Annotated in this window: 43 protein-coding genes (1 of these 43 only partly in view); 23 read left to right on the top strand and 20 right to left on the bottom strand. The window is 70.1% G+C overall.

Annotated features, from left to right (window positions below):
* Positions 1 to 29: 29 nt before the first annotated feature.
* The 4 genes from ACYVF3_RS06175 to ACYVF3_RS06160 form a co-directional block, all read right to left on the bottom strand.
* Positions 30 to 434: a hypothetical protein gene (locus tag ACYVF3_RS06175; RefSeq protein WP_461153223.1), complete on the bottom strand. Its 405-nt coding sequence runs from the start codon at positions 432 to 434 to the stop codon at positions 30 to 32.
* A 29-nt stretch (positions 435 to 463) separates the two neighbouring features.
* A complete protein-coding gene (locus ACYVF3_RS06170) occupies positions 464 to 2,104 on the bottom strand; it encodes a glycosyltransferase family 87 protein (protein ID WP_461153222.1) in 1,641 nt (546 codons plus the stop codon).
* 77 nt (positions 2,105 to 2,181) lie between these two features.
* Entirely contained in the window at positions 2,182 to 5,199 is a 3,018-nt protein-coding gene (locus ACYVF3_RS06165) for a transglycosylase domain-containing protein (RefSeq protein ID WP_461153221.1), read from the bottom strand.
* 103 nt (positions 5,200 to 5,302) lie between these two features.
* A complete protein-coding gene (locus tag ACYVF3_RS06160; protein ID WP_461153220.1) occupies positions 5,303 to 5,707 on the bottom strand; it encodes a DUF5318 domain-containing protein in 405 nt (134 codons plus the stop codon).
* A 212-nt stretch (positions 5,708 to 5,919) separates the two neighbouring features.
* On the opposite strand from ACYVF3_RS06160, the gene ACYVF3_RS06155 reads away from it, so the two are divergent.
* Both ACYVF3_RS06155 and ACYVF3_RS06150 read left to right on the top strand, forming a co-directional pair.
* A complete protein-coding gene (locus tag ACYVF3_RS06155) occupies positions 5,920 to 6,543 on the top strand; it encodes a PadR family transcriptional regulator (RefSeq protein WP_461153219.1) in 624 nt (207 codons plus the stop codon).
* Positions 6,540 to 7,661: an inositol-3-phosphate synthase gene (locus ACYVF3_RS06150; RefSeq protein ID WP_461153218.1), complete on the top strand. Its 1,122-nt coding sequence runs from the start codon at positions 6,540 to 6,542 to the stop codon at positions 7,659 to 7,661. The genes ACYVF3_RS06155 and ACYVF3_RS06150 overlap by 4 nt, the downstream gene beginning before the upstream one ends.
* Before the next feature lie 113 nt (positions 7,662 to 7,774).
* Here the strand turns inward: ACYVF3_RS06150 and ACYVF3_RS06145 are convergent, their stop codons facing one another.
* The gene (locus ACYVF3_RS06145; RefSeq protein ID WP_461153217.1) at positions 7,775 to 8,632 is read right to left on the bottom strand and encodes a GGDEF domain-containing protein; all 858 of its coding nucleotides are present in this window, start codon (positions 8,630 to 8,632) and stop codon (positions 7,775 to 7,777) included.
* Positions 8,633 to 8,972: 340 nt separating this feature from the next.
* Between ACYVF3_RS06145 and ACYVF3_RS06140 the strand changes: the two genes are divergently transcribed.
* Positions 8,973 to 10,277 carry a glycosyltransferase 87 family protein gene (locus tag ACYVF3_RS06140; RefSeq protein ID WP_461153216.1) on the top strand — a complete coding sequence of 435 codons (1,305 nt, stop codon included), beginning with the start codon at positions 8,973 to 8,975 and terminating at the stop codon, positions 10,275 to 10,277.
* A gap of 63 nt (positions 10,278 to 10,340) precedes the next feature.
* On the opposite strand, the gene ACYVF3_RS06135 is transcribed toward ACYVF3_RS06140, so the two are convergent.
* Entirely contained in the window at positions 10,341 to 11,465 is a 1,125-nt protein-coding gene (locus tag ACYVF3_RS06135) for a hypothetical protein (RefSeq protein WP_461153215.1), read from the bottom strand.
* 160 nt (positions 11,466 to 11,625) lie between these two features.
* The gene (locus tag ACYVF3_RS06130) at positions 11,626 to 12,396 is read right to left on the bottom strand and encodes a hypothetical protein (RefSeq protein ID WP_461153214.1); all 771 of its coding nucleotides are present in this window, start codon (positions 12,394 to 12,396) and stop codon (positions 11,626 to 11,628) included.
* Between the two features lie 303 nt (positions 12,397 to 12,699).
* Here ACYVF3_RS06130 and ACYVF3_RS06125 point away from each other — a divergent pair, with 303 nt between their 5' ends.
* Positions 12,700 to 13,923: an AI-2E family transporter gene (locus ACYVF3_RS06125; protein ID WP_461153213.1), complete on the top strand. Its 1,224-nt coding sequence runs from the start codon at positions 12,700 to 12,702 to the stop codon at positions 13,921 to 13,923.
* Between the two features lie 106 nt (positions 13,924 to 14,029).
* Here ACYVF3_RS06125 and ACYVF3_RS06120 read toward each other — a convergent pair whose 3' ends face one another.
* Complete coding sequence (locus ACYVF3_RS06120) at positions 14,030 to 15,253, bottom strand: GGDEF domain-containing protein (protein ID WP_461153212.1); 1,224 nt, start codon at positions 15,251 to 15,253, stop codon at positions 14,030 to 14,032.
* A 179-nt stretch (positions 15,254 to 15,432) separates the two neighbouring features.
* Here ACYVF3_RS06120 and macS point away from each other — a divergent pair, with 179 nt between their 5' ends.
* Entirely contained in the window at positions 15,433 to 16,608 is a 1,176-nt protein-coding gene (gene macS, locus ACYVF3_RS06115) for a MacS family sensor histidine kinase (RefSeq protein ID WP_461153211.1), read from the top strand.
* Positions 16,605 to 17,282 (top strand): response regulator, encoded by a 678-nt coding sequence (locus ACYVF3_RS06110; RefSeq protein ID WP_461153210.1) that lies wholly within the window; start codon positions 16,605 to 16,607, stop codon positions 17,280 to 17,282. The genes macS and ACYVF3_RS06110 overlap by 4 nt, the downstream gene beginning before the upstream one ends.
* A 24-nt stretch (positions 17,283 to 17,306) precedes the next feature.
* Here the strand turns inward: ACYVF3_RS06110 and ptsP are convergent, their stop codons facing one another.
* Positions 17,307 to 18,941 carry a phosphoenolpyruvate--protein phosphotransferase gene (gene ptsP, locus ACYVF3_RS06105; protein ID WP_461153209.1) on the bottom strand — a complete coding sequence of 545 codons (1,635 nt, stop codon included), beginning with the start codon at positions 18,939 to 18,941 and terminating at the stop codon, positions 17,307 to 17,309.
* Positions 18,942 to 19,196: 255 nt separating this feature from the next.
* On the opposite strand from ptsP, the gene ACYVF3_RS06100 reads away from it, so the two are divergent.
* On the top strand, positions 19,197 to 19,481 hold the full coding sequence (locus tag ACYVF3_RS06100) for a hypothetical protein (protein ID WP_461153208.1): 285 nt from the start codon (positions 19,197 to 19,199) through the stop codon (positions 19,479 to 19,481).
* Between the two features lie 254 nt (positions 19,482 to 19,735).
* Here ACYVF3_RS06100 and ACYVF3_RS06095 read toward each other — a convergent pair whose 3' ends face one another.
* Complete coding sequence (locus ACYVF3_RS06095; RefSeq protein WP_461153207.1) at positions 19,736 to 20,002, bottom strand: mycoredoxin; 267 nt, start codon at positions 20,000 to 20,002, stop codon at positions 19,736 to 19,738.
* Positions 20,003 to 20,190: 188 nt separating this feature from the next.
* On the opposite strand from ACYVF3_RS06095, the gene ACYVF3_RS06090 reads away from it, so the two are divergent.
* Positions 20,191 to 20,889 carry a TetR/AcrR family transcriptional regulator gene (locus ACYVF3_RS06090; protein ID WP_461153206.1) on the top strand — a complete coding sequence of 233 codons (699 nt, stop codon included), beginning with the start codon at positions 20,191 to 20,193 and terminating at the stop codon, positions 20,887 to 20,889.
* Positions 20,890 to 21,007: 118 nt separating this feature from the next.
* On the opposite strand, the gene ACYVF3_RS06085 is transcribed toward ACYVF3_RS06090, so the two are convergent.
* Positions 21,008 to 21,391 (bottom strand): hypothetical protein, encoded by a 384-nt coding sequence (locus ACYVF3_RS06085; RefSeq protein WP_461153205.1) that lies wholly within the window; start codon positions 21,389 to 21,391, stop codon positions 21,008 to 21,010.
* Positions 21,392 to 21,552: 161 nt separating this feature from the next.
* Between ACYVF3_RS06085 and ACYVF3_RS06080 the strand changes: the two genes are divergently transcribed.
* The gene (locus ACYVF3_RS06080; protein WP_461153204.1) at positions 21,553 to 22,191 is read left to right on the top strand and encodes a phosphatase PAP2 family protein; all 639 of its coding nucleotides are present in this window, start codon (positions 21,553 to 21,555) and stop codon (positions 22,189 to 22,191) included.
* Here the strand turns inward: ACYVF3_RS06080 and ACYVF3_RS06075 are convergent.
* From ACYVF3_RS06075 to ACYVF3_RS06060, 4 genes are all read right to left on the bottom strand, one after another.
* Positions 22,179 to 23,381, bottom strand: a complete 1,203-nt coding sequence (locus tag ACYVF3_RS06075; RefSeq protein WP_461153203.1) for an MAB_1171c family putative transporter — start codon at positions 23,379 to 23,381, stop codon at positions 22,179 to 22,181. The two genes, ACYVF3_RS06080 and ACYVF3_RS06075, sit on opposite strands and share 13 nt — an antisense overlap.
* The gene (locus ACYVF3_RS06070; RefSeq protein WP_461153202.1) at positions 23,378 to 24,019 is read right to left on the bottom strand and encodes a hypothetical protein; all 642 of its coding nucleotides are present in this window, start codon (positions 24,017 to 24,019) and stop codon (positions 23,378 to 23,380) included. The genes ACYVF3_RS06075 and ACYVF3_RS06070 overlap by 4 nt, the downstream gene beginning before the upstream one ends.
* Entirely contained in the window at positions 24,009 to 24,416 is a 408-nt protein-coding gene (locus ACYVF3_RS06065; protein ID WP_461153201.1) for a helix-turn-helix domain-containing protein, read from the bottom strand. The genes ACYVF3_RS06070 and ACYVF3_RS06065 overlap by 11 nt, the downstream gene beginning before the upstream one ends.
* A gap of 192 nt (positions 24,417 to 24,608) precedes the next feature.
* Positions 24,609 to 24,830 carry a hypothetical protein gene (locus ACYVF3_RS06060; RefSeq protein ID WP_461153200.1) on the bottom strand — a complete coding sequence of 74 codons (222 nt, stop codon included), beginning with the start codon at positions 24,828 to 24,830 and terminating at the stop codon, positions 24,609 to 24,611.
* A 502-nt stretch (positions 24,831 to 25,332) separates the two neighbouring features.
* Between ACYVF3_RS06060 and ACYVF3_RS06055 the strand changes: the two genes are divergently transcribed.
* Genes ACYVF3_RS06055 through ACYVF3_RS06040 form a run of 4 tightly spaced genes read left to right on the top strand, consistent with a single transcriptional unit; the run spans position 25,333 to position 28,495 of the window.
* Entirely contained in the window at positions 25,333 to 26,451 is a 1,119-nt protein-coding gene (locus ACYVF3_RS06055; protein ID WP_461153199.1) for an ATP-binding protein, read from the top strand.
* Positions 26,448 to 26,855, top strand: a complete 408-nt coding sequence (locus ACYVF3_RS06050; RefSeq protein ID WP_461153198.1) for a roadblock/LC7 domain-containing protein — start codon at positions 26,448 to 26,450, stop codon at positions 26,853 to 26,855. The genes ACYVF3_RS06055 and ACYVF3_RS06050 overlap by 4 nt, the downstream gene beginning before the upstream one ends.
* Positions 26,852 to 27,199, top strand: coding sequence for a DUF742 domain-containing protein (locus ACYVF3_RS06045; RefSeq protein ID WP_461153197.1), 348 nt, complete (start codon positions 26,852 to 26,854; stop codon positions 27,197 to 27,199). Before ACYVF3_RS06050 ends, ACYVF3_RS06045 begins: the two co-directional genes overlap by 4 nt.
* Before the next feature lie 15 nt (positions 27,200 to 27,214).
* Positions 27,215 to 28,495, top strand: a complete 1,281-nt coding sequence (locus ACYVF3_RS06040; protein ID WP_461153196.1) for a cytochrome P450 family protein — start codon at positions 27,215 to 27,217, stop codon at positions 28,493 to 28,495.
* On the opposite strand, the gene ACYVF3_RS06035 is transcribed toward ACYVF3_RS06040, so the two are convergent.
* From ACYVF3_RS06035 to leuS, 3 genes are all read right to left on the bottom strand, one after another.
* On the bottom strand, positions 28,496 to 29,461 hold the full coding sequence (locus tag ACYVF3_RS06035; protein WP_461153195.1) for a hypothetical protein: 966 nt from the start codon (positions 29,459 to 29,461) through the stop codon (positions 28,496 to 28,498).
* Positions 29,462 to 29,695: 234 nt separating this feature from the next.
* On the bottom strand, positions 29,696 to 31,639 hold the full coding sequence (locus tag ACYVF3_RS06030; RefSeq protein WP_461153194.1) for an acyl-CoA dehydrogenase family protein: 1,944 nt from the start codon (positions 31,637 to 31,639) through the stop codon (positions 29,696 to 29,698).
* A 229-nt stretch (positions 31,640 to 31,868) separates the two neighbouring features.
* Entirely contained in the window at positions 31,869 to 34,775 is a 2,907-nt protein-coding gene (gene leuS, locus ACYVF3_RS06025; RefSeq protein ID WP_461153193.1) for a leucine--tRNA ligase, read from the bottom strand.
* A 463-nt stretch (positions 34,776 to 35,238) separates the two neighbouring features.
* Between leuS and ACYVF3_RS06020 the strand changes: the two genes are divergently transcribed.
* Complete coding sequence (locus ACYVF3_RS06020) at positions 35,239 to 35,640, top strand: SdpI family protein (protein ID WP_461153192.1); 402 nt, start codon at positions 35,239 to 35,241, stop codon at positions 35,638 to 35,640.
* 113 nt (positions 35,641 to 35,753) lie between these two features.
* Here ACYVF3_RS06020 and ACYVF3_RS06015 read toward each other — a convergent pair whose 3' ends face one another.
* Both ACYVF3_RS06015 and ACYVF3_RS06010 read right to left on the bottom strand, forming a co-directional pair.
* Positions 35,754 to 36,326 carry a YqgE/AlgH family protein gene (locus tag ACYVF3_RS06015; protein ID WP_461153191.1) on the bottom strand — a complete coding sequence of 191 codons (573 nt, stop codon included), beginning with the start codon at positions 36,324 to 36,326 and terminating at the stop codon, positions 35,754 to 35,756.
* A 151-nt stretch (positions 36,327 to 36,477) separates the two neighbouring features.
* A complete protein-coding gene (locus ACYVF3_RS06010; RefSeq protein WP_461153190.1) occupies positions 36,478 to 37,962 on the bottom strand; it encodes a CCA tRNA nucleotidyltransferase in 1,485 nt (494 codons plus the stop codon).
* Between the two features lie 124 nt (positions 37,963 to 38,086).
* Here ACYVF3_RS06010 and ACYVF3_RS06005 point away from each other — a divergent pair, with 124 nt between their 5' ends.
* From ACYVF3_RS06005 to ACYVF3_RS05965, 9 genes are all read left to right on the top strand, one after another.
* The gene (locus tag ACYVF3_RS06005) at positions 38,087 to 38,659 is read left to right on the top strand and encodes an NUDIX hydrolase (protein ID WP_461153189.1); all 573 of its coding nucleotides are present in this window, start codon (positions 38,087 to 38,089) and stop codon (positions 38,657 to 38,659) included.
* Complete coding sequence (locus ACYVF3_RS06000) at positions 38,656 to 40,875, top strand: DUF6049 family protein (RefSeq protein WP_461153188.1); 2,220 nt, start codon at positions 38,656 to 38,658, stop codon at positions 40,873 to 40,875. The genes ACYVF3_RS06005 and ACYVF3_RS06000 overlap by 4 nt, the downstream gene beginning before the upstream one ends.
* 104 nt (positions 40,876 to 40,979) lie before the next feature.
* Positions 40,980 to 42,788, top strand: a complete 1,809-nt coding sequence (murJ, locus tag ACYVF3_RS05995; RefSeq protein ID WP_461153187.1) for a murein biosynthesis integral membrane protein MurJ — start codon at positions 40,980 to 40,982, stop codon at positions 42,786 to 42,788.
* An 84-nt stretch (positions 42,789 to 42,872) separates the two neighbouring features.
* Complete coding sequence (locus tag ACYVF3_RS05990; protein WP_461153186.1) at positions 42,873 to 44,429, top strand: protein kinase family protein; 1,557 nt, start codon at positions 42,873 to 42,875, stop codon at positions 44,427 to 44,429.
* A gap of 127 nt (positions 44,430 to 44,556) precedes the next feature.
* Complete coding sequence (gene sigM / locus ACYVF3_RS05985) at positions 44,557 to 45,162, top strand: RNA polymerase sigma factor SigM (protein WP_461153185.1); 606 nt, start codon at positions 44,557 to 44,559, stop codon at positions 45,160 to 45,162.
* Complete coding sequence (locus ACYVF3_RS05980) at positions 45,159 to 45,962, top strand: anti-sigma factor (RefSeq protein ID WP_461153184.1); 804 nt, start codon at positions 45,159 to 45,161, stop codon at positions 45,960 to 45,962. Before sigM ends, ACYVF3_RS05980 begins: the two co-directional genes overlap by 4 nt.
* Positions 45,963 to 46,293: 331 nt before the next feature.
* A complete protein-coding gene (trxB, locus tag ACYVF3_RS05975) occupies positions 46,294 to 47,274 on the top strand; it encodes a thioredoxin-disulfide reductase (protein WP_461153183.1) in 981 nt (326 codons plus the stop codon).
* Positions 47,175 to 47,663 (top strand): thioredoxin, encoded by a 489-nt coding sequence (gene trxA / locus ACYVF3_RS05970; RefSeq protein ID WP_461153182.1) that lies wholly within the window; start codon positions 47,175 to 47,177, stop codon positions 47,661 to 47,663. Before trxB ends, trxA begins: the two co-directional genes overlap by 100 nt.
* A 349-nt stretch (positions 47,664 to 48,012) precedes the next feature.
* On the top strand, positions 48,013 to 48,170 hold the 5' end (the start) of the coding sequence (locus ACYVF3_RS05965) for an N-acetylmuramoyl-L-alanine amidase (protein ID WP_461153181.1). Its footprint extends 991 nt past the window's final position; 158 of the gene's 1,149 nt are visible here — the first part of the coding sequence; its start codon is at positions 48,013 to 48,015; the stop codon falls past the right edge of the window.

The raw sequence follows: 48,170 nt of genomic DNA, 5'->3' as shown, positions 1-48,170 counted from the left end.
CGGACCAAAACTGCCCGTTGCCGCGGCTTTCAGCAGGACGGGGTGTAGCTGCGGGTGGCGAGGACCTGGTCTCCGGAGGTGACCTGGATCGTCGTGCGGGTGTTGTTGGGCAGCGAGGTGCTGGAGACGACCAGGCCCTTGGCGCCCACCGAACCGGACCCCTTGCGCTCACCGTTGACCTTGACCTCGAAGGGCGTCATCGGCGCGTCCGGACCTGCGGTGATGCGGTATTCGACGACCGGGGTCCGGGCCGCGTCGGGGAACGCGGGAGCCAGCATCGGCATCGCGGCGACCATGGCCGACATGTCCTGGCACCGGACCTCGCCGAGCTGGACCTGGACCGGGGCCGGTGGCGCGGCCGCACCGGCCGTGGCCGCGGCGGGGATGGCCACCGCGACTGCGGCGAGAACGACGGTCAGCATGCGACCTGGCATCTGCGAAGCACCTCCACGAAGAGATCGGATCAGCGCTTCGAAGCTAGAGCTCCCCGGGTGAGCGTGAGAGCCCGCTGCCCCCAACGAGCGACACCGGGTAACACGAACCGGTCGCGCGCACCGTCGAGCAGGCCGCCGCACGGATCGTCGATGCCGCCGGGGTGATCGCCCCGCACGGTCAGCGCGGTGCGCACCTTGTCCCGGGCCGGGTCGAGGATCTCGCGGATGATCAGCACGCACAGCGCCACGACCATCGCGTCCCGGACCAGAACCGCGCCCAGGAACCAGCCCTCGGGCAGGCCCTTGTTCGCCGTGCCCAGGTAGTAGTACATGCGCGGAGCCCACACCGCCGCGTCGATGATCATCCAGCTCAGCAGCAGTCGCCAGCGCGGCAGCGCCAGCACCGCCAGCGGCACCAGCCACAGCGAGTACTGCGGGCTCCACACCTTGTTGGTCAGCAGGAACGCGGCCACCACCAGGAAGCACAGCTGCGCGACCCGCGGCCGGGTCGGCGCCGCCAGGGCGAGCCACCCGATCGCCAGGCACGCCAGCAGGAACAGCCCGAGGCTGACCGCGTTGAGCACCACCGGTGTCGCGCCCGGCGGCAGCTGACCGTCGAACCCGCCCCAGCCGGTGAAGTGCATCAGCACGTTGTAGAGCGAGTCCGGATCGGCCGAACGCCGGCTGTTCAGCCGGAAGAACTCGCCCCAGCCGGCCGGGTACGCCAGCGCGATGGGGACGTTCACCGCCAGCCACGCCAGCGCGGCGGCCAGCACCGCGCGCGCGGCGTCGGGCACCTTCCCGGCGCGCCAGGCGAGGATCAGCAGCGGTCCGAGGAAGAACAGCGGGTAGAGCTTGGCGGCTCCGCCGATGCCGATCAGCACCCCGGCCAGCACGGGTCGTCGTCGCGACCACGCGAGCAGCCCGGCGGTGCCCAGAGCGGTGGCCAGCACGTCGAAGTTGGTGAACGCGTGCGCCACGACCAGCGGGGAGACCGCGGCGAGCGCGACGTCCCAGACGCGACGGCGAGCCAGCAGCACCAGCGCCCAGATCGTCACCAGCCAGGCCCCGGCGAGCCAGAGCGCGGTGACGTTGAAGTACAGGACGCTGGTGAGCCCGCCGGGCAGCCAGCCGAAACCGGCCAGGGTGGCCCAGCCGTCGGCGGCGCGGGCGTTGATCCACTGGAAGATCCCGGTCAGCACCGGGTATTCCATGTAGCGGACCTGCTCCTTGGGCGTGCCCTGGTTCTCCAGCCACCCCGTCTTGTACGGGAAGGCGTCGTCGGGGGCGAGATCTCCCATGCCGTAGCGCGGGATGATGTCGGTGTAGCACATGGCGGTGTACTGCTTGCTGTTCCGCCAGTCCAGCTGCGGCCCGCTGCTGGTGTCGTAGGTGACCTGGCAGGGGGCTTTGAACAGCCACGCCGCCGCCAGCGTCAGCACCGCGAGCAGCAGGATCACCCGCAGCGGGGTCCAGAACCACTGCCGTCCGACCTGCGCGTGCCTGCCGAGCGGTCCGCCGAAGAGGCGGCTGACCTTGCGGGGCAGCGGTTCGGTCCAGGTCGGCGGGATGCGGTCCGCGTGTGAGAGGGACGAGCTGTCCACCGCCGCCGCTAACTCGTTGCCCGAGGACGCCGCTGTTGCCCGATCGGCGGTTTCGTTGGTGGACACGCCCGGATGCTACTGGCCCGGAAAAGCCGGAGGGGCACCCGCCGGGTCGGCGGATGCCCCTCTCGGATCAGCTCCGGCTACTCGCCGAACCGACGCGTCGGCGCGACGTCACCGGGCTCACCGGGACTGCTCGTGTCCGACGGGCACGGCGGCTCGAAGAAGCCGCCGCAGTCGCCGTCGTCACCGGGCTTGGTCCTGCTGGTGGTCGGGTCCTGCTCCTCCGAACCGCTCGGCATCGTGGGCGGCGGCGCCGACGAGGACGGCGGCTCCGACGACGTCGGAGGCGGCGGCAGCGGGATGTCCTGGAACTGGCCGATGGTGTCGGTCTTCTTGAACTGCTCGACCTTCAGGCCCTTGTGGTAGTTGTTCATGAACTGCTGCCACACCATCGCCGGGTACTTGCCGCCGTAGAAGCTGGTACCCGAGTTGTCCTCCAGCGGGACGTTGCGGCCGTTCTCGCTGGCCAGCATCGACACCGACGCGGACAGCTGCGGCGTGGCGCCGATCATCCAGGCCGTGGCGTTGTCCTTGGTGTCCAGGTACTGGTGCGTACCGGTCTTGGACATCACCGGCCGGTTGCCGTCCAGGCCGCGCTTGGCGTGGTCGGCGACCTCGAACATCGAAGCGATGGTGTTGTAGGCCAGCTTCGCGGCCTCCGACTCCGACTCGTCGTAGAGCGTCTTGACCGGCTCGTTGTGGACCTTGACCGGCGGCCCTTCGCGCGGCGTGATCTCGCTGACCATGTGCGGGGTGTGCGACTTGCCCTGGTTCGCCAGGGTCGCGTACGAGTTGGCCATGTCGATCGGCTTGACCGGGTACATGCCCAGCGCGATACCGGACTGGGTCTGACCGTCGGCGTTCTGCAGGGTCTTCGTGCCGCCCTTCCCGGACTTGTACTCCTCCGGGATGCCCGCGGCGTGCGCGGCTTCGGCGACGCTGGCCGGGCCTATTTTGGATGCGATGTTGACGAACACGGTGTTCACCGACTTCGTCATCGCCTCGCGGACGCCGCAGTGGGTCGGCACGTCGCAGGCCACGTTCGGGGCGTTGGCGAACTCGGTTCCCGCGATGTTCTGCGGGCTGCTGCCGTCGTAGAACTCGCCGATGCCCTTGCCCTTGTGCAGACCCGCCAGCACCGCGAACGGCTTGAACGATGACCCGGGCTCGGTGGGCGCGACGGCCCAGTCGTAGCCGCCGACGTCACCGCCGCCGCCGTAGTAGGCCTTGACCTCACCGGTCTTCGGCTCGATCGCCACCAGCGACGTCTTGATGTTGTCCGGCAGCGTGTTCTCCGCCTGGGTGGTGGCGGCGTCGACCGCGGCCTTCTGCGCCCTGGGGTCGATCGTCGTCTTGATCTTGTAACCCTCGCGGGCCAGCGTGTCCTCGTCGTAGCCGGTCTCCTCCAGCTCGCGGAGCACCTGGTCCTTGATCTTGAACTGGTCCGGCGTCAACCGGCGGTCGATCCGCCAGTCGTTCTGACCGCGGGTCTCCGGCAGCGTCAGGCCCTGGCGCTCGGACGCGGGCAGGAACCCGTTCTTGACCATCTGGTCGAGGACGTAGTTGAAACGCGTCTCGGCCTGCTCCAGGTCCTCGCGCGGGTCGTTGCCCTTCGGGCGCTGCACCATGCCCGCGAGCACCGAAGCCTCGGCCGGCGTGATCTCGCTGGGCTTCTTGCCGAAGTAGGCGTTGGACGCCGCGGTGATGCCGTTCGCGCCTCGGCCGTAGTACGCGGTGTTGAGGTACGACAGCAGGATGTCGTCCTTGGGGCGTTCGTTGGTGATCTTGAACGCCAGCACGATCTCCTTGATCTTGCGGACGTAGGTCGGGTCCGACTTGTTGAGCTCCAGGTCCAGCTTGATGAACTGCTGGGTGATGGTGGAACCGCCACCGACGCCCGAGCCGGTGAACATGAAGAACACCGACCGGGCGATGCCCATGAAGTCGAAGCCCGGGTTGGAGTAGAAGCTCGCGTCCTCGGCGGAGATCGTCGCGTCGCGCAGCGGCTTGGACACGTCGTTGAGGTCGCGGATCACCTCGCGCGAGCCGTCCGAGCTCACCGTCGCCAGCGGCGAGTCGTCCGCGTAGGTGATGGTGATCGGCTGCTTCATGTTGAGCAGCTTCTGCTCGTCCGGCGCTTCCCAGAACAGGTAGCCGTAGATGAACACCAGCGTCGGGATGATCACTGCCGCGGCCGCACCCACGTAGCAGGTCCGGCGGATCCGCCGCCACATGACGGCGCGCTTAGCTTGGGCGGCACTCATTTCGTCGTCCGGATCCTCGCTGTCATCCCTGCCCGGGTATCCGGCGCCACCGACGTCCGCGGCACCTGCGCTGCTGCGGTCGCCGAGCTGGTCGTCGCCGTACGGGTCATCGTCAAGATCATCAGCGTAGTAGTTGTACGTCGCCTGGTCGGAGTGCGTCAGCAGGTTCGGCTCGCGGGAGAAACCGGCTCCTCCCGAAGCAGCACCGGCAGCACCAGCGGCCGCCGCACCGGCAGCACCGCCGGCGGCGGCACCCGCAGCACCGGCCCCGGCGGCCCCGGACGCACCGGAACCTCCCCGGTCACCGCTGCTCGGAGCCTGCGGGAGGTTCTGCGTCGGCGCTTCGCCCGGCGGCTGCGGGGGACGGCCCGGTGGGGGCTGCTGCCCGGCGGGCGGCTGCCCCGGACGGCCGGGAGGCGGGGGAGGAGGCGACGGCGAGTAGCTCGTCGCGTCGTCCTCGCCGTTCAACCGGCTGCTCAGCGAGCTCGAACCCGGCGCGGAGTCGTCGTCGAACGACGGCGTCCAGGCACCGGTCGATTCCTCCGGGGTCTCGGCCCCGGGCCACTGCGGCGGCTGCCCGCCCGCCTGACCGGGACGTCCCGGCGGGGGCGGGGGCTGCTGACCACCGGCTCCCGGACGACCACCGGGCTGCTCTCCCGGCCACGCGGGACCACCGCTCGGCGGCGGGGGCCCACCGGCCGGGCGCGGCGGCGGTCCTTGCTGACCGCCGGGCTGCTGGCCCGGGGGCTGCGGTGGGGGTGGCGTGGGGCGACCGTCGGGGTTCGGATGCCGGGAGTGGCGGCCCTTGGCATGGTCGTCACGCTCGTCGTTCACGAGTTGGCCTCCAGGACAGGCGTCGGGGCGACGCCGGTGATGCGTTCACGTCGGGGGTGCGCCGCATCGGCGCGGTTGGGCGTGCCGGGTGCACGAGACGATCTCACTCCGCTGCAGTCTTGCGCCGTGACCGACCGTTGTTCAAGCCGTCGGTCCCGAGCACGTAGGACAGCACCAGGTGGTTCCAGTTACATGTGCGGCACACCTCAACGACGTAGACGTTGAACTCCTCGAACAGGTTGGCCATCCGGTCCAGCTCTTCGGGCTTGCGCGCCGATCCGGACGCGTGCTTGAGAGCGTCGCCGAACACCCAGGAGACCTGGGTCAGCTCTTCCTTCCTGCACACGGGGCAGGTGGTGTCGCTGGGTTCACCGTGGAATTTCGCCGCCTGAAGAAGGTACGGGTCGGCGTCGCAGACCTCCATCACCCCGACGCGGCCAGCGTGCAACTGCGCGAGCAGCGCCCGGCGCTGCAACGCGTAGTCGACCACTTGCCTTTGGGTCCGCACGACCACAGGGTACGTGCCGCCTCGACGCACTCCATGCGCCGTTCAGGGCAGGCGGGCTTCTCCGCTGTCACGTGCGGTGACGCCGAACACCTTCGGCACCGCTCGATGGTGAGGACCGATATATCGGCGCGATATACTCCGCCGGGTGCCGAGGTCAGCGTTGGCACTCCTCATTATTCGCGGCGCCTAATAGACACTCGTAGGAGGTGCAGATGCTCGAACTCGCGGTGCTCGGGCTCCTGCACAACACCTCGATGCACGGGTACGAGCTGCGCAAGCAGCTCAACGACACGCTCGGCGTGTTCCGCGCGCTGTCCTGCGGTTCGCTCTACCCGACGTTGCGCAGGCTGTGCCGGTCCGGCCTGATCGAGGAGGAATCCGACACCGAGGAGTCGAAGGCCTGGGGACGCCGCGCCCGCCGCGTGTACCGCATCACCACCGCCGGCGAGCAGCGCTTCGACGAGCTCGTCGCCGACAGCGGTCCCCGTGCCTGCGAGGACAACGCCTTCGGCGTGCACGTGGTGTTCTTCTCCCGCACGCCGGCCGAGGCGCGGATGCGCATCCTGCTCGCCCGGCGCCGCCGGGTGGAGGAGCGGCAGGAGGGCTTGCGCAGCGCGCTGGCCCGTTCCGGGGATTGCCTGGACCGCTACACGCGGGAACTGCACCGGCTCCGACTGGACCACAGCGAACGCGAGGTTCGCTGGCTGGACGAGATCATCGAGGCCGAACGGGTCGAGCAGGCAGCTGCCTCGGCGACCGGGCGACCCGATGCCGGTGGGAACCCCGATGCGGGCCATCAGCCACCGGCTCAATTCACGCGAGGACACGACAGATGACCAAGAAGGAGGGCCCTGCCATGGGCGGAGATCGTCCCGGTCGCGCTGTGCGAGTGGCGATCGTCGGCGTTGGGAACTGCGCTGCATCGCTGGTGCAGGGCGTGCACTACTACTCCGACGCCGATCCGGACACCAAGGTGCCCGGGTTGATGCACGTCGCCTTCGGCGACTACCACGTCAGCGACGTGAAGTTCGTCGCCGCGTTCGACGTGGACGCCAAGAAGGTGGGTCGGGACCTCTCCGAGGCCATCGTCGCCAGTGAGAACAACACCATCAAGATCGCCGACGTCCCGCCGCTGGGCGTCACCGTGCAGCGCGGTCACACCCACGACGGTCTCGGCCGGTTCTACCGGGAGACCATCGAGGAGTCCGACGAGCAGCCGGTCGACGTCGTCCAGGCGCTGCGCGACGCCGAGGTCGACGTCCTGGTGTCCTACCTGCCGGTCGGGTCCGAGGACGCCGACAAGTTCTACGCGCAGTGCGCGATCGACGCGGGCGTGGCCTTCGTCAACGCGCTGCCGGTGTTCATCGCCTCCGACCCGGAGTGGGCCGCGAAGTTCGCCGAGGCCGGCGTGCCGATCGTCGGCGACGACATCAAGTCGCAGGTCGGCGCCACCATCACGCACCGCGTGCTGGCCAAGCTGTTCGAGGACCGGGGCGTGCACCTGGACCGCACGATGCAGCTCAACGTCGGCGGCAACATGGACTTCATGAACATGAAGGAGCTGGAGCGCCTGGAGTCCAAGAAGACCTCCAAGACGCAGTCGGTGACTTCGCAGGTCGACCGCGACCTGGGCAAGCGCAACGTGCACATCGGTCCGTCGGACTACGTGCCGTGGCTGGACGACCGCAAGTGGGCCTACATCCGGCTCGAGGGCCGCGCCTTCGGCGACGTGCCGCTGAACCTGGAGTACAAGCTCGAGGTGTGGGACTCGCCGAACTCGGCGGGCATCATCATCGACGCGATCCGCGCCGCCAAGATCGCCAAGGACCGCGGCGTCGGGGGCCCGATCCTGTCGGCGTCCTCGTACTTCATGAAGTCGCCGCCGGAGCAGTACTCCGACTCCGACGCCTACCAGGCCGTCGAGGACTTCATCGCGGGCGAGAGCGAGAGCTGAACCGTCGCGGAGCAGAAGCGGGGCACCCACCTCACCGTGGGTGCCCCGCTTCGTTCAGCAGGGGTTGCTCGACCCACGCAGTACCTCCCTCCTAGTCGGCGACCAGGTCTTCTCTAGGAACCGACCCGCGACGTGAGCTGCTGCTCCGCGCGGGCCAGCACCGAGTGCACCGAGGCGAGGCCGTCGGTGGTCACCCAGGAAACGCGCAGGCCCGGGCGGACCCGCTTGCGCCCGACGCGCATCGGCCAGCCGGCCACCTCCCGCGCGTGGGCGGCGATGCGCTCGCCCGTCCCGCTGGGGTGCTCGGCGACCACGGCGAACTCGTCCCCGCCGTAGCGCGCGACGGTGTGCTCGTCGCTGAGCCCCTCGCGAAGCCGGCCGGCCAGCATCGAGAGCATCTCGTCGCCGCGCTCGAAGCCGTGCGCGGCGTTGAACTCGGCGAGCTGCACGACGTCGATGAGCACCAGGGTCGACAGCGTCCCGCGGGTGCGGGAGCGGACCAGCGACTGCTCGAGGCGGTCCAGCAGCAGCACGCGGCCGGGCAGACCGGTCAGCGGGTCGAGCAGCCCGGAGGAGTGCGAGACGTCGGTCTCCACGGACTGCAGCAGGACCAGGACTCGCCTGCGGCCCTGCACGGTCACCGCGTGGTAGTCGGCCCAGATGCGGCTCTCGGTGCGACCGTTGATGATGACGAGCGGGATGGACAGCGGGCAGCCGGCGCGCAGCACCTGACCGGCCAGGTCGGCCCAGTCGGGCATCGGCGAACCGGTGTCGTCGCGGACCTGCCAGTCGTGGGGGCGGGTTCCGGTCAGCAGGTCGGCCCGGTCCAGCTGCATCAGCTCGGCGGCGACGTCGTTCGTGGCCAGCACCTGGCCGCGCTCATCGGTCAGCAGCACCCCGACGTTCAGCCCGCTGACGAGTTCGTCCCACATCGGTGCCAGCTGGGCTGCAGCCACGTCAAGGACACTCATTCGGCCCCCTCCCTCCCCACCAAACGGAGCAGTCCGTTCGAGCCTCCCCTTGTTGGTAGGAGCTTTTCAAGAGCAAAGCGACCACCCGTAATGGTGGTTTCACGCTCCGCTTATAACGCAGCGTCAAGGCTTCTGCACCACCTTCCCCACGCGTCACCTCGAAGACCGGATTTTGATCATTCATGCAGGTGAAACACGATCGAGAAGGCCCCGCGAAACATCTCGGACCCGCTATCGATAGAGAGTGCGTCACGAACGGGCTTCCACCCGATGCCGCACGCCCGACTGCGCCGAGGCCATCTCTACCCTTGAGCGGCAGTGGTAGCCGAGAGGATGGTGCATGCCAATGCCCGGAACCGCAGACCTGGTTCCGCTGGCCGAGCGAATGCGTGGTCACCGGTCGCTGTTGACCGTCATCGCGATCGCGGAGCTGATCGCCATCGTGGTGGTCTCGACCGTCAACACCCACGACCACATCGACGGAGAGGTCTACCGGCAGGGCGCCCAAGCGCTGCTTGCGGGCCGCGACCTCTACCACAACCTGCCCCCCACCGAGTCCGGCCTGCTGCTGCCGTTCATCTACCCGCCGTTCGCCGCGATCGTGTTCGCGCCGCTGGCGCTGGTGCCCAAGGTGCTGTCCACCGCGGTGATCATGCTGGTCAGCCACCTCGCGCTGCTGACCACGCTGTACGTGGTGCTGCGGGAGTCGACGTTCCTGCAGGCGCACCGGGACAGGGTGCTGCTGGTGACCGCCGCCGTGCTGCCGTTCGCCACGATCAGCGAACCGGTGATGGAGACGATCACCTACGCGCAGATCAACATCGTGCTGATGGCGCTGGTCGTGGTGGACCTGCTGTGGCGGGTGGAGGGCACCAAGAAGCTGCCCTACCCGCGCGGTCTGCTGATCGGCATCGCCGCGGGCATCAAGCTCACGCCGCTGGTGTTCCTGCTCCTCCCGCTGCTGCGCAAGGACTTCAGGACCATCGCGGTCTCGCTGCTGACCTTCGTGGCGACCGCGCTGGTCGGGCTGCTGATCACGTTCGACAACGCCCGCCGGTTCTGGCTCCAGGAGATCTTCGCCAACAGCCACGTGAACTTCGGGCCGAAGTTCACCGGTGACGCCTCGACCTACGCGGGCAACCAGTCGCTGAAGTCGCTGCTGTCGAAGCTCAGCGCGCCGAACCTGACGCTGGTGCTGGCCGTGCTCGCGCTGCTCGTGCTGGGGCTGGCGGTGCTGGGGATGATCAACGCGATCCGCCAGCGGGACCTGCCGACGGCGGTGGTGATCAACGGCGTGCTCGGGTTGCTGCTCTCGCCGATCTCCTGGTCGCACCACTGGGTCTGGGCCATCCCCGGGCTCGTGCTGCTGGCCGGCGCGGCCTACGTGCGACGCGACTGGGCGATGCTGCTGATGACGACGCTGATCGGCTGCTTCTTCATGATGGGGCCGCACTGGAAGATGCCCCAGGGCAAGGGCCTGGAGCTGACCTGGAGCTTCTTCGAGCAGTTCGTCGGCAACTCCTACGTCTACTTCGGCGTCGCCTACCTCGTCTACAACGGCTACCTGTGGTGGCGCGAACGGGACCGGACGCCGGTGGACATCCCCCGGGCGGAGAAGCCTCCGGCCGCACCCGAACCCCTGTGACCCGCTGAACGCGAAACGAGGCCCCGTCCGGCTGGACGGGGCCTCGTTTCGCGTCGAGGTCGATCAGATGCGGTTCATCACGACGGTCTCGGCGTTGTCGAAGCGGTGCATCAGCTCGGGGCTGATGGCCGGCATCGGCAGGGTGACGTCGGGAGCACCGGTCATGCCGGACAGCAGCGGCAGCTCGGACCGGGACGCGACCATCGTGCGCGCGGGGAGCACGGTGTCCTCCAGCGCGGCGGTGATCCGGCTCGGCGTCGGGCCGGTGGTCTGCCCGTTCTGCAGGGCGTTGAGCTTCCCGAAGCCGGGGACCGGCGCGGACAGGCCCGGCCCGCTGCGCTCGACCGTTCCCGGCACCTTCGACAGCTCCAGGAGCGAGAGACCGGAAAGCGGCGGCACCTCGGTGGCCGGGGCCTGGCGCTCGCCCGGCACGTCCAGCGGCACGAAGTCCACCGGCGCGGCCGGGGGAGCCGGGGGCTCGGCCAGCGCCGCGGACAGCACGAGCGGCGGCACGGTGCGCAGGTCGCTGCGCAGGCCGCCGACGTCGGCGGAGGTCAGGTCGACCGCATCGGTGGCCAGCAGCCCACCGGTCTCGACCGGGGCCTCTTCGCGGGCGGACAGCGCGTCCTCGTAGAGCTCGATGATCCCGTTGGCCGGGCCGAACCCGTCGAAGTAGACGAGGTCGTCGTGCGGGATGACCAGCTCGGCCGTCTGCGGACCGCGGTCAGCCGCGCGGTCGCGCACGACGTCGCCGATCGACGCGGACCAGCTCAGCGAGCGGTGGAAGCCCTCAGCCGGGGTGATCGGGGCCCGGCCCTGCGGCGAACGGCGCAGGTCGAGCGGCTTGGCCTCGGACGGGTCAGCGGCCCAGCCCGCGAGCTTGAGCGGCGATTCCTGGAACCGGATCGCGGGGATCTCGCGGGTCAGCTCAGCAGCGGACTCGTCGAGCTGGCCGCGGCGGGTTTCCACCACCGGCCTGGTGGGCTGCGCGCCGCCCGCGAACAGGTCTCCGGACAGGCAACGGCCCAGCGGCGCGGTCTCGTCGAGCGCGGGCGGGAACACCGACTCTCCCAACGGCATCGGACGCTGCTGACAGGCGTCCCCGGCGGAAGCGACCCCCGTTCCGACGGCCAGCATGCCACCAGTGACCAGCGCGGTCTGAACGCCGCGCTTCGCCCAAGTCTGCATGGATCTTCTCCTTCACAAGGCTCCCCGCGTTCTGGGGGGAAATCAACTTCGAGCGCCGCACCGTCATCAGAACTTGATCATGGGCGGGCGGCGGTGGGCTCAGATGCGAAGTCGCCGGCGCGCTGGTTCGCCACACTGCGAATCGCGGCCGGTCAGCGGGTCAGTCGGGCGTCGCGCCGGGGCGCGGCGACGGCACCCCGCGCAGCACCTCGTCGCGGGTGTCCGCGCACGCGTCCGGGCGGACGTCGTCGGCGCGCGGTGCCGCCGGGTACCAGCCGGGCAGACCGGCTCCCTGCTGGTGGCCGTCCGCCGTCTTGGCGCAGCCGGATGAAGCGGGCAGCGCCGAGTTGCCGCCCGGGTACTCGTGCTCGGGGACGGGCGGAACGGCCGGGACGGGGTGTCCGGACGCCCGGACAGGGCTTGTCACCTGCGGATGTGCCGCGGGCTGATCGGGTTCGGGGATGCTCACGACCGGTTCCGGGGGCGGGCTGCCCGCCTGTCGGTCCGGTCCGGCGACGGGTTCCACCGGCGCAATGGGAGGTCCGGCCTCCACGGACGGCTCGGACGGTTCGGCGACCTCCTCGTCGAGGCCGCCGACCAGGTGCTCGACCGGTTCGCCCGGCACGAGTTCGAGCGGGTCCAGCCGATCGAGCGGGAACGAAGCGGGTCCAGCCTGCTGCACCTTCTCCAGCGCGGCCTCCGGGAGGTCCGCGGCGTCGCCGGTGAGCGCGGCGGCCTCGGACAGCACCGGAGCTCCGGACAGCGGGGGAGGCTCCACGAGCTCCCCGGCGGGTTCGTCGGGCTCCGCCTCCGCGGGCTGGCCCAGCAGCAAGGCCGCGGAGGTTCCGGCTGCCGCCGTGCCCGCCAGGACCAGGGCACGTCCCAGGAACCGCCGTGCGGCGGTCTGCGTCGTACGGTCGCGGACGGACATCGCGGTGCCAGAACCTCCTCGGCCTGCTGTGGCTCCCCCTCGGAGCTTCGTCATCCCTCGCGCCGGGAAGCCTGCCAAAACAAGGTCGTCTTCCGTAAGCGCAGAGGAGCCGGTTCGCTACATCGTGTTACGCACCTCGAGTTGCCGATCCGCTCGAACCGGACATCACCCCCACGTCCCACCCGTGCGGGAGCCGCGATTCCCGCGCGCCCGGGCCGGGGCGGGGTCGGTGTTCACGTGCCGTTGTGGATCAGGAGGGCCGTTGTGCGAATGGGGACCGGTGATCGGCGCTACGGTGGCGGGGTGAGCGAGCTCAAGATCAGCAGGCCGGAAGACGCTTCGACGGCGATCCCCCGGGTGCTCAGGGTTTCCGCGGCGGTGAGCTGGCGATTGCTGGTGATCGCCCTCAGCCTGTACGTGCTGGGCATGATCATCGGCCGGATCTACGTCGTGGTGATCCCGGTGGCCATCGCCCTGCTGCTGGCAGCGCTGCTGGCCCCGCTGGTGTCGTGGCTGACCAACCGCAGGGTTCCCCGGGGGCTGGCGACGGCGCTCGTGCTGATCGGCGGTCTCGCGGTGGTCGGCGGGGTGTTCAGCTTCGTCATCAACGCGTTCATCAACGGGTTCCCGGACCTGCAGCGCCAGGTGCTCGCGAGCCTCGAAGCGCTGAAGTCCTGGTTGGCGACCTCCCCGCTGCACATCAACGAGGCGCAGATCGGCCAGTACCTGGACCAGGCGCGCGAGTGGCTGCAGACCAACCAGGCCGCGCTGACCAGCGGTGCGCTGTCCACGGCCTCTACGTTCGGCAACTTCCTGACCGGACTGGTGCTCGCGCTGTTCACGCTCATCTACTTCCTCTACGACGGCCGCCGCGTGTGGCTGTTCGTGGTCCGGCTGGCGCCGCGCCAGGTGCGCGCCCGGGTGGACCACGCGGGCATCGCCGGGTTCACCTCGCTGGTCGGGTTCGTCCGCGCGACGGTGCTGGTCGCCGTGGTGGACGCGCTGGGCATCGGGCTCGGCCTGGTCGTGCTGGGCGTTCCGCTGGCGATCCCGCTGGCCGCGCTGGTGTTCCTCGGCGGATTCGTGCCGATCATCGGTGCCGTCGCCTCGGGCGCGGTCGCGGTGCTGATCGCGCTGGTGACCAAGGGCTGGGTCGTCGCGGTGATCCTGGTCGGCATCGTGCTGGCCGTGCAGCAGCTGGAGGGCAACGTGCTCCAGCCGCTGATCCTCGGTCGCGCGGTGCAGATCCACGCGCTGGGCGTCGTGCTGGCGATCAGCATCGGCGTGGTCATCAACGGCATCGTCGGCGCGCTGCTGGCGATCCCGATGGTCGCGGTGCTCAACTCGGCGATCCGCGCGCTGCTCGCCGACGAGGACGAGTTCCTCCACGACGCCTCCACCGGGAAGCCGGAACCCGCCGCCCCCGCGAAGCCCGCTCCCGCGAAGCCCGCCGCCGACGACGAACCCGCCGACGACAACGCGGAGAAGACCGGCGCGGACGAACCCGGAGACGACGAGAAGGCCTAGGCGCAACCCGCACCGAGCGGAGAGAGTCCTCAGCAGCCTCCAAGCGATCGCTGCTTCCGTTCCGCTACCCGCACCGCCGGGCCAGCGGACCGCTGGAACAAACCCGTCAAGCCACCGTGACCGCGTTCCTGCCTGCCGCTTTGGCTGCGAGCATCGCCGCGTCCGCTGCCACCAGCAGGTCGGTGAGCTCGTAGTCGAACCGGCCGGTGGTCGCCACGCCGATGCTCACGGTCAGCCCGGTGAGCTCCCGGGTCTCGCCGTGGATGTCGCGGGCGCGCACCGACAAGGTCGTGGTGGACGCCCGGATCCGGTCCGCGACCCGGTAGGCGGTCTCGTCCTGGGTGCCGGGCAGCAGCACGACGAACTCCTCACCGCCGAAGCGACCCACCAGGTCGTCTCGGCGGACGTTCTTCTGGAGCATCCGCGCGAACTCGGCCAGCACGGTGTCGCCGGCCAGGTGGCCGAGCTCGTCGTTGACCCGCTTGAAGCGGTCGAGGTCCAGCAGCAGCAGCGCGGCCGGTTGCTGACGCTGTCGGGCGCGCATCAGCTCGACCCGCGCGAGGCGTTCCCAGTGCGTGGAGTTGGCCAGCCCGGTCTTGCCGTCGTGCTGGGCGCTCCGCCGCCACTGCGGGAGCTGGCTGGCGAGGTCGAGCAGGATCATCGGTGGACCGGCGAGCAGCGCGGCGAGCGGAGCCCCCGCCATCGCGACGGCCATCAGCCCGCCGAGGCTCGCGCCGACGATGCCCAGCAGCACGTCGATGGGTTCGCCGAGAACGGTCGTGCGCGAAGCGGTGGGCTCGCGCAGCTTGAGCCCACCCGCGACCACCGTCGCCCGCACGACGAGCAGCACGACGCCGACGGCGAAGAAGCTCAGTCCCGTCCACACGGGTTCGTCCCAGCCGGCGACCAGCCGCGCGGAGAACGTGGCGACGGTGGTGGCGGCGGTGGTGAACAGCCAGCGGTGCGCTTCGGGCCGGTCGTGCAGGACGCCGTGCAGCGTGGGCCCGAGCAGCAGGAGCACCAGGAGATTCGTTGGCAGCAGCAGTATCCCGGCTGCGAGGTAGACGATGTGCAGCGTCCACGGGTCGCGCCGGATCTGCCGCCGGATGTTGATCGACGCCGAGGTGATCACGATGGTCGCGCCCGCGGTGGAGGCGAGCGCGGCGAAGTTCATCAGGTCGCCGGACTCCGGTCGCCGACCGGTCACGAACACGAGGACGACCAACACGAGCGCCAGCGCTTGGACCAGCAGGACGTATCCGATCGCAGCAGGGCGCATCCGCCACAACAACCAGTCCCGCATCGTCACCTCCGGCCCGGAGCCTGGCACAGCGGATGAGCGTGTCGAAGCACAACGGGAAAACCGCGAACGGCGTTTCGCGGTGAACGCCCCCAACCGGGCGTCGGGGATCGGCGGTTCGGACCAGTGCGGGGGTTGCGCATTCCCGCCCACGCGATTCCACAACGGAGCCCGCGTGGGGCAGGATGGTCGCCGGGGAGGAGTTCGAGTTGACGGGTTCGCAAGCATCGCCGACGCCACCGCACGTGGCCGACGGTCGAACGCCGCTGTGGCGAGGGCACAACGTCTTTCGGGTCGTGGCGTTCTTCTACGCCGCGTTCTGGTTCGGCATGTTGTACGACCAGTACGAGCGGCCGTGGCTGGCGGCGATCTGCTTGGCCTGCATGGCGGTGTGGACCGCCTTCACCGTCTGGAAGTACCGGACCCGGGCCGGGCGCACCAACCGCCTGGTGGCCGCCGACGTCGTGGTGGTCAACGCGCTGTTCCTGCTCAACGAGCTGATCCTGACCGACGCGCAGATGAATTCCTCGGATCCGTCGGTGGTGACGGTCTGGCACTCCACCGGGGTCACCGCGGCCGCGGTGCACTGGGGGATGACCGGCGGTGTCGCCACCGGGATCATCGAGGCGGCGGGAAACCTGCTGGTGCGCGGGCGGATCGGCTCGGACATGGCGCTGGACACGGTGCTGCTCATCGGGGTGGGGCTGGTGATCGGCCTGAACTCCGACCACGCGCGCCGTTCCACCGAACGACTCGCGCACGCGCTGCGCGCCGAAGCCGCCACGGCCGAACGGGAACGGCTCGCGCGGTCCATCCACGACAGCGTGCTGCAGGTGCTGGCCAGGGTGCGCAGGCGCGGCGCCGAGCTCGGCGGGGAAGCGGCCGAGCTCGCGGAACTGGCCGGGGAGCAGGAGATCAAGCTGCGCTCGCTGATCGCCACGAAGCCGGAGACCACAGAGGACGGTGAGACCGATCTGGCGGCCCGGCTGCAGGTGCTGCGCACCGCGCGGGTGCACGTGTCGGTGCCGGGCAACCCGGTGCTGCTGACCGAGCAGCTCAGCGCGGATCTCGCGGCGGTGGTCCGGGAGGCGCTGGCCAACGTCGACAAGCACGCGGGGGAGCAGACCCAGGCGTGGGTGCTGCTGGAGGAGCTGCCGGACGAGATCGTGCTCAGCGTGCGCGACGACGGACCGGGGATTCCCGAGGGACGGCTGGACGAAGCCGCCGCCGAGGGGCGGATGGGGATCGCCAAATCCATCCGGGGACGGGTCACCGCCCTGGGTGGGATGATCACTCTCGACACCGCGCCGGGCGAGGGGACCGAGTGGGAGGTCCGGGTCCCGCGCACCGCGGAGCCGAAACGCCGCCGAGGAGGACAGCGATGAGCGAACCGCCGGTCACCGTGATGGTCGTCGACGACCACCCGATGTGGCGGGATGGCGTCGCGCGCGATTTGAGCGAGCGCGGTTTCGAGGTCCGCGCCACCGCGAGCGATGGCACGTCGGCGCTGCGGATCGCGCGGACGGTGACGCCCGACGTGGTGCTGATGGACCTCAACCTCGGTGACACCTCGGGCGTTCAGGCCACCCTGCAGATCACCCAGGAGATCCCCGGCACGCGGGTGCTGGTTCTGTCGGCCAGCGGTGAGCACGCCGACGTGCTGGAGGCGGTGAAGGCCGGGGCTTCGGGGTACCTGGTCAAGTCCGCGTCGGCGGAGGAGCTGGTGGACGCGGTCCGCCGCACGGCCGCCGGGGACGCGGTGTTCACCGCTGGGCTGGCCGGGCTGGTGCTGGGCGAGTACCGCCGGATGGCGATCACGCCGGATTCCGAGCACCAGGCCCCGCAGCTGACCGAGCGCGAGACCGACGTGCTGCGCCTGGTCGCCAAGGGCATGACGGCCCGGCAGATCGCGACCAAGCTGGTGATCTCCCACCGCACGGTGGAGAACCACGTGCAGTCGACCTTGCGCAAGCTGCAGCTGCACAACCGCGTCGAGCTGGCGCGCTACGCCATCGAGCACGGCCTCGACCAGGACGGGGAGTCCGAAGAGCAGGAGTGATCCTCTCGGCGCTGCCCGCCGGGGTCAGGCCAGGGTCGTCTTCGTGGTCTGCCGCGCCGCCGCCGCGCTGGGCGCCTCCAGCGCGGCTTCCGCCGCCTTGCGGAAGGTGGCGTGCGGGTGCTGCGCGAGCGCCGCCCCGACGGCGCGGACGGCCGAGGCGTTCATCGACACGCTCGTGACGCCCAGCCCCGCCAGCACTCCGGCCAGGTGCGGGTCGGAAGCGGCCTCGCCGCAGACACCTACCGATTTGTCGACTTGTCGACCCGCCTGGCCGACCATCGCGATGAGCCGCAGCAGCGCGGGCTGCCACGGGTCGTTGAGGCCCGCGAGCGCGCCGGCCATGCGGTCGGCGGCGAAGACGTACTGCGCGAGGTCGTTGGTGCCGATGCTGACGAAGTCCACCGCCTGCAGGATCTCCGACGCCGAGAGCGCGGCGGCGGGCACCTCGATCATCACGCCGACCCGGTCGATCCCGCCTGCGCGAGCCCGCTCGGCGAACCAGCCGGCCTCGTCCGCGGTGGCGACCATCGGCGCCATCACCGACACCTCGGCTCCGGTGTCCTGGGCGGCACCGGCGATCGCTTCGAGCTGCTCGTCGAGCAGGTCGGGCTGGTCGAAGGCGACCCGCAGCCCGCGCACGCCCAGCGCCGGGTTCGGCTCGGCCCCCATGTCCAGGAACGACAGGGGTTTGTCGGCACCGGCATCGAGGGTCCGCACGATCACGGGCTTGCCCGCGAACGGGGTGAGCACCTCGGCGTAGGCGGCGCGCTGGGTGGCCACGTCGGGTTCGGCATCGGCGTCGAGGTAGCAGAACTCGGTGCGGAACAGCCCCACGCCTTGCGCTCCGGCGGCGACCGCACCGGCGGAGTCGGTGGCCGATCCGACGTTGGCGAGCACCTTGACCTGCACTCCGTCGGCGGTCTGCCCGACGCCGTCCCAGTGGGCGTGCGCGGGCGGTTCGGCGGCGCGCACCTCCACGGCGTTCGCGGAGAGCTCGACCTCGCCCTCGTCGCCGTCCACGGTGGCGCCCGAGGCGACCGCGCCGAGCACGCCGCGCACCGCGACGACGGCCGGGATTCCCAGCGCACGCGCGAGGATCGCGGTGTGGCTGGTGGGTCCGCCCTCCTCGGTGACCAGCGCGAGCACGAGCTCCGGATCGAGGTCGGCGGTGTCGGCCGGCGCGAGGTCGCGCGCCACCAGAACGCTCGGAGCGGAGAGCTCGGGAACGCCGGGCGGGGTCACGCCTTCCAGCTCGGCGATGATCCGGTCCCGCACGTCGTGGACGTCGCGCGCGCGTTCGGCCATGTACCCGCCTGCGGCGCGCAGCGCGTCGGCGAAGCCGTTGGCGGCTTCGTGGACGGCGCGGGCGGCGGGCACCGACCGGGTCGCGACGAGCTGTTCGGCCTGCGAGATCAGAGCCGGGTCCATGGCCATCGCCGCGGTCGTCTCCAGCACCGCCTTGGCATCACCGTCGACCTTGCCCGCGCGCTGGAACAGCCCGTCGGCGACCGCATCGGCGGCGGGGCGGATCCGTGCGGCCTCGGCGACCTGGTCGGCCGGGGCGGGCGTGGTGGCGGGTTCGGGCAACGGGTCGGCCACGCGGACGATAGGCCCGGCGGCGCGGCCGGAGCTCACTCCGACACCAGTCAAACGCGACATGGTCTAGACCATACCTTTCCGAGTTGCGCAGCAGAAGCATCCGGCGCGGATACGCCACCCACCGCAACACCCCGCTCCCCACCAGCGTAAGGACGCGTTCCCCGTTTGGCTTGATCGTGTGAGCCAGCGGGCACGCGCGGAGCACCCGCGGGTTCCTACGTCACCCGTCTGCAGCAGCCCGTGACGTTACTCATAGGTAACAACTGAGTAGCCGTACGGATCCGGTCCGCACCCCTGAAATCGCAGGCTGGAGCCATGCCAATCACCGCAGCGCTCATCGAACCGAAGATCGACGCGACCTGGTTCGCGGACCGGCTCACCACGGTCGCGACCTTCTTCGCCGCCCAACCCAAGCCGGCGGACGACGGCCGGGCCGCCGAGCCCCGCTCGGCAATTCCCGGACGGGTGGATCATGTTCCAGGAGAGCCCGTCGACACCAGCCATCACGACGAATCCCACTATCCGGTCGCGTCGTCGGAAGCACCCGGCAATCACGATCCGGCCGAATCCCGCAAGAGATCCAACAAAAGGCGTGAGTAGGCCTCTGTACAGCGGAAACGCCGTGAATCGCGATTTTCATGTGCTCTCGGACACAAATGATTATTCCACCATTGATCCACCGTTCGAGCGAATTCAGGCGTCAAGGTGGATCTTTTCCGGGGGAGTTGCCGTCAAACTGAACAGGTTGTCGCTCGTCGGTATTCGCGCCATCGACGATCGCAACCTGCTGTGGGCCGGCCGCAACGCCCCCCGTGCGGTCGGCCCTCAGCGCGACACCCGATCAGCCCAGCGCCTCAGGCGGGCAGCAGGTGCGGGGCGTGCTCGGTCACGGCCGCGATGACCTCGCGGGCCGAGGGGTTGACCGCCTTCCAGTCCCCGACCACCACGGTCGGCACGGTCTCGTTGCCGTCGGCGATGGACCGCACGACGCTCGCGGCTTCCGGGTCCTGCCAGATGTCGATCTCGTCGTAGTCCAAGCCCGAGCGCTTGAGCCCGGAGCGCAGCGCCATGCAGAACGGGCAACCCGGCCTGCTGTACACGGTGACTTGTTCGGCGGACATCCGACCTCCAGGTTCGGCCACGACTTGTAGTCTTCGAGCTTGAACAATCGCAACGGCGAAATCATTCGCACGAGACGCAGCTCATGCCGTCCGCGCTCCGGCCTTCTGGAACCGGGTGGTGACGCCCGTTACGGTCTGGTTCCACGTCCCACGAGCTGGACGCCATTCCTGGACCGAGGGGTAGGGACATGACGGAGCTGTCTCCACGCGAGCGCGCTCGGGCGGCCACCGAGCACGACATCCGGCGACGCGCCAGGATGCTGCTCGCCGAGCACGGCAGCGACGCGGTGACTCTCCGGGCGATCGCCCGCGAACTGGGCATCACCGCCCCCGCCCTCTACCGCTACTACTCCTCCCGCGAAGACCTGCTGCGGCAGCTGTGCGACGACGTCTGCGCCGAGCTCTCCGCGGACCTCTCGGCCGCGTTCGACCCGGCCAGCGAGAGCTTCCTGGACCGCACGTTCGCCGTCTGCCGCCGGTTCCGGTCGTGGGCGCTGGCCCACCCCAAGGAGTTCGCGCTGGTCTTCGCGACGCCGAAGGACCGCGCCCAGCAACCGGATCGCTTCGCCGGGGTGTTCCTGAGCATCGTCGCCCCGATGTTGTGGGAGAACCCCAACGTCGAGGAGAAGGTCAAGGAGCCGGTGGACCTGCCGGACCTGTCGGCGCAGCAGAAGTCGCTCGCCGAGGCCTTTTCCAGCGAGGGCATCGACATGCCGCCGGAGGCGCTGGACGCCGAAGCGGTCTACTTCCTGATGCGCTGGTGGGTGCGCCTGTACGGGCACATCGCGCTGGAGGTCTTCGGCCGCTTCCCGTTCGACCTGTTCCACGCCGATCAGCTCTTCGACTCGACCTTGCACGAGCTGGCCGACGAGAGCGGCCTGACCTGACTCAGGGGTCCTTGAAGAATCACCTTGCTTGGCGGTGCGGGTGGCGGAACCTCACACGGCGGTGCCGGCTGAGTCCCACACCTGAAACAACGGCTCCGCCGCCTCCTGAAACGACTCCTCAGTGCGCTGCCATCACCCCGGGGCCCACGAAGACGTCCACCCTGGGGTGGTAGGTCTCGAACACGAACGGGTCCTCCGCCCGGTGCTTGCCGACGTAGGGCGGCGGTTCCGTCCAGCGGCGCAAGGGGATCCCGGCTCGGAGCTCCCGCTCCTCGCGCATGATCTCGATGAAAAGCGCTGTGGCATCAGCGAATTTGGGAGCGGGCTGAGTCGCGTTCCGCTGCACCCGCCGCACGTCCAGAGCGCCGGGACCGGCCCCCGCGTGCTTGCCGTGCCCACCCCGCAGCGGGAAGACCAGCAGGAAGACGGCCGTCACCAAGAGTGTTCCGCCGGACACGACCGCGCCCGGCGAGTGCACCAGAAGCGTGAAAAGCTGATTCATGTTGCCAAATCTCCTTTTTCAACAGTCCGATGTGGAAACGTTAGCGATCCCACCGAGAATCGCCAAATGCGGCTTCGGCACTCCTCGCAGGTCGCGGACGGCGGTCCGCTCGCGGTCCCGCGTGCCGGGCATGTGAAACTCTGCCTGTGGACGCCCGCCCGATGACCGAGGACACCATGACCGACTCCGCCGACGTCACCCCCGCTCGCGGAGCGAGGACGCGCGCCGCGCTCGTCCTCACCGAGGTCTTCGCGCCGTGGGTGATCGTGGTGCTGCTGCCGCTGGCCGTGGCGTGGCAGGCGACCCACCGCGTGCTGCCCGCGCTCGGCTGGGGCCTGCTGGTGGCCGCCACCAGCAGCATCCTCCCGATGGGGGTGATCGTCTGGGGCGCTCGCACCGGGCGGTGGGACAGCCACCACGTGCGCGACCGGGCGGGCCGCGCCGTGCCGTTCCTCGCGCTGATCGTCATGAGCCTGGTCGGCCTCGGCCTGCTCGTGGCCCTGGGCGCTCCGTGGTCGCTGATCGCCCTCGACATCGCCATGATCGGTTCCCTGTTCGTCACGGGCGCGATCACGGTCTGGTGGAAGGTGTCCATGCACTCGGCGGTGGCCTCGGGAGCCGTGGTGATCCTCGCGCTGCTCTACCACCCGGCGTGGTGGGCGCTGATGGTGCTGGTGGCGGCGATCTCGTGGTCCCGCGTGCAGATCCGCGACCACACCACCGCGCAGGTCACCGGGGGCGCGATCATCGGAGCCGCCGTGGGCGGCGGCCTGTTCGCGGCCCTGCTCTACGGCGTCTGATCCGCCGCTGCTGCCCGCTCGCGAACGCTCGCCACGATCGGGGAGCGCTCCACCAGCCGGCCGAGCCCGATCAGCCACGCCGCCTCGGTGTGCGGGTCGGAGGCCACCCCGCGGTAGGGCACCGCGGTCTCGCCCGGCCGGGACCGGTGCGGTCGCCCCGAGGCGTGGGAGTCCAGCGCGACGGCGAGCGACGCGGCCTCGGCGACCTGGTGCGCGCGCCGCTCGCCGAGCCCGGCCCGCTCCGCCTCCTGGTGCGCCCAGGACGCCGCGTCCGGGTGGACGTGCGAGCGCAGCACGAGCTGCGCGTCCCGGATCTCCACCACCCGCCGGTACAGCGCGAAGCGGGCGTCGGCCCGCGCGTACATCTCGGACGGCAGCGTGATCTGCGGCAGTTCGGTGGCGAGCCGGTCCCACAGCGGGTGCAGCCTCCGGACCTGGTGCGCCGCGCGCGCCCAGGACGCGAGGGCCGCGCAGCGCGGTCCCCAGACCGGCATGGTCGCGCCGAGGGCCACCAGCGCCACGCACACCGCGGCGCACGTCCCCGCCGCCGCGACCAGCGGGCCGGGGTCGCGGCCGCCGACCACGAAGAGCGCAGCAGCGATCTTGACCACCGCCCAGGCCGCGGATGCGACGCATCCCGCCTGGATCGTGCGCAGCCCCGCGCGCAGCCACAGACCCGTCGTCTGCACGACGTACCGGCCGACGAACAGGGCGAACACCGTGGTGGCCCACCCGATGTAGAGGGCGAACACGAGCAGGTAGGCCGCCACGGGCGGGTGATCGGCGTACGCGCCCAGGAATGCCGGGTCGGACGGGACCCCGGCCGAGAGCAGCAGCACCGCCATCAGCGCCGCCGCGGTGAGCATCACCGGCACCTGCAGCTTCATCACGCGGCGAGCGCGGGCGGGCTCGTTCAGCAGGTGCGCCAGCAGGCCGTGCACGCACACCGCCGCGACCATGGCCAGGACGTTGGCGACCAGCCGACCGAGGTTGGCGATCGGCTCCCACTCCGACACCCAGAGCAGGGTTTTCGGGGCGACGAGCGCTGCGGACAGCCCCACGCTGCCGATCGCACCGCACAGGTAGAGCACGCTGGGCCGGGTTTCGCGGCGGAGCCGGACCTGCGCGGCCTTGCTGAGCGCGGCCAGGACGGCGATGAGCCCGGCGCACTGCAGGACGACGCTGGTCATCGCTTCTCGGGGCCCCGACGGCGGGCGCTGTCGAACGTCGCTTGGATCTCGTGCAGGGTGCGGCCGGGCGCGGACGCCTTGCGCATGCGCCTCGGCGGAGCCGGAGCGCGGCCCGCGCGGTACAGGTACAGGCTCGCGACCAGTTCCGCCTGCTGCTCGGCCGCGGCGTCGAACGCGCTCGGCGACCGTCCCAGGACGCTGCGGATGAGCTCCGGCGGGAGGTCCGGGACCAGTGCGGCGACCAGCGGGGAATCGGCCAGCTTGGTGTCCGAGTGCCCGCACACCAGGTGCCCCACCTCGTGCAGGATGATGTGCTCCTCGTGCAGCGGGGTGCTCGGCACGTAGCCGATCACGTCCCGGTCGGCGAGCGAGATCAGGGCACCGCACGGGGTTTCGGACTCCATCGTGGACACCTGGCGCAGCTCGATCGGCCGGCCGCGCGCCTCCGACAGCTCGGCGACGAAGGTCCGCAGGTCCCACGGCGTCGGCAGCGGGAGCGCGCGTGCCAGCTCTTGGCACCACGCGGCCAGGTCGTGGTGCGGGCTGCGGTCAGGGGTGTCGTCGTGATCGCGGCGCACGTCGATCACCAGGCGCGCGCAGCGGAACGGCGTGAGTTCCGGTTCGTGGTCATGGCTCATCGCGCCTCACCGTGTTGCTGGCGCGCAGGTCCTCCACCACGCCCCGGATGCGGTCCGCCTGCGCTGCGGTCAAGCCCCGCAACGAGATGGACTCCACGCCGCTGTCGCGCAGATCCCGGAGCTCCACCAGGGTCGCCAGCTGCGCGCGCACCGCGTCGCCGTGATCGCCGGAGTTGAACGCGTCGAGCGGCACGCCGAAGAACTCGGCGAGCGCACGCAGGTGCTGCCACCCCGGGTTCGGCGACTCGCCCGAGAGGATCTTGTAGAGCTGCGACAGGCTGATCCCGGTGGCCGCGGAGATCTCCCTGACCTCGCGCGGCTTTCCGGTCTCGGGATCGGGGAAGTTGTCACGCAGCCAGGCCAGCCTCTCGGCCAGCGCGTCCCCTTGATCGTTCACCGCACCCCCCGCACTTCGCGACCGCGCCCCCGCGCGAACAGCCGTGTTTGACGGATTCTCGCATTCGATACTAGTGTCTGTCCATGATTCCACTATCGTGGAATCTGAGTCCGGGGGCTCGAAGCTGGGGGTGCGTCGGGACAGGGATGCGGGAACAGGGGGAACCCGCGCCCTGCCCCGATGCGGATCGACTCAGAGCTGCCGGGGCATGAGGACGTAGTGCAGCTCGGGGGATTCTGGCGTCGTGATGACGGTGGCCCGGCGCGCGCCGTTGCGGAACCGGACCCGGTCGGCGCGCGCTGTGAGCACGACGCCGTCCAGCACGGGGTTCGGGTTCCGGCCGGGCAGCAGCTTGACCAGGTCGGCGGCCACCGCCGCCAGGGCGCGCGCCGGGAGGGCCAGATCGAGTTCCACGAGCGGAAGCTAGCCGCGCGCACCGACATCGGCGTCCGGGGTGATCGACAACCGCACGGGGCATTGTAGCGATCAGCAAGAGTTCTGGGCTCGATTCACCGCATTGGGTATTCTGCCGGCAGATCATGAATGCGAGGCCGAATTCGGTTGTCCGATTTCAAGGATTTCCGTCGTTCGGCGGAGTCCTCCTCGGCCGCCCCCTGGTTGTCACTGAACGCATCCGAATGTTGATCAAACGGGTTCCGACGATCACGCGTGTGTCGCAATGGCACGCTACTCACTCCGCAAGCGAGCAGGTCACGACGTCCAGCACGTCACGATCAGTGTGTGTTTGCCGAGTAAATCGCTTTCGATTGTCGCCCCATCAGCGTGGTAACTTCGACGATCCCAGCGATTTCGAATTCCTTCACGCACGCTAACGACGGAGCACTCCCAAGTGGACGTGGCATTGTGGGTTGCCCTCGCGGCAATCGTAGTGATTCTGCTGGCCTTCCTCGTTTCCTTGCAGCGCCTCAAGTTCCAGATCCGGCTGCGCGATGAAGAAGCGCACCACTTGGTCACTCGACGGCTTCCCGCGCTCATGGACGCCGAGCGCGGCCTGCCCATCGACGTGCCCGGACCGCTGCGGGCCCCCCTCGCCGACACGCCCTTCCACCAGGAGATGCAGACCGTCATCGGCCAGTTCGCGGGTTTCGCCGACGAAACGCGCCAACGCGCCGACAGGGCCGCGAAAGCGACCCTGATCTCCACGATGCGCGGCGTGCAGAGCCTCGCCAACGAGCAGCAGCTCGCCATCAGCGAGATGCAGCACGAGCACGACGATCCCGCCGTGCTCGCCGGCCTGATGAAGATCGACCACGCGAACTCGCAGCTCGTGCGGAGGGCCCAGGCCACGGCGGTGCTGTGCGGGACCTGGCCCGGTCAGCAGCGCTCCTCGGCGCCGGTGCTCGACGTGGTGCGCGGCGCCACCTCGCGCATCCGCGACTACCTGCGGATCGAGGTGCACTCCGAGAGCGAGCTCGCGGTGTCCAGCCGGGCCGTGGAACCCGTCGTGCTCGCGCTCGCGGAGCTGCTCGACAACGCGGCGCGCTACTCGCAGCCCGCCACGCAGGTCCAGGTGCACTTCCAGCCCGCCCACAACGGGCTGTCGGTCGTCGTCGACGACGCCGGGGTCGGCATGAACCCCGAAGCCCGCGAACGCGCGAAAGCGCTGCTCACCGGGCGGGAGGTCGTCGACATCAACAAGCTCGGCGACCCGCCGCAGATCGGGTTCGCGCTCGCCGGGGTGCTCGCCGCCCGCTACGGGTTCAAGGTCTTCGTGGAGACCGCCTCGCCCTACGGGGGAATGCGCGCGGTGCTGTTCCTGCCCAACGAACTGCTCGCCAAGACCGAAACATCCGCACCCGCACCCGCGATGAGCGAACCGGTGGCGCAGCAGCAGACCAGCGCCGGACTGCCCCAGCGGCAGCGCCGGAGCCACGCCGTGCCCGCGCAGACCGCCGAGCACGAGAACTGGGGAACGGGCAAGCCATCGGTGATGGGCGCGTGGCAGCGCGGCAGCCTCACCGGTCGCGGGTCCGAGGAGAAACCGGACGACGAAGAGGGAACTTCCGAGCCATGAACAGCAACCGGCAGCACGACCTGGGGTGGATGCTCGACGAAGCACTGCGGATCCCGGAGGCGAGGCACGCGATACTGCTGTCCTCCGACGGCCTGCTGATGGCCCACTCCGCGGACATCACCGCCGACGAGGCCGAGCGGCACGCCGCGGCCATGTCCGGCCTGCAGTCGCTGGCCCGGGCCAACGCCGCGTTCTGCGGCTCCACCGAGAAGGCCTGGCAGCAGACCATCACCGAGTACGACCACGGCTACGTATTCCTCGTCGCCGCTGGCCCGCGCGCCTACGTCGCCGCCTCCGCGGGGCACGGGGTGGACGTCGAGACCATGTCCCACCGGCTGATGGAACTCGTCCAGCGGCTCGGGAAGGAACTCAGCACCGGTCAGCGCATCGGTGAGTTCGCGTGAGGCGCGAGCGCGCGTTGGTCCGGCCGCACGTCGTCACCCGCGGCCGGGCCCGCCCGACGCGCAACACCTTCGAGATGGACACCCAGATCTACGCGGTGCGCGACGCCTCACCCGGCGCGGCCGGGCCCGAGATGCGGCGGGTGCTCCGGCTCTGCCGCGACGACGCGAAGTCGGTCGCCGAGGTCGCCGGGCACCTCAGGTTGCCGATGAGCGTGACGAAGGTGCTGCTCGGCGACCTGCTGGACAGCGGCCACATCGTCACCCGCAGCGCCCAGCACGACCTGCAGGCACCGGACCTCGACCTGCTGCAGAACGTCCTGGACGGGCTTCGAGCCAGCTTGTAGAGAGCAGGAGACTTCGTGACCGACGATCGAACCCGGCTGCACGGGCCGGAATTCGCCGCCGACCCGCACGCCGCCTACCAGCGGTTGCGACAGGCGGGCCCGACCGCGCCGGTGGAGATCGCGCCCGACGTGCCCGCGACGCTCGTGCTCGGCTACGCCGAAGCCCTCCAGGTGCTGCGGGATCCCGGGAACTTCCCCAAGGATCCCCGCGTCTGGCAGGCAGGCGTGCCGCAGAACTGCCCGGTGCTGCCGCTGATGAGCTACCGGCCGAACTGCGCGTTCCTCGACGGTCCCGCGCACACCCGGCTGCGCGGAGCGGTGACCGATGCTCTCGCGCGCATCGACACCCGGGAACTGCGCACGCACCTGGAGGAGACCGCGGACGCGCTGATCGACCGCTTCGCCTCCGACGGCAAGGCGGATCTCGTGGAGCAGTACGCGCGGGTGCTGCCGCTGCTGATGGTGACCCGCATCTGCGGTGCGCCACCGGTGATCTCGGAGAAGGTCGTCTCCGGCGCGCTGGCCCTGTTCGACGGCATCGACGGCGGGAGGGGGATCGACACCGCCGTCGCCGAGCTCGTCGCCGCCAAGCGGAGCGAGCCCGGCCCCGACGTCGTGTCCTGGCTGCTGGCGCACCAGGCCGGGCTCACCGATGAGGACGCCGCGCACCAGGTGGCGCTGCTGTGCACCGCCGGGAGCGAACCGCTGCAGAACCTCATCGCCAACACGTTGCGGCTGCTGCTGATCGACGAGCGCTTCGCGGGCGATCTCTCCGGCGGCAGCCTCCCGGTGGCCGACGCGCTCGACGAAGTGCTGTGGTCGGATCCGCCGATCGCCAACCGCGGCACCGTCTTCCCCGCCCGCGAGGTTCAGGTCGGGGGCAACCCGGTGCCCGCGAACCAGCCGCTGCTGATCAGCTTCGCCGGGGCCAACACCGATCCCGCCGTGTCCGCCGGAGGGCGCGTGGGCAACCGCGCGCACGTCGCCTTCGGCGCGGGCAGGCACGCGTGCCCGACGCCCGCGCAACGCATCGCGCGGATGACCGGCACCGTCGCGGTCGAACGCGTCCTGGACCGGTTACCCGACCTGGAGACGGCCGTTCCCGCCGATGCGCTGGAGTGGCGGTCCGGTCCGTTCCACCGGGCCCTGACCTCGCTGCCGGTGGTCTTCCCGCCACCGCCCAAGCAGATCCGGCCCTGGCTCGGCCCGCCGGCACCCGTCGCCCGGCGCCTGCCCGGCCCCCGCGAGGAGACCGGGCGGTGGGCGGCGCTGCGCAACTGGCTGCGCGGTCGTTGATCACAGACCCGAGACCGAGGCCTTGTGCAGGTTCTCGATGACGTTGCGGGCGTCCGGGTACTGGTGAGAACCGGATTCGTAGAGCACGTAGGCCTTTCCGCCCAGGTCGTCGATGCCCTCGGACATGCTCGGCGAGCGGAAGCAGCGCGTCGACGGGATGTCGATGTCGGTCGCGCCCTTGTCGATCACGTACAGGTTGCTGCGCACGTCGCGGGAGAGCGAGGTGCTGTAGACGAACTTGTCGCCGGTGACCATCAGGCCCTGCGTGCCCTTCGGGATCTCGAAGGACTTGCCGGTGGTGAGCGCGCCGTCGGCGGCGACGTCGTAGGCGTACATCTTCTCGCGGCCGTCGCGGCTGTACTTGCCCGCGTAGAGCGTGTTGCCGTCGCCGGACAGGAACGACGCGCCGTAGACCTCGCGGGCCTCGCCGGTCTGCTTGACGTAGGGGCTGCCTTCGGCCTTCAGGGCGTCGGCGAGCTCGCTGAGCTTGTATTTGCGGATGGTGTAGTGGCCCTCGGCGTTGTTCCTGCCGGTCACGAACGCCCAGCCGCGGGCGATCGCGATGCCGCTGGCGTGGGTTTCGGCGATCTCGACGTCACCGACGGTCTTGCCGGTGGAGGGGTCGACGCCGTAGATCTTGGCGTTCGAACCATCCTTGCCGTAGGCGCTCATCAGCAGCAGGCCGTTGCCCGCGCCGTCCCAGTCCTTCCACGCGGCCAAGCCCTGCGGGGTGTGCTCGGGCAGCCCCGGGATCTTCGGGCCCGCGCTGAACTTCTTGTCGTAGGTGTAGCCCGCCGACTCACCGGGGTAGAAGGAGGCGTCCTGGCCGCTGGAGTCGTCATCGCAGGCGATCGCAGCGGGCTCGGCGGCAGCAGCGGGCTCGGCGGCAGCACCGATCGCGGGCACGCCGAACAGCAAGGCGCCGCTGACTGCGGCGACAACGGATTTCCGGACCAGCGCTCTCATCGTTTCTCCCTCAGTGGTGGTCGACCCGTACGCCACTGAGACGCACCCGGGACGTTTCGGTTCCCCTTTCCCAGGGTCGGGAAGTTTTCATGAAAACTTCCCCCGGGGAACCCGAGTTCATGGGTGGGGGAAGTTTTCATGTGAACTTCCCCGGGGAACCCGAGTTCATGGGTGGGGGGAGGTTTACATGAAAACTTCCCCCACCCACGGATCACCTCGTCGGGAGGAGGGAGGTCACGGCAGGGGGTTGGCCTTGTCGTGGGCGATCATCGTGTCCTGGCGGGAGGATTCGGCACCGGTGGCGATCGGCGCGGTGAGCCACTGGCGCGGGATGCCGAAGGTCTCGACCAGGTCGACCGCGTGCGGGCGGAGTTCGGCGCAGAGCTTGTTGACCGCCTGAGTGATGGACTTGGCCCGGCGCGGGCTGATCCGCTCGTGCTCCAGGAACCACGCCTTGTCCTCCTCGATGATCGACAAGGCGTAGAGGTCGCAGAGCTTGTCGAGGATCTCGGCGTTGCGCGGGTCCTCGCAGCGGTCGACGGCGGCGACGAACGCGTCCAGCACCAGCCGGTCGATGTGCACCCGGGCCGCGCGCAGCACGTGGTCCTGGGCGTTGTTGAACACGTCGAAGGCGTTGTCCTTGTTGGCCTTCCGCAGTCGGCGGGCCAGACCGTCGAGGACGTGCTCCTCCCGGTCGTCGAAGATCTTCAGCTGCCAGCCGCGGTCGAGGATGTCGTCCTTGTTCGAGGCGTCGATGATGCGCTGCACGATCGAGTTCGCCGCGGAGCGCTCGATGACCGCGCCGACGAACTGGTCGGCCACGAACTTCGCCAGGCCCAGCGTGCCGATGCCGTCGAACTGGTCCTTGTAGTTGGTCAGCAGCCCCTTCGCGACCAGCTGCAGCAGGACCGTGTTGTCGCCCTCGAAGGTGGTGAACACGTCGGTGTCGGCCTTGAGCCCGGCGAGCTGGTTCTCGGTGAGGTAGCCGGCGCCGCCGCAGGCCTCGCGGCAGGTCTGGATGGTGTGCGTGGCGTGCCAGGTGGTGACCGCCTTCAGCCCCGCGGCGCGGGACTCCAGCTCGCGCTGGGCGCGCTCGTCACCACCGCTCTGCACCTCGTCGAGAGCCTGCACCAGCTCCTCCTGCGCGAAGTGCAGGGCGAACGACTTCGCCAGGGCGGGCAGCAGCTTCCGCTGGTGCGCCAGGTAGTCGAGGACGACGACCTCTTCGCCTGCGCCCGGCCGGTCGAACTGCCGGCGGGTGTCGCCGTAGCGCAGCGCGATCTCCAGGGCCAGCTTCGCCGCCGCGCCCGAGGTGCCCGCGACCGAGATCCGGCCGCGGATCAAGGTGCCGAGCATGGTGAAGAACCGCTTGCCCTTGCTGTCGATCGGGCTGCTGTAGGTGCCGTCCGCGGCGACGTCGCCGTAGCGGTTGAGCAGGTTCTCGCGCGGCACCCGCACCTGGTCGAAGTAGATGCGGCCGTTGTCGACCCCGTTGAGCCCGGCCTTGCGACCGCAGTCCTCGATCCGCACGCCCTCGCAGGTGTTCCCGGCCTCGTCGCGGAGGGGGACCATCAGCGCGTGCACGCCGTGGCTCTCGCCCTCGGTGATGAGCTGGGCGAACACCACGGCCATCCGGCCGTCGCGCGCCGCGTTGCCGATGTACTCCTTGCGGGCCGCCTCGTGCGGGGTGTGGACCACGAACTCCTGCGTCGCCGGGTCGTAGGTGGCGGTGGTGCGCAGGGCCTGGACGTCGGAACCGTGCCCGGTCTCGGTCATCGCGAAGCAGCCCGGCAGCTCGACGCTCATGATGTCGCGCAGGTAGCGCTCGTGGTGGCGCTCGGTCCCCAGCGCGACGACGGCGCCGCCGAACAGGCCCCACTGGACGCCGGACTTGACCATCAGCGACAGGTTGCCGCACAGCAGCTCCAGCGAGACCACCGAACCGCCCTGGTCGCTCCCGCCCCCCTGGGCGGACGGGAAGCCGAGTTCGGGGACACCGGACTTGGCCAGCAGGCGCAGCTGTTCCAGGGTGCGCGCGCGGTGGCTCTCGGTGTCGAGGCCGTCGGCGTCACCCAGGTCGCTGTCGCGCAGCGCCGCGCGCACGGTCTCGCGGACCGAGGCCCACCGCCCGTCGAGCAGGGTGCGGAGCTCGCTCGCGTCGAATGCCGGGTTGGTCATCGAGACCTCCAGTTCTCGTCCGATGCCGCCACCGTAGTTACTGGTGAGTAACCCCGCTATGCGACGTGGCTCACCACGCAGCGTAGTGCGGCACCCCCGCACCGACCGCCGACGACACCGCGGAAGTCCGTCGAGATCACTGGAAACGAGATCTCCCCCGGCCTCGGGGAGGTCGGGGGAGATCGGGTGGTGGGGGTGCTCAGCTCGGGAGCGTGGCGGCCGGGAACCGTCAGGCGACGATGTTGACCAGGCGGTTCGGGACGACGATGACCTTGCGCGGGTCGTTGCCGTCCAGCGCCGCCGCGATCTTCTCGTCGGCCAGCGCCGCCGCCTTGACCGCGTCCTGGTCGGCCGAGGCCGGGACCTGGATGCGCGACCGGACCTTGCCGTTGACCTGGATCGGGTACTCGATCGAGTCCTCGACCAGGTACTGCTCGTCGGCCACCGGGAACGGGCCGTGCGCCAGGCTCTCGGCGCGGCCCAGGCGCGTCCACAGCTCCTCGGCCAGGTGCGGGGTCAGCGGAGCGACCATCAGCACCAGCGGCTCGACCACCGAGCGCGGCGTGCCCTCGGCCGACGCGTAGGCCTTGGTGATCCGGTTGTTGAACTCGATCAGCTTCGCCACGGCCGTGTTGAACCGCAGCTCGGCGAAGTCCTCCCGGACGCCCGCGATCGTCTTGTGCAGGGCGCGCAGCATCTCGGTGTCCGGCTCGGCGTCGGTCACCCGCAGCTCGCCGGTGCTCTCGTCGACGACGTTGCGCCACAAGCGCTGCAGGAACCGGTGCGAGCCGACGACGTCCTTGGTCACCCACGGACGCGAGGCCTCCAGCGGGCCCATCGACATCTCGTAGAGCCGCAGCGTGTCCACGCCGTAGGCGTCGGCCATCTCGTCCGGCGACACCGAGTTCTTCAGGCTCTTGCCCATCTTCCCGTACTCGCGGAAGACCTCTTCGCCCTGGTAGGAGAACTTCCCGCCGGACTCGACGACCTCCTCGGCCGGGACGTAGACGCCCCGCGCGTCGGTGAAGGCGAACGCCTGGATGTAGCCCTGGTTGTACAGCCGCCGGTAGGGCTCCTCCGAGGACACGTGGCCCAGGTCGTGCAGCACCTTGTGCCAGAAGCGGGAGTACAGCAGGTGCAGCACCGCGTGCTCCACGCCGCCGACGTACAGGTCGACGCCGCCCGGGTCGTTGCCGCCGTGCTCCTGCGGGTTCTTGCCCATCCAGTACTGCTCGTTGGCCGGGTCGACGAACCGCTCGGAGTTGTCCGGGTCGATGTAGCGCAGCTGGTACCAGCAGGAACCCGCCCACTGCGGCATGACGTTGGTGTCGCGCTCGTAGTGCTGCAGCCCGTCGCCCAGGTCCAGCTCGACGTTGCGCCACGCCTCGGCCTTGGCCAGCGGCGGCTCCGGGCTGGAGTTCGCGTCCTCCGGGTCGAAGGTGCGCGGCGAGTAGTCCTCGACCTCCGGCAGCTCGACCGGCAGCTGGTCCTCCGGCAGCGCGCGCGGCACGCCGTCGGAGCCGTAGACGATCGGGAACGGCTCGCCCCAGTAGCGCTGCCGCGCGAACAGCCAGTCGCGCAGCTTGTACTGGACCGTGCCGCGGCCGTGGCCGTGCTCCTCCAGCCAGGCGGTGACGGTCTTCTTCGCGTCCGCGATGTCCAGGCCGTTCAGGCTCAGGCCCGTGGTCTCCGAAGCGGAGTTGATGGCCGGTCCGTCACCGGTGTAGGCGTCGCCGTCGAATCCTTCGGACGGCTGCACGGTGCGGATGATCGGCAGGCCCAGCGCCGTGGCGAAGTCCCAGTCGCGCTGGTCCTGGCCGGGGACGGCCATGATCGCGCCGGTGCCGTAGCCCATCAGCACGTAGTCGGCGATGAACACCGGGATGCGGCTGCCGTTGACCGGGTTGGTGGCGTGAGCACCGGTGAAGACGCCGGTCTTCTCCTTGTTCTCCTGCCGGTCCAGGTCCGACTTCATCGACGCGGCCCGCCGGTAGGCGGCCACGGCGTCCGCCGGGGTGGCCGCGCCGCCGGTCCAGCGCTCGTCCGCGCCGTCCGGCCATGCGGCGGTGACCAGCTCGTCGACCAGCGGGTGCTCGGGCGCCAGCACCATGTAGGTGGCGCCGAAGAGGGTGTCCGGACGGGTCGTGAAGACCTCGACGGAACGACCGGACTCGCCGATCGGGAACTCCACGTTGGCGCCCTGCGAACGGCCGATCCAGTTCCGCTGCATCGTCTTGACCTTGTCCGGCCAGTCCAGCCGGTCCAGGTCGTCGACCAGGCGGTCCGCGTAGGCGGTGATCCGCATCATCCACTGCTTCAGGTTGCGGCGGAAGACCGGGAAGTTGCCGCGCTCGGTCAGCCCGTCCGCGGTCACCTCCTCGTTGGCCACCACGGTGCCCAGGCCGGGCGCCCAGTTCACCGGCGCCTCGGACAGGTAGGCCAGGCGGTGCGAGTCGACGATCTCGGTGCGCTCGGCCTCGGACAGCTCCGCCCACGCGCGGCCGTCCGGTGTCGTGCGCTCACCGGAGGCGAACTCGGCCTCCAGCTCGCTGATCCGCCGCGCGCGCCCCTTGCCGCCGTCGGCGTCCGGGTCGTACCAGGCGTTGAAGATCTGCAGGAAGATCCACTGCGTCCACCGGTAGAACTCGATGTCGGTGGTGGCGATGCGGCGGCGCTCGTCGTGCCCCAGGCCCAGCCGGCGGATCTGACCCAGGAAGCGCTCGATGTTGGCCTCGGTCGTGGTGCGCGGGTGCGTGCCCGTCTGCACCGCGTACTGCTCGGCGGGCAGGCCGAAGGAGTCGAATCCCATCGTGTGCAGCACGTTGCGGCCCTGCATCCGGTGGAAGCGGGCGTAGACGTCGCTGCCGATGTAGCCCAGCGGGTGGCCGACGTGCAGGCCGGAGCCGGACGGGTACGGGAACATGTCCTGGACGAACAGCTTGTCCCCGGGCACCTCGCCGTCGGCGAGCGGGCCCGTCGGGTTCGGCGCGTGGAACGTGCCGCGGTCGGTCCACTCCCGCTGCCAGCGCTGCTCGATCTCGGTCGCGGTACCCGCCGTGTACCGGAACGGCGGGACTTCCTCTGCTGAAGAAGCCGCCGACCCGGCCGTGTTGGCCCCTTCTGGCTGGCCAGTCATGTTCTGCGTCCTTCCCTGCTCCGCCGGAACGCGCGCGTTCGTGCGCACCAGTGTGCCGCCCCCTGAAAACGGAAAACCCCCCAGGCCCTGGTCGGGCATGAGGGGTCGCCGCGCTGAACCGGTCTCATCGGCTCAACGCGGCCTCGCAAGAAGCAGCCTCGCGCTCATACCTCCAGGGTAGCGGACCAGGCGAAACCTTTTCCGGGCAGCCGCGGGCGGGGCGTGTGGGGCAGGGCACCTCGAAGCGATGTCCGGCGGAGCCGTTGTTTCAGGTGTGGGACTCAGCCGGCCCCGCCGCGGGTTCTCACACGTCGTCTGGGTGAGTACGCCGCGACGCCGATGTCCACCCCTGGGGTAAGCGGCATACATAAGTCGCGGCGCACGGAGTCCAGGCGGCGTGTGAGGTCCCGCCACCAGCACCGCCAAGCAACGCGAGACCGCAATCACCCATTAGGCTGCTGGGGTGCTCGCTGTTCAGGTGGTCCTTTGCGCGGTTCTGATCCTCGGCGGAGCGGCTCTGCTGCTGCTCGGGTTCCGGGGCTTGCGGGGTTCGCTGCCCCTCAACACCTACGTCGGCGTGCGGACTCCCGCCGCGATGCGCAGCGAGGAGGCCTTCGAGCTCGCCAACCGGGCCGCCGGGCCGGCGATGCTCGCCGCCGGTGCGATCGCCGCGCTGGCCGGGATCTCGATGCCGGCGCTGGCGAGCGGGTTCAGCGTCGCGATGGTCGCGGTGCTCGGCCTGGTCGGCGCGTTCGTGCTGATGACCCTCGGCGGGGTTGTGGGCAACCGCGCCGCCGAGACCGTGCCCGCCCCTGCACCGGCAGGTGGCTGCGGCGGTTGCGCGGGCGGCTGCTGCGGCGGCTGACCAGCTTTTTCGTGCTTGTCCCCAAGCTATCCACAGGCAGTTGTCCACAGGATGTGGAGAAGTGCGGGTGGTGGTCGTGGGGAAGTTTTCATGAAAACTTCCCCAGGTCCTGGTCAGTTCAGCTTCACGTCTCCCGGGTGCGTGGCGAGGAACGCCAGGGGAGGCCCTTGCCTGCGCAGCACCCTCGACCACAGCTCGGTGTCGGGGTCGGTGATGATGTCGTCGGGCAGCGCGGGGACGACCAGCCAGTCGCCCCGGTCGATCTCGCCCGCCAGCTGTCCCGCGTCCCACCCGGCGTAGCCCGCGAAGAAGCGCAGTCCCCGGGCCCTGGGCGCGAGCGCCTCCGGATCACCGTCGAGGTCGACCAGTCCCACCGGGCCGCGCACCCCGACCACTCCGTCGATGGCCGCGACGTCCTCGCCGGCGCGCAACGCGGCCAGGCAGATGGCCGTGCTCTGCTCGACGGGTCCGCCCACGAACAGCGATGGGGGGAGGGTCGCGTGGTCACCCCACTTCGGGAGCACGTCGTTGACCGCGACCTCGCTCGGCCGGTTCAGCACGACGCCGAGGGTGCCCTCCGACCGGTGGTGGATGACGTAGACGACGGTGCGCCGGAAGTTCTTGTCCATCAGCTGCGGAGCAGCGACGAGCAGCGTCCCCGGCTCCACCTCAGCGTCCGATCCCACCTCCGCATGATCTCACCGGATGGCCGGAGCTGACCCCTTCCCAGCGCAACAAGATGAGCGGAAAACCGGAAATCGATACGACTGAGCGATGACCATCGAGCACTAATTCTCAGTGCTCACCGTTAAGTATTAATAATCAACTGGCGGGAGGTCACTGACCAGGGGTTTCGATGCCCTGCTCGCGAGCCCAGCGGTGCAGTTCCTCGACGGCCTCCTCGCGGGACATCGGTCCGCGATCGAGTCGGAGTTCCTTGAGGTGCTTCCACGCCTGGCCGACGACCGGGCCCGGATCCACCCCGAGCAGCCCCATGATCTCGTTGCCGTCGAGGTCCGGGCGGACCTTCGCCAGGTCCTCCTCGGCGGCGATCCGGTCGATCCGCTTCTCCAGGTCGTCGTACGCGCGCTGCAGCGCGCCGGCCTTGCGCTTGTTGCGGGTCGTGCAGTCGGCGCGCACCAGCTTGTGCAGCCGGGGCAGCAGCGGACCCGCGTCGCTGACGTAGCGGCGGACCGCCGAGTCGGTCCACTGCCCGTCGCTGTAGCCGTGGAACCGCAGGTGCAGGAACACCAGGTCGGACACCCGGTTGATGACGTCCTTGGGGTAGCGCAGCGCGCGCAGCCGCTTGCGGGTCATCTTCGCCCCGACCACCTCGTGGTGGTGGAAGCTGACGCCGCCGCCGGACTCGAACCGCCTGGTGGCGGGCTTGCCGATGTCGTGCAGCAGGGCCGCCAGCCGCAGCACCAGGTCCGGTTCGGCGTCCGGGTCCGCGGCCTTCTCCAGGTCGATCGCCTGGTCCAGCACCGTCAGCGAGTGGCGGTAGACGTCCTTGTGCTGGTGGTGCTCATCGATCTCCAGCTTCATCGCGGGCAGCTCGGGCAGCACGTGCTCGGCCAGGCCGGAGTCCACCAGCAGCTCCACGCCTCGCCGCGGGTGCTTCCCGCACAGCAGCTTCGACAGCTCCACCTGCACCCGCTCCGGGGTGATCCGGGCGATCTCGCCGGACATCTCGGTCATCGCCGCCACCACCCGCTCGCTGGGTTCGAAGCCCAGCTGCGCGACGAAGCGGGCGGCGCGCAGCATCCGCAGCGGGTCGTCGGCGAAGGACTCCTCGGGCGTCGCCGGGGTGTCGAGCCGCCCGGCGACCAGGTCGGCCATGCCGCCGTGCAGGTCCACGAAGGTGCGCTCGGGCAGCTCGATGGCCATCGCGTTGACGGTGAAGTCCCGGCGCAGCAGATCGCCTTCGATGCTGTCGCCGAAAGCCACCTCGGGATTGCGGCCGACGCGGTCGTAGCTGTCGGCGCGGAAGGTGGTGATCTCGACCGCGGTGCCGTGCCGGAAGGCGCCGAGCGTGCCGAACTGGATGCCGGTGTCCCAGATCGTCTCCGCCCACCCGGTCAGCAGCTCGCGGACCTGCTCGGGCCGCGCGTCGGTGGTGAAGTCCAGGTCGGTGCCCAGGCGCCCCAGCAGCGCGTCCCGCACGCTGCCGCCCACCAGGTACAGCCGGTGCCCGGCCGCGGCGAACCGCTTGCCCAGCTCCTCGGCGATCGGTGCGACCTTGATCAGCTCGACGACCGCGTTGCGCTGCGCGTCCCGCTCCAAGGACGTCTGATCGGAACCGGAGGGCTGCTCGTTCGACACGATTAACCAGGGTATAGGCAGCGCAACCGCGCCCACGACGCGCGCTCGCAACAGCGCCGGGGTTCCACCGCCCGCGCCGCTGAAGCGAGACGACCCGCGATCGCGAAACCACTACCATCAGGGCATGCCCCCGTCGCCCGGCCGCTCCGGCGGTTCCCAGCCGGGGCGTCGAAACCGGCGCCGACGGCGTCGGCTGCGGACGGTCGACGAAACCTCGGCCGGTGGACTGGTGATCGACGGCGCTCACGGGCTGGCTGCGATCATCGGGAGGCTGGATCGCAGGGGGCGGCTGTTGTGGTCGCTGCCGAAGGGGCACATCGAGCCTGGTGAGACGCCGGAGCAGACCGCGGTGCGGGAAGTCACCGAGGAGACCGGCATCATCGGCCGTGTCGTCACCGCGATCGGCACCATCGATTACTGGTTCGTCGCGGGCAATCGGCGAATCCACAAGACCGTCCACCACTTCCTGATGGATGCGGTGGGCGGAGAGCTGTCCGACGAGGACGTGGAGGTCACCGAGGTGGCATGGGTGCCGCTCGGTGAGCTGGACGAGGTGTTGGCCTACGCCGACGAACGCCGGCTGGTGCGCCGGGCCCTGAGCCTGCGCGACGGTGGCGATCACGGCGGTGCCGGTCTCGCGGGAAGCGAGCGCCTCGGGGCACGACCGACGAGAGGGAGCGGGACGGAGCAGACGTGAGGTTCCTGCTGGCCGCGCTGAGCGCGGTGCTGTTGTTCGCGATGCTGCCGGTGCTGCCGGCGACCGCGCAGAGCGGCAGTTCAGCCGACTTCGACGTGACCAAGGTCACGCCCTCGGTGGTGGGTGGGGGATCTCCGGGCGACGTCGTCGTCAGCGGCCGGCTGACCAACACGGGCTCGCGGGCGCTCACCGACGTCCAGGCCCGCATCGAGCGCGGCGCCCCGCCGAGCAGCGAACCCGCCCTGCAGCGCGCCATGAGCGAAGGCTCCAACGGGATCACCCAGCCCTCGTCCTCACCGGTCGCCGACCGGATCGAACCCGGCCAGTCGATGCCGATCCAGATCCGCGTCCCGCTGACCGGCGCGAACTCGCTCCAGCTCAGCGAGCCCGGCATCTACCCGCTGGTGGTCGACATCCAGTCCGGACGCGGGCAGGCCGCCGAGGCCCAGTTCCTGCTGCCGGTGACCGCGCTGCCCGGCCAGCCGCCGCAGCGCCCCTCGCAGCCGACCCCGACGTCCCTGGTGGTGCCGATCGTCGACACGCCGCGGCTGGAGCGCGAGGCGCTGCCCGGCGGGCGCGCGGTGCTGGTCGACGACCAGCTGTCCACCTCGCTGGCCCCCGGCGGGCGGCTCTACGACCTCGTGGAGGCCATCAGCGACAGCGCCCAGGCGGGTTCCTCGCTGGGCAACGCGATGTGCTTCGCCATCGATCCCGACCTGCTGATCACCGCCAAGGCCATGCAGGGCGGCTACCAGGTCCGCCAGCCCAACGGCACCCTCGTCGAGGGCATCGGCCGCTCGGCGGCGGATCTGTGGCTGACCAAGCTGCGCCAGGCCACCACCGGCCGCTGCGTGATCGCGCTGCCCTACGCCGACGCCGACGTGGTCGCGCTGGGGCGCGCCGGGCTCGGCGACCTGGTCGACGGAGCGCTGGACGGCTCCCAGCTGATCAGCGCCCAGGACGGGCTCGGCGTGGAACCGCGCGACGTCATGTGGCCGATCGAGGGCGCCCTGCCCGACCACCAGGTCGGCGACCTGCCCTCGACGATGCTGCTCGACACCCGGTCCATGGACCTCCCGGCCGGATCGCTGTCGCCGGTCAAGCTGCGCGGGCAGAACCGGACCGCCATCCCGATCGACCCGCTGCTGGCCTCGGCGCTGGACCCCAACCGCGACACCAAGCAGGAGGTCACCGAGCCCTCACCGCCGCACGACGGCGGGTTGAGCGCGCAGAACGCGCTCGGCGCGCTGGCCTTCCGGGCCACCAACGCCTTCGTGCCGAACGGGACCTCGGTGATGGTGCCGCCGCGCCGCTGGAACATGCGGGCCGACGACCTGCGCGGACTGCTCACCGGCCTGTCGAAGCTGGACGCCGACGGGCTGATCCGCCTCACCGCCCTGCCCTCGCCGAACCCGGCGACGCTCCGCGAAGCGGACCTGACCTACCCGGTGCAGGCCAGCGGCTCGGAGATCCCGCGCGAGGTGGTCGATTCCCTGGCGGCGCAGAACTTCAAGGTCGGCGACCTCGCCCGCTCCTCCGACGCGGACCGGGCCCAGACCGTCTCGCCGGGCCGGGTGACCACCCCGCTGCGGAACGGCCTGCTGCACGGCGTCTCCAGCGCCTGGCGCGGCAACTCCGGCGCGGCCGAGGACTGGGTCCGGCGCTCCACCGGCCCGATCAACGACATGCTCGGCAAGGTCCGCATCGAGGAGTACCCGGGCACCACCAACCGCTTGTCCTCCGACAGCCCGATCCCGGTCACCGTGGTCAACGACCTGCCGTTCACCGTCGGCATCCGGTTCAAGATCCCCACGGTTCCCGGCGTCGAGGTGCAGCACGACTTCGGCGGCGGCCTGGCCACCGTGCCCGCCAACGGCCGTCGCCAGTTCATGTTGGAGGCGTCCGCGCAGCGCGCGGGCCGGTTCATGGTCGACATCAGCGTGACGGCCGAGTCCGGCACCCCGCTGGGGACCACCAAGCGGCTGCCGATGGAGTCCACCGAGTACGGCGCGATGATCCCGTGGCTGACCGGCATCGCGGGAGCCGTGCTGGTGCTGATGTCGATCCGCCGGATCGTGAAGAAGGCCAAGGGGCGCAGGGAGCGCAAGGCCGGTGCCCAGCCGTCAGCGGACGCGGCCGAGACCCAGCCGCTGGCGCACGCCTCGACCGTCGCCTGGCCGCAGCAGGACGCCGACGGCGACCGCGACCAGGCCTGAGCGAGAAGGTTGCGGACCCGAACGAGGTGAACGACCGCCTCTGAGATCCTGGTGCGAACGTCCCGGTCTCCCGGGTGGCGCAGGCGCGGATAAGGATTGACGCAGTGAACCGACAAGATCCACGGCGGACGAGCGGTCGGCCCGACGGGCCGACCATGCCGATCCACCGCACGCCCGTGCCCGGAGCCAACGGCAGGCAGGGCTGGCACGTCGCCGAGACGCAGCCGATCTCCGCGATCCCCGCCGAACCCGGACCGGACCAGGCTTTCGAGCAGTCCGCGGAGCAGACCCAGGTCATCCGGCCGGTCTCGCCAGGCAAGCCGTCGCTGCTCAAGGCCAGCGGTTCGATGGCCATCGCGACGCTGATCAGCCGGATCACCGGCTTCCTGTGGAAGCTGCTGCTGGCCTTCGCGGTCGGCTTCAGCGTCGTCAACGACTCGTTCAACGTCTCCAACACGCTGCCCAACAGCATCTTCGAGCTGCTCATCGGCGGCGTGCTGACCAGCGTCGTGGTGCCGGTGCTGGTGCGCTCGCAGAAGGCCGACGCCGACGGCGGTCAGCGGTTCGTGCAGCAGATGATGACGCTGGCCGTGGTGGTGCTGGGCATCGGCACGCTCATCGCCGTGGCCTGCGCCCCGCTGCTGACCTGGATCTTCGTCACCGAGTCGGACACGTCCAACACCGATCTGGTCAACGTCCTGGCCTACCTGCTGCTGCCGCAGATCTTCTTCTACGGCCTGTCCGCGCTCGCAGGCGCGATCCTGCAGTCCAAGCAGATCTTCAGCCCGCCGGCCTGGGCACCGGTGGTCAACAACCTGGTCGTGATCGTCACGATCGGCGTCTACATGCTGCTGCCGGGCGAGATGTCGCTGAACCCGGTCTCGATGACCGACGCGCACGTCCTGGTGCTGGGCATCGGCGTCACGCTCGGCGTGGTCAGCCAGGCCGCGATCCAGGTGCCCGCGCTGCGCGCCACCGGGTTCACCTTCCGCTGGCGCTGGGGCTGGGACTCGCGGCTCTCGGAGTTCGGCGGGCTTGCGCTGTGGATGCTGGCCTACGTCGCGGTCAGCCAGGTCGGCCTGATCGCGCTGAGCCGGGTGGCCTTCACCGGCGACGCCGGCGGCTGGTCGACCTACAACTACGTCTGGATGCTGCTGCAGCTGCCCTACGGCGTCATCGGCTTCTCGATCATGACCGCGATCCTGCCGCGCATGTCGGCGGCCGCGGCGGACGGCGACTACGGCAAGGTGATCGACGACCTGTCGCTGGGCAACCGGCTGTCCACGGTGACGCTGATGCCGGTCAGCGCCATCATGACCGCCCTCGGCGTGCCGCTCGCGCTGTCGCTGTTCGCGCTGCGCGGCGAGACCGGATCGGCCACGACGCTCGGTCTGGCACTGGCGATTTCGGCCTTCGGCGTGCTGCCGTACGCGCTGACGATGATGCAGATGCGGACGTTCAACTCGCTCAACGACGCCCGCACGCCGACACTGATCATGGTCGTGATGACGGTCGCGAAGGTCCTGCTGGCGATCCTGGTCGCCGCGATGCTGCCGCCGGACCAGATCGTCTTCGGCCTGACCTTCGTCAACTCCTTCACCTTCATCGTGGGCTGGCTGGTCGGCGAAGCGTGGCTGCGGCACCGCCTCGGACCGCTCGGAAGTCGCCGATTCCTGGTCACATTGGGCAAATCGCTCATCGCGTCGGTGCTCGGCGGACTCGCCGCGTGGGGTGTCGCCCTCGGCATCGACGCGCTCGTGCCGGGGTCGGCCGGAGCCGGGACCGGCTGGCTGCAGCTGCTGATCGGCAGCGCGATCGGCTTCGCGGTGATCTTCGGAATCATGTCGATGCTTCGGGTGACCGAACTTCAGCCCGCTATCGGGCGCCTCGCCGGTTTGCTGCGTCGTCGCTGACATTCCCGTCACGTACCCTCATGTAGGAAGTCTCCTTCCGTGAGGGCAACCCGTAGGCGGACCGGAAGGAGCGGGAGAGGGAAGGTGACCAGCAAACCGACCGAGCGGATCGCGGCGGACAGCGAAGAACCGGAAGCCGATGCTTCGACGGAGCAGCTCACACCCGGCCGGGTTTTGGATCACGGCCGGTACCGGCTGCTCTCCAAAGTCGGCGCCGACGAGCGCTGCGACGCCGAACTGTGGCGTGCCAAGGACGGAGTCCTGGGCCGCGACGTCGCGCTGACGATCCTGATCGGGGATCGCGCCGACGCCGAGGCCGCCACCAACGCGCGACGCACCCTGGAACGCGCGATGCACGCCAGCACCTTCAACCACGTCGGCGTCGCGCGGGTGCTCGACGTCGTCACCCAGTCCGCAGGTGATCCTCCCGGCGTTCTCGGCCTGGTCATCGCCGAGTGGACGCACGGCACGGACCTCCTGGACCTGGTCGCCGAGGGGCCGCTGCCTCCCGGCACCGCTGCTCGGCTGATGCAGCCGCTGGCGGCCGCCGTCGAGTCGGCGCACCACGCGGGCCTGGTCCTGGGCGCCGATCACCCGCAGCGCATCCGGGTCACACCGGAAGGCGAAGTGCGGATGGCGTTCCCGGGGCCGCTCTCGCACGCGACCTCCAGCGACGACGTGCGGGGCCTCGGCGCCGCGCTGTACCTATTGCTGACGGCTCGCTGGGCGCTGGGCGACGCGCCCGAGGGGCTGCCGCCGGCACCGACCGGACCGGACGGGAACCTCGTCGCACCACGCACTCTCCGCCCGACCGTGCCGATGGAGCTGTCCACCGTCGCGGTCCGGGCGCTGGGCAACCCGGACTCGACCGGCACCACCGGTGGAGTCCGCACCGGCGCCGCTGTGCTGCGGGTGCTGGAGCAGTACGCGACGTACGAACCCGCCAACTCGCTCGCCAACGGCGCACCGCCCGCGGAGTCGAACGAGGTGTGGCGTCGCGACGATCCCAAGCCCGACCAGGCGAAGCGCCGCAAGCTCGCGATCAGCGTGGGAGTGCTCGCCGTGGCGACGATCCTGGTGATCGGCTGGATCGCCGTCGGCGTGATCGGCATCTTCACCGAGTCGAACCAGCAGAGCGGCACCGGCCAGGTGATCCAGGGCAACAACCCGGGCACCGCCGCGCAGCAACCGCAGCCGGCGGCACCGGTGCGGATCTCGGAGGGCACGTCCTACACGGCCAAGGGTGAGCCCGACGCGCCGAACCGGATCAACAACCTCTTCGACGGGGACCCGGGCACGCACTGGTCGACCTTCGGCTACTTCCAGCAGCTCGGCCCCAGCGGCATCAACACCGCGACCGGTGCCGTGCTGACCCTGGAACGCCCCGCGGTGCTGCAGCAGATCGTCATCAACTCGCCCAGCCCGGGCACGAAGGTGGAGATCCGCCAGGTCGACGGTTCGCCGAGCATGGACTCCAAGCTGCTCGGCGGTGGTGTCCTCGCCGCCGGTGACACGCCGATCCAGCTGGAGGCGGCCTCGCCCAGCAGCAAGATCATGGTCGTGGTCACCGAGCTGGCGCAGAGCGAGGGGAAGTTCACCTCGCAGATCAACGAGATCGCGCTGACCGGTTCAGCCGCCTGACCCGGCGGCACGACGAGAAGGAGCGGACGTGATCACGTCCGCTCTTTTTCGTCGCTGACCAGGGAAATCTGCTCGCATTCGACGCACGGGCCTAGCGCCTCGCTCACGATCAGTATTGTCTTGACCCGTGTCTGTCCCTGCCCCCTCAGACGCCGAGCTCATAGCGGCGCACGCACACGGGGATCCGCATGCGTTCTCCGAACTCTTCCGCCGACATCGGGACCGGCTGTGGGCCGTGGCGCTGCGGACCATGCGTGATCCCGACGAAGCGGCCGACGCGCTGCAGGACGCCATGATCTCGGCCTTCCGCAACGCCGCGTCGTTCCGCGCCGAATCGCAGGTCACCACCTGGCTGCACCGGATCGTGGTGAACGCGTGCCTGGACCGGATCCGGCGCCGCCAGGCGAGGCCCACGGTTCCGCTGCCCGAAACGGGCTCCGAGCCGGCGGTCCCGCGCGACGCGATCGCCGATCGGGACACCAGCATGGTCGTGCAGGAAGCGCTGTCCCAGCTCCCCGAAGATCAGCGAGCGGCGATCGTCCTGGTCGACGTGGAGGGGTATTCGGTGGCCGAGACCGCCGCGATGCTCGGCGTCGCCGATGGCACCGTCAAGAGCCGTTGCGCACGCGGCCGGGCAAGACTCGCGAAACTTCTGGGACACCTGCGGAACCCAAGTGCAGATGCGAACGTCCCAGATGACGCGATGGCAATGCGTCGACGGGAGGGACGATGAGTGGGGAGAGCCGGCGCGCGGAAGCGCCGCAGGGACCACCCTGGTCCCTTGACCTGCTGGCCGATCTGCACGCAGGAGTGCTGGACGGCCCGACCGCCGACGAGCTCCGTCGTCAGGTCGAAGCTGACCCGGAGGCCCGGGAGATCATGGCGGCGCTGGACGCCACCAGCACCGATCTCGCCGACCTGCCGCCGCTGACCATTCCCGACGACGTCTCCGCGCGCATCGACGCCGCGCTGCAGGACGAGGTCCGCAGCTGGGGCCACCCACCGCAGGGGGCGCCGGCACCGCAGGCACCCGCTGCCGGTGAGGCCCAGGTCGTCGACCTCGCCGCGGCCAAGGCCCGCCGACGCCGCAGGACCACCTTCGGGGCCGGGCTGGTGGGCGTCGCCGCCGCGGCGGCGGCCGTGATCTTCGCGGTGCTGCCGGGAACCGGCGAGGACAGCAACACCGCGCAGCCACCCGTTCCGAGCACCCAGCCGAGCGGTGGTCAGGGAGCTCCGCTGGCCCTGGCCGGTGACCAGGTCACCCTCGACGGGCAGCAGTTCTCGCAGGTCATGTCCTCGGACCAGTACATCTCGGCGCTGGCCGACCCGCAGCAGCTGATCGGCTGCCTGCAGGCCAACGGCGTCCGGGGCGGAAAGCCGATGGGCGCCCGCGAGATCACCCTCGACGGGCGACCGGGCCAACTGCTGATCCTGCCGGGCGGCGGCATCGGCAAGTTCCGGCTCCTGGCGGTCGGTCCCGACTGCGGCAAGAGCAACCCCTCGACGATCTCCGACAGCACCTTCGGCGGCTGAGACCTGATCTCGCGGTCGTACCGCGCGGCTCCCGCCCCTTGGGTCCACCGGGGGCGGGAGCCGCGCCTGGCGCACGCTCAGCGGCGTCAAGCCCCTCCCGGAGGAACCGCAGGTCGCGAGGGCGTTCCACGGCTCCCGGCCACGACGCTCGACCCGGGCCCGGCAGGCGCTGCCCGCGCCCGCCGGGCCCGTCGTCGCGGCGAGATCCGGGCGCGGTGTGCTCTGCGGCACCGGGTCCCTGAGATCGGGAACATCGCCGAATAGGATCGCGTTGATGCCAATACCGTCACGCTCCTCGCGCGGCGGAGACGCGACGAAGGGAAGGGGCACGGTGACCAGCGACGTCCGCAACGTGATCATCGTCGGTTCCGGTCCTGCCGGCTACACCGCCGCGGTGTACGCGGCACGGGCAGAGCTGGAGCCGGTGATCTTCGAGGGAACCCAGTTCGGTGGCGCACTGATGACCACCACCGACGTGGAGAACTACCCCGGGTTCAAGGACGGGATCATGGGTCCCGACCTGATGGAGCAGATGCGCTCCCAGGCCGAGCGCTTCGGCGCCGAGCTGCGCACCGAGGACGTCGAGAGCATCGATCTCTCCGGTGACGTCAAGACCGTCGTCGCCAACGGGGTGGAGCACAAGGCTCGCGCCGTCATCCTCGCGATGGGTGCCGCGGCGCGCTACCTCGACGTCCCTGGCGAGGAGACCCTGCTCGGCCGCGGCGTGTCCGCCTGCGCCACCTGCGACGGGTTCTTCTTCCGCGACCAGGACATCGCCGTCGTCGGGGGCGGTGACTCGGCGATGGAGGAGGCCACCTTCCTGACCCGCTTCGCGAAGTCGGTGACGATCATCCACCGCCGCGACGAGTTCCGCTCCTCCAAGATCATGCTGGAGCGCGCGCGGGCCAACGAGAAGATCAAGTGGCTGACCAACAAGGCCGTCGACGAGGTCCAGGGCGAGGGCAAGGTCGCCGGGCTGAAGCTGCGCGACACCGTCACCGGTGAGGCGTCGGAGCTGGCCGTGAGCGGCATGTTCGTGGCCATCGGCCACGACCCGCGCAGCCAGCTGGTCCGCGGCCAGGTCACCCTCGACGACGAGGGCTACGTGCAGGTCGAGCAGCCCAGCACGCACACCGGCATCCCCGGCGTGTTCGCCTGCGGCGACCTGGTGGACCACACCTACCGGCAGGCCATCACCGCCGCCGGTTCCGGTTGCTCCGCCGCGATCGACGCCGAGCGCTGGCTCGCCGAGCACGAGACCCCGCAGGCCGAGGTCGCCTCCGAGCTGGTCGGCGGTGGCTACGGGGCCTGACCCCGGAGCTCACCGATCGACGCACAGACCACTCCAACCAGAGCAGAAACAGGGAGATGAACATGGCCGGAAACACCGTGACCGTGGACGCCGATTCCTTCAAGGACACGGTCCTGGACAGCGACAAGCCCGTGCTGGTCGACTTCTGGGCGACCTGGTGCGGCCCGTGCAAGATGGTCGCCCCGGTGCTGGAGGAGATCGCCGACGAGCACGCCGACAAGATCACCGTCGCCAAGCTCGACATCGACCAGAACCCCAGCATCTCCCGCGACTACCAGGTGATGTCGGTCCCGACCCTGCTGGTCTTCCAGAACGGCCAGCCGGTCAAGCAGATCGTCGGCGCCAAGCCGAAGGCCGCGCTGCTGTCCGACCTCTCCGACTACCTGTGATGTCGCTCCTGTGATGTCGCTGTGAAGTCCGCCTCGTTTCGAGGCAACCGAATAACGCGCACCCGCCGTCTTGTCGATAGGACAGTGACGGCGGGTTCGTGCTTTCACGATCGCTGCTCCCTCTGCGGCAACGCGTTTCCACCGCAGCGAGGGATCACGCGTGTACGGTCCGTTGTCGCACGTCCGGCCCGGTGCTCGTAGGCCGCAGCGCCGGGGTACGGCACACAAGGCACAATGACCCGACGGGTCCGAAGCCCGCGGGCCCGCTCCGCAACGCGAAAGACTCGGGACAACCCCGATCATCCTCCGCGTCGGTGTCGCGCCGACGCCTGAATCGAGCGAGGAGTGCATGCAGCTGCTCCACCGCGGTGACGTCGGTCCGGCCGTTGCCGAGATCAAGAACACCCTTGCGTCGCTGGGACTGCTGCCGGCCAACGGCCGGCCGGGGCCCGCGCTCTTCGACGAAGCGGTGGAACAAGCGGTACGCGGTTTCCAGCAGCAGCGCGG

Source organism: Saccharopolyspora tripterygii (genome assembly GCF_054778355.1).
Note: the sequence above shows the minus strand (reverse complement) of the source record. Positions and strands in the feature narration are given on the sequence as shown.

Excerpts from the sequence above, each read along its gene's own strand:
- ACYVF3_RS06070 (WP_461153202.1), bottom strand. The coding sequence starts at position 24,019 with ATGAGCCATGACCACGAACCGGAACTCACGCCGTTCCGCTGCGCGCGC.
- ACYVF3_RS06175 (WP_461153223.1), bottom strand. The coding sequence starts at position 434 with ATGCCAGGTCGCATGCTGACCGTCGTTCTCGCCGCAGTCGCGGTGGCC.
- ACYVF3_RS06030 (WP_461153194.1), bottom strand. The coding sequence starts at position 31,639 with ATGACCAACCCGGCATTCGACGCGAGCGAGCTCCGCACCCTGCTCGAC.
- ACYVF3_RS06135 (WP_461153215.1), bottom strand. The coding sequence starts at position 11,465 with ATGCAGACTTGGGCGAAGCGCGGCGTTCAGACCGCGCTGGTCACTGGT.
- ACYVF3_RS06080 (WP_461153204.1), top strand. The coding sequence starts at position 21,553 with ATGACCGAGGACACCATGACCGACTCCGCCGACGTCACCCCCGCTCGC.
- ACYVF3_RS06140 (WP_461153216.1), top strand. The coding sequence starts at position 8,973 with ATGCCAATGCCCGGAACCGCAGACCTGGTTCCGCTGGCCGAGCGAATG.
- ACYVF3_RS05980 (WP_461153184.1), top strand. The coding sequence starts at position 45,159 with ATGAGTGGGGAGAGCCGGCGCGCGGAAGCGCCGCAGGGACCACCCTGG.
- ACYVF3_RS06050 (WP_461153198.1), top strand. The coding sequence starts at position 26,448 with ATGAACAGCAACCGGCAGCACGACCTGGGGTGGATGCTCGACGAAGCA.
- ACYVF3_RS06095 (WP_461153207.1), bottom strand. The coding sequence starts at position 20,002 with ATGTCCGCCGAACAAGTCACCGTGTACAGCAGGCCGGGTTGCCCGTTC.
- ACYVF3_RS06145 (WP_461153217.1), bottom strand. The coding sequence starts at position 8,632 with ATGAGTGTCCTTGACGTGGCTGCAGCCCAGCTGGCACCGATGTGGGAC.
- ACYVF3_RS06075 (WP_461153203.1), bottom strand. The coding sequence starts at position 23,381 with ATGACCAGCGTCGTCCTGCAGTGCGCCGGGCTCATCGCCGTCCTGGCC.
- leuS (WP_461153193.1), bottom strand. The coding sequence starts at position 34,775 with ATGACTGGCCAGCCAGAAGGGGCCAACACGGCCGGGTCGGCGGCTTCT.
- ptsP (WP_461153209.1), bottom strand. The coding sequence starts at position 18,941 with ATGTCGCGTTTGACTGGTGTCGGAGTGAGCTCCGGCCGCGCCGCCGGG.
- ACYVF3_RS06005 (WP_461153189.1), top strand. The coding sequence starts at position 38,087 with ATGCCCCCGTCGCCCGGCCGCTCCGGCGGTTCCCAGCCGGGGCGTCGA.
- ACYVF3_RS06085 (WP_461153205.1), bottom strand. The coding sequence starts at position 21,391 with ATGAATCAGCTTTTCACGCTTCTGGTGCACTCGCCGGGCGCGGTCGTG.
- ACYVF3_RS06100 (WP_461153208.1), top strand. The coding sequence starts at position 19,197 with ATGCCAATCACCGCAGCGCTCATCGAACCGAAGATCGACGCGACCTGG.
- ACYVF3_RS06155 (WP_461153219.1), top strand. The coding sequence starts at position 5,920 with ATGCTCGAACTCGCGGTGCTCGGGCTCCTGCACAACACCTCGATGCAC.
- ACYVF3_RS06130 (WP_461153214.1), bottom strand. The coding sequence starts at position 12,396 with ATGTCCGTCCGCGACCGTACGACGCAGACCGCCGCACGGCGGTTCCTG.
- ACYVF3_RS06150 (WP_461153218.1), top strand. The coding sequence starts at position 6,540 with ATGACCAAGAAGGAGGGCCCTGCCATGGGCGGAGATCGTCCCGGTCGC.
- ACYVF3_RS06035 (WP_461153195.1), bottom strand. The coding sequence starts at position 29,461 with ATGAGAGCGCTGGTCCGGAAATCCGTTGTCGCCGCAGTCAGCGGCGCC.
- ACYVF3_RS06110 (WP_461153210.1), top strand. The coding sequence starts at position 16,605 with ATGAGCGAACCGCCGGTCACCGTGATGGTCGTCGACGACCACCCGATG.
- ACYVF3_RS06090 (WP_461153206.1), top strand. The coding sequence starts at position 20,191 with ATGACGGAGCTGTCTCCACGCGAGCGCGCTCGGGCGGCCACCGAGCAC.